The organism is Micromonospora sp. NPDC048986 (assembly GCF_040649335.1).
Taxonomy (GTDB): domain Bacteria; phylum Actinomycetota; class Actinomycetes; order Mycobacteriales; family Micromonosporaceae; genus Micromonospora; species Micromonospora alfalfae.
Genome location: NZ_JBEZFJ010000016.1, coordinates 115,646 through 172,332, shown reverse-complemented (window position 1 = coordinate 172,332; position 56,687 = coordinate 115,646). Strand labels below are relative to the sequence as shown.

Sequence of the window (56,687 nt, the reverse complement as noted above, 5' to 3'; positions counted from 1 at the left end):
GCCAGCAGCTCGTCGGTGGTGTCCACCACGACGATCGTGTCGACCGGACCGAACGGCTCGGCGTGCATCAGTCGGGACCGTCCGGGCGGGGCGAGCAGCACCGACGGCGCAACGTACGCCGAGGTGTCCTGCCCGGAGAGGAACGGCGCGCCGGTGAGCTTGCCCCGGTGCAGCGGGATCGCGCCGCCGCGGACCGCCTCGTCGACGGTGCGGCGTAGCTCGTCGGCCTTGGCGGCGCTGATCAGCGGCCCGAAGTCCAGCTCGGGCAGCGGGTCACCGGCGGCCCAGTCGTCGCCGACGGCGAGCGGGTGGCCGAAGCGGACCGAGCGGACGACCGGCAGGTACATGTCGAGGAACTCGTCGACCAGGTCGCGCTGCACCACGAAGCGGGGGTACGCGGTGCAGCGTTGCTTGCCGTACTCGAATCCCTTTCTGAGGTGAGTGGCGAGCAGGTCCCACTGGGAGAAGTTCCAGATGCCCCAGGCGTTGAGACCCTCCTGTTCGATGAAGTGCCGCTTGTCGCTGTCGAGCAGCGCGGCGGCCACCTTGCCGCCGTTGGACCGGCCGCCGACGAAAGCCACGGCGCCGATCTCGGGTGCCCGGACCAGCACTTCGGACAGTTCCCCGCCGCTGCCGGAGACGAGCGTGGCGGGCAGCCCGGCCCGGCGCATCAGCGCGTGCGCGACGGTCAGGCACACCGCGCCGCCCTGGGACGGGGTCTTGGCGATGACCGCGTTGCCGGCCAGCAGCTGCACCAGTTCGGCGTGCACCAGCACGCTCATCGGGTAGTTCCACGACGCGATGTTGCTGACCGGGCCGGGCAGCGGTTCGCGGCCGTCGGCGAGCATCCGGTCGATCTCGCCGGCGTACCAGCGGACGCCGTCGAGCGCCCGGTCCACGTCGGCGCAGGCCAGCCGCCACGGCTTGCCGATCTCCCAGACCAGCAGCAGGGCGAGCAGGTCGCGGTGGGCGGTGAGCGAGTCCAGGGCCTCGGCGACCCGGGCCTTGCGGTCGGCCAGCGGGGTCCGGGCCCAGGCCCGGTGCGCGGCGGCGGCGTGGGTCACCGCGTCACGTGCGGTGCTCGCGTCGACCCGGGGCAGGTTGATGAGGACTGTGTTGTCCACCGGGGTGCGGACCGGGGCGGGCTGGCCGACCGCGCGCCATCCGCCCTCGACCAGGTTGTGCAGTGTGGTGACGCCGTCGACCTCGGCGCCGAACGCCTCCGGGGCGGCGGCCACCGCGCGGGCCAGGATGTCGGTCCAGGCGGTGCCGTCGGCGAGTCGTAGTGCCATCGCTTCTCCTCAGGGTTGACCAGGGAGCGGCGGCGTCGACGGCACCGCTGGTGAGCGGTACTGTCTCGCGCTTGGTGACGGGTCAGCAACAGTACGTTTGTCTGGCTGGCCGGCGAAGCGCTCGAACGGCGCGAAAAGCGTCGCGACGGCTTCCGTCGTGAGCTGCGCAAACTCGATTCACGGATCGAAGCATTTCGATGGTGTGAGATGGTCCGCAATGGTTACTCACGAGTACGGCAGTGGTGCCGCGCGCATCGGCCCCGGTTGCCAGGCTTCCCAACCAGCGACCCGCCCATTACATTGTCGGTTATCCATGGGAGCGCTTCCATGACCCCATTGTCACACCGCCACCCCGCTGTCGCCGGTGGCCGTGCCGCCCGTACGCCGTCCCGCGTCGGTGCGACCGCCGGCGGCGCCTCCGACAGGAGTCCGCCATGCGCCACCTGACCCGGCCGTTCAGCGGCCAGCCCGGCCGGTCGCCGGCCGCCGACCAGCCCTGGCCGCGGCGGCTGCTGACCCTCGGCGTCGCGCTGCTCACCGGCGCGTCCCTCGCGGTGACCGCCCCACCGTCCGAGCCCGCCTCCGCCGCGCCGGCCGCGACCTACAACTACGCCGAGGCGTTGCAGAAGTCGCTGCTCTTCTACGAGGCGCAGCAGTCCGGCCGACTGCCCGACTGGAACCGGGTCTCCTGGCGCGGCGACAGCGCGCTCACCGACGGCGCCAGCGCGGGCGTGGATCTCACCGGCGGTTGGTACGACGCCGGCGACCACGTCAAGTTCGGTTTCCCGATGGCGTTCAGCGCCACCATGCTCGCCTGGGGCGCTGTCGAGTACCGCAGCGGCTACACCGCCTCCGGGCAACTGCCGCACCTGCTCAACAACCTGCGCTTCGTCAACGACTACTTCATCAAGGCGCACCCGTCGGCGAACGTGCTCTACGGACAGGTGGGCAAGGGCGACGACGACCACAAGTGGTGGGGTCCGGCCGAGGTCATGCCGATGGCGCGGCCCGCGTACAAGATCGATGCGAGCTGTGGCGGCGCGGACCTGGCGGGGGAGACGGCGGCCGCGATGGCCGCCTCCTCGATGGTGTTCCGGCCCACCGACGCGGCCTACGCGGACAAGCTGCTCGGGCACGCCCGGCAGCTCTACACCTTCGCCGACACGGTGCGGAAGGCCTACCACGAGTGCATCACCGACGCCACCAGCTTCTACCGCTCGTGGAGCGGCTGGCAGGACGAGCTGGTCTGGGCCGCGATCTGGCTGCACCGGGCCACCGGCGAGGCCAGCTACCTGACCAAGGCCGAGAGTGAGTACGACAAGCTCGGCACCGAGAACCAGTCCACCACCCGTTCCTACAAGTGGACCATCGCCTGGGACAACAAGCAGTTCGGCGCGTACGTGCTGCTGGCCAACCTGACCGGCAAGCAGAAGTACGTCGACGACGCCAACAGGTGGCTGGACTACTGGACCGTCGGGGTGAACGGGCAGCGGGTGCCGTACTCGCCGGGCGGGATGGCGGTGCTCGACTCCTGGGGCGCGCTGCGCTACGCCGCGAACACCTCCTTCGCCGCGCTGGTCTACAGCGACAAGACCACCGACACCACCCGCAAGGCGCGCTACCACGACTTCGCCGTCCGGCAGATCAACTACGCGCTCGGCGACAACCCCCGTAACTCCAGCTACGTCATCGGGTTCGGCGCCAACTCGCCGAAGAACCCGCACCACCGCACCGCGCACGGCTCCTGGTGGGACAGCCAGACCGTGCCGGTGGAGACCCGGCACACCCTCTACGGCGCGCTGGTCGGCGGCCCGTCCTCGGCCAACGACGCGTACAGCGACAGCCGCTCGGACTACGTGATGAACGAGGTGGCCACTGACTACAACGCCGGCTTCACGTCCGCGCTGGTCCGGCTGACCTCCGAGTACGGCGGCACGCCGCTGGCGAACTTCCCGGTCGCCGAGACGCCGGACATCGACGAGCTGACGGTGGAGACCACTGTGACGCAGGCCGAACCTCGGGCCACCGGGCTCAAGGTGATGGTCTACAACAAGTCCGCGTTCCCAGCCCGCGCGCTGACCGACGGCCGGTTCCGGTACTACTTCCGGCCCGACGGCACCGGCCCGGTGCAGGTCACCGCCGGCTACACCCAGGGCTGCCCGTCCCCGACCACAGCCAAGCAGTTCAGCGGTGACATCTGGTACGTCGAGGTGGACTGCGCCGGGTACACCATCGCCCCGGCGGGTCAGTCACAGCACCGGATGGAGGTCCAGTTCAAGGTCGGCGTGCCGGAGGGCGGCACCTGGGACCCGACGAACGACCCGTCGTACCAGGCCACCGCCGGGCCCAACCGGAAGGTGCCGCTCTACTCCGGCGCCACCCGGGTGTGGGGCGAGGAGCCGGGCCCGGTCGTGCCGGACACCACCAAGCCGACCGTCCCCGGCACCCCGGTGGCGTCCAACCTCGGCCCCCGCACCGTCACCCTGACCTGGGCGCCGTCCACCGACAGCGGCGGCAGCGGCCTCGCCGGGTACGACGTCCGCGAGTTCATGGTCGGTAACGACGTGGTGGCGACCCGACGGGTCACCGAGAACTCGATCACCATCACCACGCTGCTGCCGGAGCGGACGTTCGAGTACACCATCGTGGCGCGCGACGGCGCTGGCAACGAGTCGGCCGCCTCACCGAAGCTCAGCGTGACAACGCCACCGGCCGGCACCGTCGACACCACAGCACCGAGCACCCCCGGCACGCCGGTCGCCTCGGCCGTCACCGCCACCGGGCTCACCCTGGCCTGGACCCCGTCGACCGACAACGTGGGCGTCACCGGCTACCGGGTCTACCGCGAGGCCGGCGCCACCGACGCGCTGGTCGGCTCGCCGACCGGCACCACCCAGGCGGTGTCCGGGCTGACCGCCTCGACCGCGTACCAGTTCTACGTGGTGGCAGTGGACGCGGCGGGCAACACCTCCGCGGCGTCCACACCGGTCGCGGTGACCACCGCAGCCCCGCCGGTCGGCGGCACCTGCACCGTGGGGTACGCCACCACCGACTGGGGCGGCGGCTTCACCGCCAACGTGTCGATCACCAACACCGGCACCACAGCGATCAACGGTTGGACCCTGCGGTTCAGCTTCCCCGCTGGGCAGAGCGTCAGTCAGGGCTGGTCGGCGACGATCAGCCAGAGCGGCGCGGCGGTCACCGCCACGAACCTGTCCTACAACGGCACGATCGCGGCGGGCGCGTCGGTGAGCTTCGGCTTCAACGGCACGTACGGCGGCGCCAACCCGAAACCGACGGCCTTCACCGTCAACAACACCCAGTGCACCATCGCCTGACCGGCACCGCGACGAGATCTTGGACAGTTACCGTTCCGCGCGGACGGTAACTGTCCAAGATCTGCACCCCGGGTACGCCGAGCGTCGTACCCGGGATGACGTCGCCGGGCGGACGCGGCCCGGATCGTGTCGGGCCACTGTGATGCCATGACTGTTACCGCACGCACATACACCGTCGTGGGCCTCGTCGTCGGCGCGGCCGGCATCGCCGTGTTGTGGGCCGCCGGCGTCGAGTTCCCCGTCGCCGTACCGCCCGGGATGATCATCCTGCTGACGGGCGCCCTCTTTGTCGCGTTCGCCCCGTGGCGCTGGTCGCCCGCCGTAGGTGCGCTGCTGGGCCTGTTCGTGGCTGTCGGGTTCGCGATCAGCCCCACCGGCGTGGACAACCTGCTCGGGCGGCACGGCGCCGATGTGGCTACCGGACAGGCGATCCAACTGGTCGGGGTGCTGACCGCAGTGGTCGCCGGCGGGCTCGCCACCAACGCCACCCGGCGGATGCCGCAACGTCGCTGACCCCGGGCGATCGGCGTCGCCGGCTCGGCGTCAGCCGGTGAGGTCGTCGGCGAGCAGGTCCAGCAACAGACCGTCGCGCCAGCGGCCGTCCGCGCCGCGCTCGTAGCGGCGCGGCACTCCCACCGGGCGAAACCAACAGTGGCGTACGCCCGGATGGCGGCGGCGTACCTCAGGGGGATAGGTCGGCGGGATTTCGGGCAAGCCACGAGCGTGCGGGAGTTGCTGACCGTCGGACACGGCGCTGCCGATCGAAGCCGGCTCGGAGAGTTGCTGACCGGGGCCGGGATCGCCCAGGTGGTGGACGTGCGGCGATACCCGGCCAGCCGCACCAACCCGGACGTCCGCCGCGAGGAGCTCGAACGGTGGCTGCCCGAGTGCGGCGTCGACTACCGCTGGGAGCCGCGACTGGGCGGACGACGGCACGTCCCCGCCGGGGAACCGGAGCCGGACACCTGGTGGACGGTCGCGGCGTTCCGGGCGTACGCCGCCCACACGCGGACGGCCGAGTTCGACGACGCGCTCGCCGAGGTGCTCGCCGGGGCGGATCGTCGGACCACCGCGGTCATGTGCAGCGAGAGCGTGTGGTGGCGCTGCCACCGGCGGTTGATCGCCGACGTCGCGACGCTGGGCAGCGGAGTCCCAGTGGCGCACCTGATGCCGGCCGGCCGCCTCAGCCCGCACCGGCCGGCCGAGGGCGCCCGCCGACTGCCCGACGGCCACCTGCTGTGGGACGGCTGAGTCACTCCACCAGGTCGTCGGCGAGCAGATCCATCAACAGGCCGTCGTGCCAGCGGCCGTCCGCGCCGCGCTCGTAACGGCGCAGCACCCCCACCGGGCGAAAACCAACCTTCGCGTACGCCCGGATGGCGGCGCTGTTCGCCGCGGCCGGGTCGATGGTGAAGCGGTGGTGGCCGTACTCGTCGATCAGGTGTCGGGCCAGGGTGCGGATGGCGTCACCGCCGAGGCCGGCGCCGCGCTCCGCCGGGTCGAGGAAGACGTCCAGGCTGGCGTGCCGGTAGTCCGGGTCCGCCTCGGCGTACCACTGGATCGCGCCGATCACCCGGCCGTCGTGCTCGATCGCGTACACGTGCAGGTCGTCGTCGGCGAGGTCGGCGCGCACGGAGTCGCGCAGGTCGTCGCCGCCCCGCCACCACCGGCGTACCTCAGGGTCGGCCCGGATCGCGGCGAGGGCCGGCACGTCCGCGACCGTCGCCGGTCGTAGTGTCACCACCCGCCCCCGCAGCACCGGCTCAGCCCCGAATCTCGCCGTGCTCGACGCAGACCGCCGACCACCCCACCGGCAGCACCTGCACCTTCATCCGGCGACGGCAGCGGGGGCAGAACCGGGGTGGCTCCAACTGGCGGGCCGACGCGCAGGCGGGGTGGGCGGTGGCCGCCGCCGACTCACCGCACCTGTCGCACCACTGTTGCGTAGTCGTCATTGTCGTCACAGCGTGGCGGAGAGCGCCTTGACCGGCATCTTCAACTCGTTCAGCAGCTCCAGGTCGGCCGTTGCCGGTCGACCCAACGTGGTCAGGTAGTTGCCGACGATCACCGCGTTGATGCCGCCGAGCAGACCGTCACGGGTGCCGAGGTCGCCGAGGGTGATCTCACGACCACCGGCGTACCGCAGGATGGTGCGCGGCATGGCCAGCCGGAACGCGGCGATGGCCCGCAGCGCGTCCTTGCCCTCCACGACCGGACGGTCACCGAGCGGGGTGCCGGGGCGCGGGTTGAGGAAGTTGAGCGGCACCTCGTGCGGGTTCAGCTCGGCGAGCTGCGCGGCGAACTCGGCCCGCTGCTCGACGGTCTCACCGAGGCCGAGGATGCCACCGCAGCACACCTCCATGCCGGAGTCGCGCACCATCCGCAGCGTCTCCCAGCGCTCCTCCCACGAGTGCGTGGTGACCACGTTGGGGAAGTACGACTTGCAGGTCTCCAGATTGTGGTTGTAGCGGTGCACACCCATGTCGACCAGGTCGTCGACCTGCTCCTTGGTGAGCATGCCCAGCGACGCGGCGACCTGGATGTCGACGGCCGCCTTGATGGCGGCGACGCCCTCGCGCATCTGCTTCATCAGCCGGGCGTCCGGACCGCGGACCGCAGCGACGATGCAGAACTCGGTCGCCCCGGTCGCGGCGGTCTGCTTCGCCGCCTCGACCAGCGACGGGATGTCCAGCCAGACCGAACGCACCGGCGAGGTGAACAGGCCCGACTGCGAGCAGAAGTGGCAGTCTTCCGGGCAGCCGCCGGTCTTGAGCGAGACGATTCCCTCGACCTCGACCTCCGGGCCGCACCAGCGCATCCGCACGTCGTGAGCGAGCTGGAGGGCGGCGGGCAGGTCTTCGTCGGGCAGGTTCAGCACGGCGAGGACGCCGGCCTGATCGAGGCCGACACCGTCACCCAGGACCTGGGTCCGGGCCTGGTCGAGGATCTCTGGCATGGCTCGTACCCTACTAGGCCTGTGCCAAAGCCCCGGGTCGGCCAGGGGCTTCGAAACAGGCCCTGGACCACCCGATCAGCCGGAATGCCCTGGCAGCTCGTGGACAGCTCGCACCGAGTGGAATCGTCGGGCCGGTGGCGGCGGGTGGTAATTTCGGCCGGCGGGTGTCGGGCTGACCGGCACGCACAGCGGGGGAGGGTGACGGTGGCGGACTGGCTGGCGGCGCTCGACCGCCGCGCGGAGCTGCGGGCGAAGGCCGGGCTCACCAGGCGACTGCATTCGCGTCCGGCCGACGACCGGATGACCGATCTGGCCGGCAACGACTACCTCGGCCTGGCCACCCACCCGGACGTCGTCGCCGCGGCCACGGCGGCCCTGTCGGCGTACGGGCTGGGGGCTACCGGGTCGCGACTGGTCCGGGGCTCCACCGACGCGCACCGGGCGCTGGAGGAGGACCTGGCCCGCTGGCTGGGCACCGACGGCGCCCTGGTCTTCTCCTCCGGCTACCTGGCCAACCTCGGCGCGTTGCGGGCGCTCGTCCAACCTCGGACGCTGCTCGTCTCCGACGCGCACAACCACGCGTCGCTGATCGACGGCTGCCGCATCTCCGGTGCGGAGACGGTGGTCACCCCGCACGCCGACGTCGATGCGGTAGCCGCCGCGCTCGCTGCCGCTCCCGGCCGCCCGGCGGTGGTGGTGACGGAGTCGGTCTTCTCGGTCGACGGTGATCTCGCCCCGCTGGCTCGGCTGCACGCCGTGGCCCGCCGTCACGGCGCGCTGCTGCTGGTCGACGACGCGCACGCGCTGGGGCTGACCGGCCCGGCCGGCGCGGGCGCGGTGGCGGCCACCGGGCTGGCCGGCGAGCCGGACGTGGTGGTCACCGCCACCCTGTCCAAGGCGCTCGGTGGCGCGGGTGGCGTTGTCGCCGGCCCGGCCGAGTTCGTCAGGCACCTGGTCGAGACCGGGCGCACGTTCATCTTCGACACGGCACTGCCGCCGGCGGTCGCCGCCGGTGTGCACGCCGCGCTGCGGCTCGCCCAGGTCGGCGACGACCTGCGCGCCGAACTCTCCGACCGGGTGGGACTGGCGGTCGGTCGACTGCGGTCGGCCGGGCTGACCGTCTCCGCCCCGGACGCGGCGGTGATCTCGGTGACGGCCCCGGGGCCGGAGGCGGCGACCGCGTGGGCGGCGGACTGCCGGGACCGGGGCGTCGCGGTGGGCTGTTTCCGGCCACCATCCACCCCGGACAGCCGCTCCCGCCTGCGCCTGACGGTGAGCGCGGGGGTGCCCCGGACGGCGTTCGAGCGGGCGCTGGACGTCATCGTGGACACCGCGCCGTGAGCGCGCGGAGCGAGTCGGGTCGGCGAGCCCCGCAGTCGCGAATCGAGACTGCCCCGTGACCGGGTGGGCGGGGTCGGTGCTGGTTACCGGGACGGACACCGAGGTCGGCAAGACGGTGGTGACAGCGGCGATCGCGGCCGCCGCGCAGGCCGCCGGGCTGCGGGTGGCGGTGGTCAAACCGGGTCAGACCGGTACGGCCGGCGGTGAGCCCGGCGACGTGGACGCGGTGAACCGGCTGGCTGCGCCGCTGACCGGCCGGACCCTTGCCAGCTACCCGGATCCGCTCGCCCCGTTGGCCGCCGCGCGGGTGGCCGACCTGCCGCCGCTGGAGTTGTACGCGGCGGTGGACGCCGTCCGCGCGGAGGCCGACAAGCACGACCTCGTGCTGATCGAGGGCGCGGGCGGGTTGCTGGTTCCGATGGGGCTGCGGCCGTCGGGGGAGCCGTGGACGATGGCCGACCTGGCGGTGTCGCTCGGCGCGCCCGCTGTGGTGGTCGCCCGCGCCGGGCTGGGCACCCTCAACCACACCGCGTTGACCCTGGAGGCGCTGGACCGGAGGGCGGTGCCGGCCGGTGTGGTGATCGGCGCCTGGCCGGCCCGGCCGGAGTTGGTGCACTGGACGAACCTCACCGATCTGGTGCCGAACCTGCTCGGCGCGCTGCCCGACGGCGCGGGCGCGATGGACCCGGGTGTGTTCCGGCGGTCCGCGCCGGGTTGGCTCACCCCGGCCCTGCACGGCGTGCTGGACGACTGGCGGGTCTGGGCCGAGGAGAGCGGCTGAACACCTGACTTTCGTCGGTGTCCGCGCAGGTCGGGCGTGGGTAGCCTGACCGCCGTGCGGATCCTCGACTACCCGCCGCCGGGTTGGCTGACCCGGCGGCGTCGCCTGCTGCTGGACGTGCTGCTCTGGGCGGTGGTGGCCGCCCCGGTCGGCTACGCCGAGGCCAGCCCGCCCTATACGCGGTACACGTTGCCGCTGCTGGTCGGCAAGCTGCTGCTGCTCGGTGTGGCGGTGGTGGCGAGTCGGCGTCAGCCGTTGGTCGCCCCGGTGCTGGCGGTGCTCGGGTCGTTGGTTGATGGCAACTTCGTGTTCGCCATTCCGGTCTTCAGCTATCTCGCCGGGCGGCGCAGCGTCACAGTGGGTCCGGCGATCATGGTCTTCGTGCTGATCACGGCCGGTGGCACGGCGCTCAACCTGGGGCTGCTCGGCGCTGGCGCGGCCACCTGGTTCCTGCTCGCCTCAGTGTTGCTCTTCGCCGCCGTGTTCCCCTGGTTGGTCGGCCGCTACCGCCGCCAGCAGCAGGAGTTGACCGACGCCGGTCGCCGGCACGTCGACGCGTTGACCCGCGAGCAGCGGGGTGAAGCCGAGCGGATCCGGCTGCGTGAGCGGGCCCGGATCGCCGGGGAGATGCACGACTCGCTCGGTCACGACCTGAGCCTGATCGCGTTGCGCGCCGCCGCCCTGGAGGTCGCCGCCGACCTGGACGACCGGCACCGGGCCGCGGCGGGGGAGTTGCGGGCCAGCGTCTCCGCCGCCACCGAGCGACTGCACGAGATCATCGGGGTGCTCCGCGAGGAGGCTGGCGCGTCGCTGCGTCCGAGCGGGGAGACAGTGGCCGACCTGGTCGACGGTGCCCGGGAGGCCGGAATGGCGGTACGGCTGGACGCCGCACCGGCAGTCGCGAACCTACCGGCGATGACCGGTCACGCGGCGCACCGGATCGTCCGGGAGGCGCTGACCAACGCGGCCCGGTACGCGCCCGGCGCCCCGGTCGACGTGCGCCTCACCCGCGACGGTGACCGGGTCGAGGTGACAGTCGTCAACGACGCTCCGCCGGCCGGACCGCTGCCCGCCCCACCGTCGCAGGGCAGTGGGCTGCTCGCTCTCGCCGAGCGGGTCCGCCTCGCCGGCGGGACGCTCGACGCCGGCCACCGGGCCGACGGCGGGTTCGCGCTACGGGCGGTGTTGCCGGCCACCGCGGCGTCACCGGAGACGATCGGGTCGGTGGCCGAGGGCGGGCCTGCGTCCTGGTCCGACGAGCGACAGGGGCCGGCGGAGCGGCCGGTGGACGCCGAGCGGCGGCTGCACGACGCCCGCCGGCGGGTTCGGCGCAGCCTGCTGGTGGCGCTCGTCGCCCCGGTCGGGTTCGCCCTGGTGCTCTCGTTCGTCTACTACCCGGTGGCGACCGCCGGGACGGTGCTGGACCGGGCCACCTTCGACCAGTTGCGTGTCGGCGCGGCCCGGTCGGAGCTGGTCGGGCTGCCCCGGCGGCAGTTGGAACGTCCAACGGCGGTCGACCTGGCCGGCTGCGAGTACTACACCGACGGTAACTTTCCCCTCGCCGCGCCGACCTGGCGGCTCTGTTTCACCGATGGCCGGCTGGTCAGCAAGGAGCGGATCGCCTAGTGGACACCGACGCGACGGGGACACCGCCGATCCGGGTGGTGCTGGCCGACGACGAGGCGATGATCCGGGCCGGCGTCCGGGCCATCCTCGCCAGCGACCCCGGCATCGAGGTGGTCGCCGAGGCCGGCGACGGGCACGCGGCGGTGGAACTGGTCCGGGCTCACCGACCCCGGGTGGCGCTGCTGGACATTCGGATGCCGCGGCTGGACGGGTTGGCCGCCGCCGCCGAGATCCGCCGGGTCGTGCCGGAGACCGCGACCATCATGCTGACCACGTTCGGCGAGGACGACCACGTGGCCCGGGCGCTCGGGCACGGTGCCAGCGGGTTCCTGCTCAAGGCCGGCGACCCGCGTGAGCTGATCGCCGGTGTGCACGCCGTCGCCGACGGTGGGGCGTACCTGTCGCCGAGGGTGGCCCGCCGGGTGATCGAGCTGGGGGCCGACCGGTTGGCCCGTCGACCCGCCGCCCGGGAGCGCGCGGCCGGGCTGACCGAGCGGGAACGGGAGGTGCTGGCCCTGGTCGGGGCGGGTCTCTCCAACGCCGAGATCGCTCGCCGGCTGCACCTCGTGGAGGGCACCGTGAAGAGCTACCTGACCAGCATCTTCACCCGGCTGGACGTACGCAACCGGGTGCAGGCGGCGATCCTCGCGTACGAGGCGGGTCTGGTCGACGGCTGAGCGGGGGCCGGACAGCCCCCGCCCAGCCGACATCCCCTACGCGTCGCGGCGGCGCAGTGCGGCCCGGCCCAGCAGCAGCGCGGCGGCGGCCCACCCGGCGAGCAGCAGCAGCCCGACCACCGGCGGGTACGGCTCGGTGTCGCCGGCCAGGAAGTGCCCGCCGGCCACGCCGGGGAACCCGTCCGCGATCCGGTTCAGCACGTCGATGTTCGGCTCCTGGAGCGACAGCGGCACGATCATCAGGGTGGCGAGGAGGACGGTGAGTGTGAGCACCGCACTGCGGAGCGCGGCGCCGAGGCCCAGCGCGAGCACGCCGATCAGCGCCAGGTAGGTCGCCACCGCCACGATGTCGCCGATCGTGTCGGCGGCCGGTGCGCGGCCCCATTCGCCGAGCACCGGCCGGGCCACCAGGGCGCCGACGCCGCCGAGCAGCAGACCGAGCGCGAAGGTGACCGCACCGGCGACCGCGGCCTTGGCCAGCAGCACACGACCGCGGGACGGGGTGCACTGCAGCGTCGTGCGGATGGTGCCGCTGGTGAACTCGGCGGTGATCGCGAGCAGGCCCAGCGCCAGCACCACGTACTGGGTCATCTCGACCGAGTCGATCAGCACGCTGCCGACGGTGACGATCCCCCTGTCGTCGGTCGGGTCGTCGTTGGTGTTGTCGTTGGCGGCGTAGATGGCCAGTTGACCGGCGCTGGCGGCCATCACCAGCAGCCCGGCCAGCGCCGTCCACCAGGTGCTCCGCACCGAGGAGAGCTTGGTCCACTCGGCGGCCACGGCGCCGTGACGGGTGCTGGTGCTCATCGCGCCCCACCTCCGGTCGGACCACCGGCGTACTCGACGCTGTCGGCGGTCAGCTCCATGAACGCCTGCTCCAGCGACGCGGCGTGCGCGCTCAGCTCGTGCAGTCGTACCCCCAGTTCGTGGGCCAGGTCGCCGACCTGGTCGGCGGTGGCGCCGGTGACGGTCAGCTCGTTCCGGTCGGCGGCCTCGACGCTCGCCCCGGCGGCCGTGAGGCGCGCGGCGAGCGCGGCCAGCCCGTCCGGGTGCGGGCTGCGGACCCGGACCGCGACAGTGCTGCGGGCGATCACCTCGCCGATCGGTTCGTCGGCGAGCAGCCGCCCCCGGCCGATCACCACGAGCTGGTCGGCGGTGAGCTGCATCTCGCTCATCAGGTGACTGGAGACGAAGATCGTCCGCCCCTCGTCGGCGAGCGAGCGCATCAACTGCCGCACCCAGCGCACCCCGTCCGGGTCGAGTCCGTTCACCGGCTCGTCGAACATCAGCACCGACGGGTCGCCGAGCAGCGCGCCGGCGATGCCGAGCCGTTGGCCCATGCCGAGCGAGAGCGTCCGCCCCGGCTTGCCGGCGGCCCGCCCGTCCAGCCCGACGGTGTCCAGCACCTCGTCGACCCGGCGGGTCGGGATGCCGTTGCTGTGCGCCATGGCCCGCAGGTGCGCCCGCCCGGACCGGGCCGGGTGGATGGCCCGGGCGTCGAGCAGCGCGCCCACCTCGTGCAGCGGCCGGCGCAACTCCCGGTACGCGCGCCCGCCCACCAGGGCCTGCCCGGCGGTGGGACGGTCCAGCCCGAGGATCATCCGCATGGTGGTGGACTTGCCGGCGCCGTTGGGGCCGAGAAAGCCGGTGACCCGGCCGGGCGCGATGTCGACTGTCAACGCGTCGACAGCGACTGTCGACCCGAACCGTTTCGTCAACCCACGTAATGTGATCATGCGCTGACGCTAGGCGGGCGGCCTGCCGCCGCACCGCGCCCGAACGGCACCACAGGCCCCTGACTTTCGTCAGGTGGGTGGCGGTCTGATCACCGTACGTACTGCTCCAGCAGTGCCGGGGTGAGCCCGGCCCGGTGGATCGCCTTCAACGCCGCGAGCAGGTCGTCCATCAGCGCCGGTCGGAAGTGCATCAGCAGCACGTCACCGGGTTGGACCACCTTCTCCGGTGTCTGGTAGCGCACCTTCCCCTCGTGGACGGTCTCGGTCCAGTGGAAGACCGCCTTCGCGCCGCAGTCGTGCGCGGCCTTCAGCGTGGTGCTGTCATGCTCGCCGAACGGTGGCCGGAACAGTGTGGGCCGCTTGCCGAACAGCCCTTCCAGCTTGTCGGCGGCGCCGCAGATCTCCTGCTTCTGGTAGTCGTACGACCGGCCGGCCAGCGAGTTGTGCCTGATGGTGTGGTTCTCCACGACCCCACCCACCGCCTCGATCTGCCGGAAGTAGTCGGTGTGCTCCGTCGCCGCCGGAGAGTTGAGGAACATCGTCACCGGGATGCGCGCCTCCCAGATGAAGTCGATCACCCCCGGCGGGCGGGCCAGCCCGCCGTCGTCGATGGTGATGAAGGCGACCTTCTGGTCGGTCGGCAGGCGGTGCCAGAACGCGGCCGAACCGGTGGTGGGCAGCGCCACCGGTTGCGGCTGTGGCGCCTCGGGGAACGTCGGCACCTGGGACACGTACCAGGCCAGGCTCTTGAACGCGGGTTGCGCTGTCGGCGACGGCGAGGCCGAGGGGGTCGGCACCGGCGCGGACGGAGTCGGCTCAAGCGCTGTGGCCTGCCGAGCGTGCGCCGAGTGGCTGGGACCGACTGTGCAGGCAGTCAACGCCAGCACTGCCAGAAGCGTTACGACGGCAGGGATCCGACGGGTGGGGATGGCTGACACGCCCGGAAACATACCGAGCGGATGTCAGGATCCGGTCAGCCCGGTGGCCTCGGGGAGACGGCGGACCACGAACGCGTCCGGCATCCGGAAGGTGAGATTGTCCGGGCACCAGGGCGGACGGAGCACCGTCACCCCGTCCAGCAGCGGCGCGGCCTCGGCCACCACCACTGCCGCCTCCATCCGGGCCAGCACGTCGCCGACGCAGCGGTGCGCGCCCGCCCCGAACGCCAGGTGTCGGCGTGATCCACGCTGGCCCGGACGGAACTCGTCGGGCGACTCCACCACCGCCGGGTCCCGACCGGCGCGGCCCAGCCACAGCACGAGGCTGCTGCCCGCCGGCACCCGCGTGCCGCCCAGCGTGCTCTGTGTCGTCGCCACCCGCCGCCAGGTGACGATCGGTGGTTCCAGCCGCAACCCCTCCTCCACCACGTCGGCCACCGCGACCTCGCCGCCGCGCAGGCCGGCCCGGACGGCGGGCTCGTTGGCCAACCGGTGCAGGAGCAGGGTGAGGAACTGTGAGGTGGTCTCCTGCCCGGCGACCAACAGGAAGAAGAGCGCGCCGACCACCACGTCCGGCGGGTGCCCGGCCGCGCGTAGCTCCCCGGCCAGACCGCCCCCGACGGCCGCGAAGTCACGCAGTACGCGATGGAACCGGCCTACCTCGGTGGCGAGCGCCACCTGCCGGTCGGGGTCCAGTGGTGCCCAGAACAGCTCCAGCGCGGCGCGGGCGAACTCCTTGACCGCGCCGACCGGCGCGTCCGGCAGCTCGACCAGCCGGGCCAGCACCAGCAGCGGCAGGTCGGCGGCGAGGTCCGCGTACAGGTCGACCGGCGCGCCGGCGTCGAGCGCGGCGTCGATCCGGGCGACCCGGTCCCGGACCAGCGTGGTGAGCCACTGCCGCTGCGCGGCGACCCGGGCGGGGTGCAGCGCCTGCGCGACTATCGCCCGGATCTGCGGGTGGCTGACGCCCGAGTTGTTCGCCAGGGTCGGCGGCAGCCGGAACCGGTGCCCGGCGAGCACCCGCAGCGCGGTCACCGGCATCGGCGTCACCGCGTCCAGCGCGTTGTCCGGCCGGTAGCTGACCGGGTCGGCGAGGACCTGACGGACCAGCGCGTGCCGGGTCACGACCAGGTGGGTGCCGCCGACGTGGTCCGGCACCCGGGCCACGTCCGGCCATGCGGGGTCGGCCACCTGCGCCCAGCTGCGGAACAGCACCCGGACACGCTAGCCGGAGGCCCCCGGCAGCCCGGCCCGCAGTCGCCAGACGGTGGTGCGCTTCACCCGCACACTCTCCAGTGCCTCCGGCACCGGCACGTCGTATTCGGCCACCTCGTCGAAGCGGTCCCGGGGCAGGAACGCCCGGCCGGGGTCACCGACCAGCGCCGGCGCGCCGGCCCGGGCGGCGCGCAGCAGGAACCGCAGGACCCGGCGGGCCATCGCCTCGCTGTAGAAGACGTCTCCGGCGAGCACCACCTCGGCATCCCCGGCGTCGCCGTCGAGGATGTCGCCGAACTCGGCGTCGACGCGTACCCCGTTGGCCTCGGCGTTGAGCGCGACGGCCGCCACCGCCAGCTCGTCAACCTCGACGGCCCGCACGGACGCCGCGCCGGCGCGGGCGGCGGCGATGGCCACCAGGCCGGAGCCGGAGGCGAGGTCGAGCACCCGCCGGCCGGCGACCAGCTCCGGGTGGTCGGTCACGTAGCGGGCGAGGGCCTGCCCGCCGGCCCAGGCGAACGCCCAGAACGGCGGCGGCCGGTCGGTGGAGAACTCGCCCTCGGTCAGCTCCCACAGGCCGATCGGCTCGTCAGCCTGGTGCAGCCGCACCTCGGGAACGAAGGCGACCGGGGCCAGCGAGGCGTGCAGCCGGACGAACGTGCTGGAGAGCTCGGACACGGGGTGATTCTCCCAGCGTCCCGACTCCCGGCGTGTCGCGGGGGAGTGGTGACCGGTTCACCACTGTCGGTGAAAACCCACCCTGTCCTTGCCGTCCGGTGCGAACACACCCGTCTGGTCGCTGCGGTCTCCCGCTTCTAGCGTTGCGTGGTGGAGGCGACCGAGCGGAGGACGGCGGTGGTGACGGTGTGGCGGTATGCGCTGAGGGCAGGGGTGGTGCTGGCCTGTCTGAGCGGGGTGGAGCTGGCGGCGGCCGCCCCGGCACAGGCGGCCTTCACCACCGAGATGAGCGGCCTGCCGGGACGGTTCACCGCCGGTGAGCAGGTGCGGACGATCTCCGCCGTGGTCTCCCAGACGGACCGGCGCGCCAGGTGCGCGAAGGTGCGCTGGTCGATGGTGCTCAGCGTGCAGGGGGGCCTCCGGCTCGACCAGGTGAAGATGGACCGGGTGGAGGAGACCGGCGACTTTCCGCTGGAGATCCGCACCGAGGGTGACGTGGCCCGGTTGACCGACCGGCAGCTCGACCCGGGCACGCTCTGCCCGGGCCGCACCGTCACGGCCCGCTACCGGGTGGCCTTCGACGAGGACGTCACCCAGGGGCGGGTCACCCTCGCGGCCGAGGCGTACGACGCCAACCTGCGCCTGCTGGCCCGGCAGACCGCCACCCGCAGCGTGGTGGGGGTGCGCGGCACGTCGACCAGTACGCCGAAGCCGACGGCGACCCCACCGGAGCCCACCGAACCCGCGAGCGAGCCGGCCGAGGGCGAGAGCGCGGCGACCGAGGAGCCGGTCGCGGAGTACCCGGCCGAGGCCGCGCCACCGGCGGCCAACCGCCCGGTCTCGCAGTCCGGGGCGTTCGGCGTGGTGCAGGTCGCCTTCCTGCTCGGCGGGCTGCTGCTCTTCCTCGGGGTGGGGCTGCTGCTGCGGCTGCGGCACCTGACCCGGGCCACGGCCGGGGACGCCGACGCGGGCGACGACCCCCCGGTGGACCGACGTTGGGAACGCCCGGCCGTCGTGGATCCCTGGCGTCGAGCGCACCGCTGATCGAGGGCAGTGGGGCCGGCGGATGTCCGCCGGCCCCACTGTGTCACTTCGAGAACGCCTGGAACTCGGCGATCCTGACCTGGCTCCGGGCCGGGCTGGCGGTCGCGCAGTCCGTGGTGGTGGCCGGGTCGTCGTCCTGCTCGCCCGCGTAGTGCGGGCCGCCGGTGCACTGGCTCGCCAGCACCTCGAGGCGCAGGTGGGTGGCGATTGTGGTGGGCACCGCGAACGTCCGGAGGTTGATGTCGCGGCTGTAGGCCCGATACGCCCCGCCGGGGAACGCGTCCCCGGCGCTGGTGTAGATGCGCTGCCAACGCGTCGGATCCGCGCAGTCGGTGGTCGTCGCGTTGCAGGCGGACACCGCGAACGAGCGCAGGGCACTGAGCGCGTTCTGGGCGCCGGTGTCGGCGTCGCCGGTGATAGCCGGGCGCAGCATCGCGCTGACGTTCACCCGCTTGACCGTCTGCGGGGCGTCGCCCGGCAGCGCCACGGTGATCCGCCGGCCGGCGACCCCGTCCACCGACGCCCAGTTCGTCGCCTCGGTGTCGTCGACGACCCGGTCCAGGTTGACCCCGTCGCCGGTGACTGTGGCGCCGGACGCGGCGGAGGCGAGGTTGCGGCTCATCCGCAGGTCGACGTACCCGTCCTGACCGGCCTTGGCCACCACGTTGAGCCGCTGGTGCCCGAACCCGGGGGCCACCGCGAGCAGGTCGTACGTGCCGGCCACCATCTCCACGGTGTCCGGGATCGGCGTCGTCGGGTCGGTGTCGGCCACCGGCACGGCCCGCGCCTCGTACGCCCCCACGTACACCCGGATCGGCGCTTCGGCGCTGTCCCCGCGCGGTCGCAGGGTGAGCGTCGCGTTGCCTCCGCGCGGCGAGGCGAAACTCGGCGTCGGGTCGGTGTCGCCGGCACCGTTGGTGGCCGCGTCCCGGCCCATCCCGGAGCGCGCGAACTCGGCCCAGATCAGGTCCTGGTTCGCGCCGCCGAAGCGGAGCAGGTCGGCGGTGAGCATGTTGTCGCGCATGTCGAGCATGCTGACCTGGCTGGCGGCCTGGAGCAGGAACGAGTCGAAGACGAGCTGCGACCAGCGTCGGTTGCCCGGGCACTGATCCGCCGCGACCTTCCCCAGTGCGCAGTCGAGCTGTCGTTGCGGGGTACCGAGGCCGTACCGCTTCACCAGGGCGGAGCGGACCCGGAAGTTGGTCGCGCCCCAGATCTCGCCGTCGGCGTGCACCGCCGGGCCGGCCGTGTTGTAGCCGATGTCGGAGTAGTTGAGCGGGCTGCGGCTCAGGTCGTAGTTGCGGATGCCGCTGACCAGGTTGCCGGTGACGTAGCCGCCGGTGATGAAGGGCGTCTCGCCGGGCGCGCGCAGCCCGTGTTGGAAGAGGTACTCGGCGGCGAGCAGGTCCCCCCAGGACTCACCCATCGACCCGCCCTGGTGGCCGCTGATGCCGCTGTCCGGGCCGGCGATCATCCGGTTGGTGATCGCGTGGGTGTACTCGTGACCGATCACCGTCATGTCGTAGTCGCCGTCCACGCACGGCGGGTACGGCCCGCCGGCCTGCGGCTGCCAGAGGTACATGTTTGTGGTCGGCGGCAGCCCGTCGCGCGGGGTGCCCTGGTTGGCGTTGTTGCGGTTGCCGGACAACGCGCCCTGCTGGGCACGCCCCTGCTCGGCGTCGCCGCCCAGGCCGGACGGGGTGAGGTTGACCGCCTGGAGGTTCCACGCCGACTCGGTGAAGCCCAACTGGTACGACCAGTCGTGCATCCGGTTGTGCATGGCGAAGAGGTTGGCGATCGACGCGTCCGCGTCGTTGCGCTGTGCGGAGGTGAACACCCCCGGGTTGCACCGGGCCTGGTGCCACTGGTCGGTGAAGGGGTACTCGTAGCGGCGTTCCGGGCTGGTGGGGGCCGGCACGACCGGGGTGTTGGCACCCCAGGACAACACGGTGTTGGCCGAGTTGCCGCGCGAGGTGAAGGTCGGTGTGCCGGTGGCCGCGTCGACGTCCCACGGTTGGCCGGTGGCCGGGTCGCGGAAGGCGGCCTGGCAGCCGGGGGCGGGGTCGCCGCACCAGCGCACCCGGGGGTCCTGCCCGGGGCCGAGGTCGCGGGGCGGGGTGGCCGGGAAGACCGCCCAGCTCGGGTTGTCGGAGTCGAAGTCGACGAGGTCCTCGCGGACCAGCACCTGCCCGGTGCCGCCGTCCACGTAGCTGGTGAACGCGGCAGGGTGCTCGGTGTCCGCGCCGATCATGGTCACCTCGTAGGCGGCCCGTGGCCCGTCCAGCGGGGTGGGCACCGCCACCGACCGGATGGTGTGGCTGGCCACCGCGTCGGCGGTCAGTTTGGCGTCGGCGAGCGCGGCGGCGTACGCCTGCTCGGCGGTGCGGGTGGCCGGTGCTGGCGTGCCGGTGTTGCGGGCCAGCGAGGAGCTGACCGAGAGCACCGCGCCGTCGGCGACCGCGAGGGTGACGAGGCCGTCCGGCCCGGCGGGGAGGTCGCCGAAGCGTTGCCGGAGGGTGACCACTGTGCCGCTGCCGATCGGTCGGACCAGCACCTGTTCCATGCTGGCCACCGTGGCGGCGTCCATGCCGAACAGGTCGTGGTTGGCGCTCAGGTAGGCGCGGGCGGCAGCCTCCGGGTCGGCGGGCAGCCCGCTGGCCAGCGGGCTGCGGCCGGGGCCGAGCGCCTGTGGGGTGCCGAGCCGGTTCCACCGGACGTCGGGGTCGACGGCGCGGGCAAGGCCGCGTTGGCGGGCGTCGGGTGCCGCCGTACCGGCGCGGTTGTCGGCATCGGCGGGCGTGTGTCCCTCGGCGAACGGCCCGGACCGGCGCTCGGCGGACGTCGCGCCGCCGGTGGGGGCCGCGGTGCTCGCGCCGGTGGGGAGCAGCGCGGCGACCGTCGCCGTCGTCGCCAGGATGGCGATGAGCCGGCGTCGACGCCGGCTCATCGGGGGTGACCACTCCGGTTGTGGCACGGGACCTCCTCGTGGGAGCGGGATGGCCGGCGTGTCGCCGGCCACAGATGCGCGGTGACGCATGCGCATCTGTGGATATCAGTCTCCCGAGGTCACGGCAAGGTCCCGAGCCGCTGTCGCACCAACAGATCGAGATCTGGTCAGGCGCCCGGCGCCCAGTCGGGGTCGCGGCCGAACGCGGCCAGCAGGTGGTCCTGCTCGTCGGCGTCGTCGGGCACCTGGACGCCGGTGTGGACCAGATTGTTGCGCCGGTAGGCGTCGATCTGGCCGGCGAACCAGTGGGCGGCGGCGTGCACCGCGTCCGGGTCGAGCCGTGGCTGTGCGCCGATCGCCACCGCCACGTCCCAGCCGTGCACGAGGTGCTCGGCGAGGAGTTGCTGGAGGTACTCGGTGGCCGGGGTGTCGCCGCCGGAGAGGTGCACTGTGCGATCGATGGTGCCGGGGTGGGTGGCGGCGACCTCGGCCTGCGCGGCGGCCTCCCGGGCCGTCGCGATCGGGTCGGCGCCGAGTTGGTCACCGTCGAGCCGGTCGCCGACCTCGTCGATGGTCCGGCCGGCGAGCAGCGGAACGCTCCACCGGTCCTCGGTCACCACGTGGTTGACGAGCGTGCGGACGTCCCAGTCCGAGCAGGGTGTCGGGTCGGACCACTGGCCGGGCTCGATCTGATCCACCCGGTCGATGAACTCGGCCAGGCTTCGGCGGTACGCCTCCAGGAGGTCCATGCTGCCGATTGTTCCGGTCGACGGGGCGGACTGTGTCCGTTTTGCCCGGCCCGGTGCGGGGGATCGGTGCTGGCTGCCCCGCTCAGTCCAGGTCGGCCGGGTCCAGGCCGAGCTCTCGGGAGGTGACCAGCCGGACCCACTCGCCGAACTGGCGGCGGGAGATCACCCGGTCGTGCACGGCGAGTTGGACGGCGAGGCCGTCCATCACCGCGCTGATCCGCCAGGCGGCCCCGTCGGCGTCGGCGCACTGGAAGGTGCCGTCGGCCACCCCGGCGGTGATCACCGCGGCCAGGTCCTGTCGCCAGCGCAGGTCGAGCCGCCGGGAGACCTTCTCCAGTTCGGGGGTACGCAGCGACTCGGACCAGCCGTCGATCCACATGGACCAGGAGGTCGCCCGCCCGGCCGGGGTGTAGAGCTTGAGGATCCGGCGGAGTTTGGTCAGCGGTGCGGCCGAGGAGCGGGTCACGGCGTCCAGGCGGGCCAGATCCTGCTCGACCGCGTACGCGAAGGCCTGCGCGAGCAGCCGCTCCTTGGTGGCGAAGTGGTAGAACACCAACGCCTGACTCACGCCCGCGGCATTCGCCACGTCCGCCGTCCGGGTGTTGGCCAGACCGCGCTCCACGATCACGTCGCAGGCGGTGCGCAGCAGGGCATCCAGGCGGATCTCGGCCGCACGTCTCGTCACGACCGTTACCGTAGCCCATCCGACTGAACACGAACAGTTACCACCGCGCGCCGATCCACGCGGTGACAGTCGGAAGCCGGACACTTCTTCCGGGTGCCGTCGATCGTTCCACGGAGGGCGTTCGTCGAGGTCCGCTGCGCGCTGTCGGGGCATGGGGGCGTCGATGGCCGGGCCTGCGACGTGATGATGACGATCATTGCGTAGTGATGTCGGAGGGTGACGGGCGGTGCGCGAACCGGACACCAGGTCAGCTACCTAGGAAGCCTGCCGATCGTGGCTCCGGTCCAGCCCCGGCCACCCCTGACGCGCCGAGCCGACCCCGAGTTGGCAGTCAAACACCTACTCGGCTAAAGTTCTCATCCGTCACCCGGGAACGTCCGGGGGCGTGCGGACGTAGCGCAGCTGGTAGCGCATCACCTTGCCAAGGTGAGGGTCGCGGGTTCGAATCCCGTCGTCCGCTCGGAGCTGCCGCCACGCATGACGGGGGCAACCTCGGTGGGGTGGCCGAGAGGCGAGGCAACGGCCTGCAAAGCCGTGTACGCGGGTTCAAATCCCGTCCCCACCTCGGCAACAAGCACGGGCGATTGGCGCAGTGGGAGCGCGCTTCCTTGACACGGAAGAGGTCACTGGTTCAAACCCAGTATCGCCCACCACGAGAACGGCTCGTCACCGCAAGACCCGGTGACGAGCCGTTTCGCTTGTGCCGCCACTGTCGTCAGTCGACGCTGAGCCGGTAGCCGATGCCCCGCACCGTGTGCACGCGCAGGGTGTCGTCGACGGCGTCCAGCTTGCGACGTAACCGCTTCACGGCCGAGTGCAGGATCGACGTGTCGCCGAGGAACGCGCAGCCCCAGACCGATTCGAAGAGCCGTTGGTACGTCCAGACTCCCACCGGTGCGGTGGCGAGTTGGGTGAGCAGGTTGCGCTCCAGCCGGGTCAGGGCCAGCGGTTCGCCGCGCCACGTCACCCGATGGTCGAGCGGGTCGATGGTGAGCGCACCGAGGTTGATCTGGCCGGCCACGCCGACGGCTGCGCCCGGAGCGGGGGCGGACGCGGCGGTGGGCAGCCGCGTCGGAGCGCTGATGACCGGCCCGCCGATCATCGCCTGCAACTCCGCGAGGTCGGTGCAGATCACCAGGGTGCCGAGTCCGTCCAGGCGCCGCACCATCCGCTCGCGCACCGACACGTCGGCGGTCACGCAGAACACGAGGGACACATCGTCGATCACTGTCGTACCTCCCCAGGCGCCAGTAAAAGACAACGCTGTCCGAACCCCGTAGTCAATGGTTTCCGGCGGGCGGCCACCCGTGATCCACCGCGGCTCGCCGGGCCGTGCGCTCGCTCTCAGAAGGTCAACAGGCGGAACTCGCCCACCGGCCGGAAGCCGAGGCCGCGGTAGACCGACTCACCGACGGCCGACGAGGTGAGGGCGGCGGTGCGGGCACCCCGCTCGGCGGCCAGATCGAGCGCCGCCCTGGTCATCGCCGCGCCGATGCCCCTGCGGCGCTGCTCGGGCTGGGTGCCGACGAAGTAGAGGGTGACCAGACCGTGGCTGATCCAGGCGACGGCCGTCGCGACCACCCGGTCGTCATCGAGGCGGCCGGCCAGCCGGAGCACAGTGCCGTCGCCGCTGAACGCCTTCTCCCGTTCGATCGTCGCCGCCACACCGTGCGCCGGGATTCCGGACACCCGGGCATAGGCCGGGACGAACGTGGCGAGGTCGGTCGTCTCGGCGATCCGCACACCGGCCGGATTCGGCACCTCGGCCACCGCCCCGATCCCCACGGTCATGATCGGCATGCGGGCGACCTGCGCCGCTCCGAGGGCGACCAGACCGTCAGCGGTGCCGGCGTCGCTGTCCGGGCCAACCCACCAGATGCGGGGTACGCCGCGCAGGCGCTCGCGGGCCTCGCCGAGCGCGTCCTGCGGTGTGCGCCCGACCACCCGCAGCACGCCGTTGAGGGGTGCGTGCGGCACGTCACTGCGGTAGGTCGGCAGGTCCGGCCCGCCGGCGACACCGATGTTCCAACCGAGCAGATACGCCCGGTGCGCGGCCAGCACCACGTCGAGAGGCTCCATGATCTGGATCGTAACGCGGGGGTCGGCACGCTCTCGGCCAGCGGAAACGGCTCGGATAGGTGGCTGTGACCGGCGGTACTTTGTCGATCGTTCCAGATAGCGGATAGCGTTCAGCCATGGCCCGCACCCGCGAGTTCGACCTCGACGCCGCTGTCGACGCTGCCATGGACGTGTTCCGGAGCAAGGGCTACGAGGGCACCTCCATGCGCGACCTCTCCGAGGCGACCGGCCTGGGCAGCGGCTCGATCTACGCGGCGTTCGGCAGCAAGGACGGCCTCTACCTGGCGGTGCTCGACCTGTACCGGCAGCGTTACGCCACACCGATGGTCGATCTGCTGCGCTCGGGCAACGACGCGCGGGCGGTCATCCGTGAGGTGTTCGTCGGTGCCGTGGACGACATCACCGGCGACGGCCGGCACCTCTCCTGCCTCATCGTCGGGGCGTCGATGGAACGGGCGCACCAGGATGTGCGGGTCGCCGAGCGGCTTCGCTCGACCACCCAGTCCCTGGAGTTGGCGCTCTACGACCTGCTCGCCGAGGCGCAGCTGCGGGGTCAGATCACCACCGACCGCAGCGCCACCGACCTGGCCGGCTTCCTGGTCACCAGCCTTCAGGGCCTGCGGGTGATGGGTGCCATCAACCCGGATCGGGCGGCGCTGACGCGTTACGCGGAGGTCGCGCTCACCTGCCTGGACTGACGTGCCCCGTGCGTTCCCGCGGCGATCGCTAGCAGTTCGGCGACTCGACACGCCGAACGCATCCCTCCGGGGTTGCCACCGGTCGCGTTGCTGACGGGCCGGCCGCCTTCGGTGAAGGTGGCCGGCCCGCGATCACTGTGGTCTGGCGGCTCCGCCAGCGGTGGAGCTGGCCGGATCACAGCGGCGGCGCGATGTCCCGCCGCTCCTCGACCTGGCGATACTCCACCGGCTGCTCGGTGGTGGTGACGACCTGGCGGCGGCGACCCCAGATCAGCGTGGTCATGATCAGGCCGAGCACGCCGGCGCCCATCAGGATCCAGCCGACCACGTCGAGGTTGATGCCGCCGACGCTCGCGTCCAGTGCGAAGGTGAGGATCGCGCCGAGCGCGATCAGGAAGATGCTGGTGCCGATACCCACGACAGCCTCCTTAAGGGGGTGTGGTGCGCTGTCGAGCCCTTCAGTACCCCGGCCGGGACCAGCGCAACCGCGACCGGCCAGGGTGCCGTGCCAAGCGATCTTGGCATCGGGTAGAGTTCACCTGTCGCCGGCGCTTGCCGGGGACGTGCGGACGTAGCGCAGCTGGTAGCGCATCACCTTGCCAAGGTGAGGGTCGCGGGTTCGAATCCCGTCGTCCGCTCGCGATGCGCCCCACGGGGCCGCCACGGGCGATTGGCGCAGTGGGAGCGCGCTTCCTTGACACGGAAGAGGTCACTGGTTCAAACCCAGTATCGCCCACCATCCATACAAGCGGATCGGACGACCCGTTACCGGATATCCGGTAACGGGTCTCGTCGTTTCTGCTCCCCGCGCACAGACCAACTGTCACTCGCCGGCGCGGAGCACCTCGCTCAGCCGGTCGCGTCGCCGCAGCGCCGACTCCACAGGTACGACAGCGGCGGCCGTAGCCAGCAGCGCCACGCTCACCAGGCCCAGCAGCCACCACGGCAGGACCGCCGTCGGATCGGCGGCCTGACCGGTGAGCAGCCACAGGTCGAGCGGGCCGAGCGTCAGGCGTGCGAGCAGGGCCCCGAGTAGCGGGCCGCACACCGCGGTGACCACCACCGGCGGCAGCAGCTCTCCGGCGGCGACCCAGCGGGCGTCGCGTGGCCGCAGGCCGAGGGTCCGCAGTCGGGTCAGGGTCTGCCACCGCTGCGGGGCGCCGGCGGCGGCGGCGAGCATGAGGCCGAGCAACCCCAGCGCCAGCAGCACCGGGGCGGCCGTCCACGCCAGCCGTACCAGCCCTGCCGTCAGCGGAGCCACCCGCTGCGCCCGCAGGACGTCCGCACGCAGCACGACCTCGGAGGTCACTCCGGTGTTCGACACGGCCCGGCCCGCTCCGGGGCCGGTCACCCAGACGGTGTTCGGGACGGCGGGCAGCCCGGCGTCGGCGAGGGCCGCGGCGTCCACGATGACGACGTCGGTGGCGCCGCCGACGGAGGGAGCGGCACCGACGGCGGTGAGCCGGATCGCCGGGGCCCCGTCCCGGGGTAGCTGCAGCCGCGTGCCGGTCCGCAGATCGCCGTCACTCGAACGGACCAGCGCCGGGACCTCCCCGGGGCCAGGACCGGGTGCCGTGAGCCGGGCCAACGCCGGCGCGTCGGGCAGCGGAGTGGTGGCCAGCAGGCGCTGGAACGCCGCGGTGTCCACGATGACCAGGCGTGGGGTGAGCAGCGTCGATTCGCTGAAGACGCGTGCCGAGTCGGTCACCTGCGCGACGACGACCTGCCCCACCCCCGGTGCGGCGGCGATGCGCTCGGCGAGTGCGGGCGTGGCGGCCTCGGCGTCGGCGCCGACGTCGAGGCGGGCGTCGGCGCCGACGGTGCTCCACGCGCCGTCGGTGAGGCCCCGGGTGACGGTGGCGCCGAGGATGAGCGCGAACGACGCGAGCGTCGTGGTGCTGACCAGAACCAGCAGCGGCAGCGCACGCCCGGCCGTTGTGGCCGCCTGGGCGGCACTGAACACGGCCAGCGGGCGGCGCGAGCGCAGGGCCCCTCGGAGCGCGAACCGCGCCCCGAGGGGCAGTAGCCGGAGCAGGACGAGCGCGCCGACGAGCGCGCCCAGAGCGAGGGCGCTGATCGGCAGGATGAGGTCGCCGGTCAGCTCACCGTTGTCACCGTCGGAGGCGACGGGCAGGAGCCCACGCTGGTGCAGTGTGACGAAGGCGGCCACCGCGGCGATCAGGACAGCCGCCTCCACCGCGGTGCGGCGCAACTCACCGGTGGCCCGGATCCAGCGCCGAGCGGCCCGGTTGGCGGGTTGGCGTCGGTCACGGCTGGCACGGGCGGCGGCGAGGGTGCCGAACGCCGGGCCGGCGAGGGCCCCGGCCAGGACCACGGGAACCGCCCAGGTCCAGGAGACGCCCGGGGCGGCCGCGCGCGCGAGCGCGAGCCCGACGGCGGCGGCCGACACCGACACCACAGTGGACTCGATGATCAGTTCCACGCCGAGGTCGGGTAGCGCCGCCCCACGCTGCCGAGCGACACTCAGCACCGGGGTACGGCGGCGGACCAGCAGGTTGGCGGCGAGCAGCAGGACCAGCACCGTGGCGGTCAGGACCCCGGCGAGCAGGACGGCGGCCTGTGTGGAGGCGGCGCTGTTGCGGGTACGGGCGTCGCGCAGGGCGGTATCGAGCTGCGATTCCCACTTCAGGGACTGGTCGCGGTCGCTCGACGAGCCCGAGGTCGCCTTGAGCTTGACCACCTGGCCGGCGAGCGCCGCTGCGGCGTCCCAGGTGAGCGCGTCGGGAACGGGGGCGAAATGGACGGTGCGTCGCAGCTGGTCCTCGTCGACGGCGAGCCGGGCGTCCGGTAACGACTCGCGCGACAGCAAGCCGGCGAACCGGGTGGTCCCCGGGCCGTCGGCGCCGGGCACCGGGCGCAGCAGCGCCGCGGCGAGCCGCCAGGCCGGGTCGGCGCTGTCAGTGGGTCGGTAGATCCCGCTGATCCGGACGTCCTTGTCGCGACCCTGGCCGTCCCTCACCGGGATCCGATCGCCGGGGCCGAGGTCGAGTGCGGCGGCGTCCGCCTCGGAGAGGCCGACCTGCACCGGCCAGGGCGGTCCGCCGTAGGGGACCTCGACGTACTCGTCGGAGACGGTGGGGCCGGGCGGGCTGCCGGCGATCCAGGTCACGTCCGGGCCGTCGAGGTCCCCGGCCAGGTAGGTGAACTGGAAGGTACGCGGCGCGTTGCCGTCGGTGATGGCGAGGATCGGGCCGTTGACGGCGGTGACCGGCGGGAGCAGCGCGGCGTCCAGGTCGGGCCCGAGGGCCGATGTCGCCCGGTCGCGGAAGTTGCCGAGGTCCTCGGCGAGGTGGGGCATCCGGACCCGCCCGCCGGTCGGCCCGTCGTCGCGTTCCCAGTTCGCGTGGACGAGGACGTTCGAGTCCTGGCCGGCGCGGCGGACCGTGTCCCGCACGGCGTCGTCGGCGGCGGCGCGGAGCAGTGCCGGCGCTGCTCCGGCGAGCAGCGCGACGGCCGCGATGACGGCGGCGGTGAGCAGCAGCGGTCCGACGTCGGCACGGCCACGGCCACGGACACTGGGCCAGTGCGGCGTCGGCCACCGGCGGTTCAGCCACCGCTTCACGGCGCCACCCGCAGGTGCGTGGCGTCGGCCCGGCGGACCTGGACGGTGACCACGACGGCGACCGCCAGCATGCATCCGGCCAGCAGTACGGCGAGCAGTGCGGCCTCGGCTGGCCACGGCCAGTGTGGCTGGGTGGCCGGGACGGGCGCGGCACCGGTTTCGGAGCGCACGAGCAGGGGAGCGACGACGCGGGTGGCGAGCGCGCCGACGGCCGCGCCTGCCGCGAGCACCGGCAGCAGGACCCCGGCGTGCTGGCCGAGCAGCACGGCCCGGATGCCGCGTCGGGACATCCCCAGGCCGCGCAGCCGCGTCACCTCGACGGCGCGGACCTGGAGATCACAGGTGACGTGCAGGACGACGCCGGCCAGCAGCAGCAGGGCCGCGGCCGGGACGATGAGGCGCAGCGCGGCCGGCAGCCCGGCGAGCAACGGGCCGCCGATGAGGCGGGTGGTCTCCGCCTCGCGGGTCACCACGGCGCCCAGGTGCAGGGCGGTGGCCCGCTCGGCGGCAGCGGGGCCGGCCGGGTGGCCGACCCACCAGGCGTCGACCGGGAATGTCAGGTCGCCGGTGACGGCACGTGCGCGGGACAGCGTGTCCAGGTCGGCCAGGACGGCGACGGCGCCGGGGGCGGACGGTACGGTCGGCACGACCTCGGTGACGACGACCGGGACGGGCGTGATGCCGACGGTGACGCTGAGCTGGCTGCCGCTCTCGACACCGACCTCGCTGGCGAAGCGGGCGGAGACGGCGACGGGCACCGGGCCGGGGTCCGGGAAGGCGGTGGCGACGAGGGTCCGGGCGGCGTCCTCGACGCCGCCGAGGTCGACGGTCGCGGCCATCCGCAACGTGGTTCCCGTCGGGGTGGCGGACACCATGACGGTCGGGTCTCTCAACCTGCTCGGAATCGGCGGCGCGGAGGTGGCTGTCCAACCCGATCCGTCGGTGGGGTCCTGCGCCGATCCGGCGGGCGGCACTGTGAGTGTGACGGCTACGGCGACGGGTCCGCCGCCCGCGTCGGCGGCGACCGGCAGGGCGACAGCGACGAGGCGCAGCCCGTCAGCCGTCGCGCAGGCGGGCAGCTGAAACTCCCTGCCGTCGAGCGGTACGGCGGGACCGGTGCAGGCCGTGCGTAGGCCGGTGGCGTCCTGCAGCATCAGCCGGGGCGTCACGACGGGCGGGGTGTCACCGGCGGCGGTCCCGCTCAGTACGAGCGGGGCGCCAGCCGGAACGGCGAGGCCGGTGACCCGGGTGCGTGGTGCCAGCGTGGCACCCACGTCGGCCCATCCTCGGTCGTTGTCCAGCCGCCCGCGCAGCAGCGCGTCGGCGCGGGTGGTGTCGACGGCGACCAGGCGCGGCGCGTCACCGGCGCTGCCGAGCCACTGACCGACGGCGGTGCCACGGTCGAGGGCCGGGCTCACCGCACCCGCGGTGGCCGCGCTGAGGATCGCCCCGTCGCCGGCCACCGGCGCCGTGCTGAGGGTGAGTGCCAGGTCGGTGCCGACGGCGAGCGCTGCCTGGTCGCGCTGCGACTGGTGCCACGTGTCGTCGAAGGCGAGGCCGAAGGTCCCGGCCGCGCAGGCCAGCCCGACGAGCAGCCCGGCGGCGACCGCCTGTGGCCGGCGGGCGGCCTCGGCGACCGCCAGCGGAAACGCCAGCCCGCGGGCGCGGTACGCCAGCCGGTCGGCGCCGCGCAGGGCGGGTAGTACCACCCGGAGCGCCAAGGCGGCACCCGCGGTGAGCAGCAGCGCCGGCGCGAGCATCCGGACCGCGTCGGCGCGTGGGCTGGCGTCGGTGGGCTGCGCGTACAGCTGCCACCATGCGGCGGCGGCGAAGACCGCGAGCATCAGGTCGGCACCGGATCGGGCCAGCAGTTCGCGGCGGGTGCGCTGGTCGCCGGCTGCCGCGACGGGCCGGATCGCCAGGACGATGAGGACAGCGGCGAGCACCAGCGCACCGCCGACCACAGCGACGACCTGGGCGCCGACGACGGCCGGTCGGACGGTCAGGCCGGCGCCGTCCAGCGGCGGCAGGTGGGTCAGGCCGGCGTGCAGGGCCGACGAGGCCGGTATCGCGAGCGCGGCGGCGACGGCGGCGACGAACCCGGCTTCGAACGTCGCGGTGGCGGCGAGTTGGCGACGGCTGGCGCCCAGGGCCGACCGCAGGGCGCTCTCGTCGGCGCGTATGCCAGTGGTCAGCCGGCCGGCGAGGACGAGTGCCGTCGCGGCCAGGACACCGCCGAGGACGGCGATGGCGAGCACGGCGGCGGCGGTGACGTGCCGTTGGTCGTCGGCGGACCGCAGGGTCGCCGGCAGTTCGGAGGCGACACGGGCGAGTTGAACGCGGTCGCCGAGGGTGCCGGCCAGCCGGCGGTCGGCACCGTCGACGGCCGCAACCACTGTCTCCAGGTCGTGGCGGTTGCTGTGGGACAGGTCCGGATGGGCGGTGACCTCCATCCGGTCGACTGTGGCACCGGTGGTGACCAGGTCGGCGAGGTCGACGAGGAAAGGGCCGTAGGCGTTGACCGGCTGCATGAAGCGGCCGTCCCGGTAGCCGGCGGCGGAGCCGGCCGTGGCCAGCGGGTCGCGGTCCCAGCCGCGCGCCGGCAGCGGGCGTACGACACCGACGACGAGCACGTCGATGGGTGGGACGGGCGCGTGAGCCAGTTCGGCGCCGAGGCGCACCCGGCGACCGGGGGTGAGGCCGAGCAGTTGTGCTGTGGACTCCAGCAGCACCGCGTCGCCGGGGTGCTGTGGCCAACGTCCGGTGACCAGCTCGCTGCGGGCCGGCAGGTCGTCCAGCCCCGACAGGTACGCCTGGGCCGGGACTGTGGTGCCAGGGGCGAGCCCGGGCGGCAGCGCCCGCAGCACCGTCGACGCCCGCGCGGTTGTTGTCACCGGGAACGGTGCGAGAGTGGAGGCCACCACCGTGCGGGTGTCGGCGGCGACGGACGGCGTGTCCCGACCCTCGACGGTGCCGGTGTAGACGGTCACGTCGACGGCGGACGGGGCGGCGCGGGCCACGGCGACCTCCAGCGCGCGCTCGGCGGTGCGGGTGACCAACAGGGTGCAGGTACCCAGCACCGTCGCGCCGATCGTGACGACCCCGAGGAGGGCCACCAGCAACGGCCACTGCGCGCGGGCCCGGCGGCTGACCAGCCTCATCGTCGCGTCACCGGGCGTTCGGCACTGGCGCGTACGGCTGCCCGGCCGCCTGTTCGTCGAGGTGTCCGTCGTGGATGCGGATCACCCGGTCGGCCAGGGCCATCATCACCGCGTCGTGCGTCGACACCAGCACGGTGACGCCCTCGGATTCCACTATCCCGCGCAGCAGGGCCATCACCGACAGGCCGGTCTCGGCGTCCAGTTGCCCGGTGGGCTCGTCGGCGAGCAGAAGCTGGGGCGAGGCGGCCAGCGCGCGGGCGATCGCCACCCGCTGCTGCTGGCCGCCGGACAGCTCGGCCGGGCGCTGCCGGGCGTGGTCGGCCAGACCGATCAGCTCCAGCAGCAACTCGACCCGCCGCTCGCGCTCGGTCGGGGCGACGCGGGCCATCCGCAGCGGGGCGGCGACGTTCTCCGCGGCCGACAGCACCGGAATCAACCCGAAGCTCTGGAAGACGTACGACACCTTCTCGCGGCGCAGCCGGGACAGGCCGTCCTCGTCGAGGGCGGTGACGTCGGTGCCGTCGACGTGCACGCTGCCGGCGTCCGGACGGTCCAGGCCGCCGATGACGTTGAGCAGGGTGGTCTTGCCCGAGCCGGACCGGCCGACGAGCGCCACCATCGATCCGGCGGCCACGTCGAACGACACGCCGTTCAGTGCGTGTACGACTGTCGGCCCGGTGCGGAAGCGCCGGTGTACGCCGCGCACGCTCAGCATCGGCTGGCTGCTCATTCGCCGCTTCCCGAGTCGGGGTGGATCGTGATGTGGTCGGGTTCCAGGGCCAGCCGGACCCGTCGGGTCAGCGCCAGCGCCTGGCGGAACTCGCGGGGCACCTGGACCCGCCCGGCCCGGTCCATCACCGCGTACTCCTCGGCGATCATGTGGGTGTCGCCCTCCGCGTCGGTGGTGCTGCGGCGCAGCACCTCGCTGCTGGTGCGCCCATCCCGGATCGCGACGGTCCGTTCGACCTGGCCGCTGACCTCCGGATCGTGGGTCACCACCACCACCGTCACGCCGTAGCGCCGGTTGACGTCCCGCAGCACGCCGAAGACCTCAGCGGACGTGGCGGCGTCCAGCTCGCCGGTCGGCTCGTCGGCGAGCAGGACCTGCGGCTGGTTGGCCAGCGCGACAGCGATCGCGACCCGCATCTGCTGCCCGCCGGAGAGTTGCCCGGGGCGGCGGTCGGCGCAGTCGGCGACACCGAGGCTGTCCAGTAGTTCGGCGGCGCGCTCCCGGCGTTCCTGCTTCCCGGTACGGGCAGCCGTCATCGGCAGGTCCACCATCTCCCGCGCGGTCAGGTAAGGGATCAGGTTGCTCGCCGTCTGCTGCCGTACGAACCCGACGGTGTGCCGCCGGTAGGCCACCCGGTCCGCGCGGGACATCGTCAGCAGGTTCCACCTGTCGACCCGGACCCGCCCGGCGGTGGGCGCGTCGATGCCGGCCAGGATGGAGAGCAGTGTCGACTTGCCCGACCCGGAGGCACCGACGACGGCGACCAGCTCACCGCGCTCCACGGCCAGGTCCAGGCCCTGAAGTGCCTGCACCTCGATCGAACCGGTCTGGTAGATCCGCACCAGGTTCTCGCAGACGATGAGCGCGTCCCGGCCGAACTCGGGCGCCCGCGCGGATGGCTGCGGCAGGGACAGCGGTGTGCTGGACATGCCCTTCTCCGTTCGGGTCGCGTTACCAAATGCGTCAAGCGCCTCGATTGCGCGCGCTGACGCAGATTGAAGCAGTTTCGCAATCGGCGGCTCTGTTGACCATGCCCCGGGCGACTTTTCTGCGTTCTGGGCGAGCGTCCGCAGCAGGTCGTGAACCTACCGGGCGCCCACACCGACTGAACAGGCGAAGGAGGGCCGATGAGCGATGAGTTGCTGGTGGTCCGCTGCCAGTTGGGTGAGCGGGAGGCGTTCGCCGAGCTGGTGCAGGGCTGGCATCCGGCGGTCGAGCGGTACGTCGGGCGGATGCTCGGCGGGTCCGACGACGATGTGGTGCAGGAGGTCTGGCTGGCGGTCGTGAAAGGGTTGCCGAGGCTGCGGCAGCCGGACCGGTTCGCCCCGTGGCTGTTCGCCATTGCCCGCCGGGCCGTGATGAACCGGCTGCGGGACGCGTACGCCCGCCCGGAGCCCGAACCGTTCGACGACCTGCCCGGTGACGACGAGGCGGAGGGTGTCGTCAACCGGGAAACGCTCGCCGGCGCGCTGGCGGCGCTTGCGGCCCCGGAACGGGAGGTGCTCCTGCTGTTCTACCTGGAGGATCTGCCGCTGGACGCCTGCGCGCAGATCTGCGCCGTGCCCGTCGGCACCATCAAGTCGCGGCTCAACCGGGCCCGCAGGTTGTTACGCCACGAGCTGGTACGGAAGGGGTACGAAGCATGACTCCGGAAGAGGTGTTGGCGCGACTGGACGCGCCGTTGTCGCTGCGCAAGCGGGTCGGCTACCTGGCCGTGGCCTTCGCCGGTCTCACCGGGAGCGCCCTGATCGGCCTGCTCTGGGTCACCGAGCCCGGGTTGCCGACGCGTACGAACGTGGCCTTCGCCGTCCTGGTGGCGATCGGTCTGTGTTGGGCGGCGTTCGGTGGCTGGGCGGTGACCCGACGGACTCCGCTGTTCGCCCGGGATCGGGTGGTCGCCGGCTGGCTCGGCGTCGGCGCGTGGCTGGTGTTCAGCGTCGGCGCGCTGATCATCAGCCTGGTGCGGCAGGAGTTCGAGCCGCTGCTGCTGGGGGTGGTGCTCGTGCTCGGCGTGGTGGCGGCCGTGCACCTGCGGGCGGCCCGCCAGGCGAGGGCGGCGCTGCTGCGCCGCAGGAACGTGCTGGCCGGGACGGCGACGGGCGGCGAATGACAGTTCTGCCACGGGCAGATCCGCTGCCGGTGAACACCGGTGCCCTTTGCCGGTCGGTGCCGGCACAGTGGAGCGCATGAGACTGCTGGTGCTGGGCGGTACGGGCTTCGTGGGCGGCGCCACTGTCACCGAGGCGGTGCGCCGCGGCTGGTCGGTGACGGTGTTCAACCGGGGGCTGCACGGCAGCGTGCCGCCCGGCGTACACCGGTTGCGGGGTGACCGCACCGCGCCGGGCGGCCTGGGCGCGCTGGCCGGCGGTGAGTGGGACGTCGCGGTGGACACCTGGGACGGCGCGCCGCGGGCCGCCAGGGACGCCGCCCGCGCCCTGGTCGACGCGGTGGGTCATTACGTGTACGTGTCCAGCGGCTCGGTCTACACCGACCATGCCGTGGCGGGGTTGCCGGAGGACTCCCCGGTGGTGGACGCCGACGCGGGTTCCGTCGACGGCGACTACCCGCAGCTCAAGGCAGGTGCCGAGCGCGCCGTGCGGGAGGTTTTCGGTCAGCGTGCGTTGGTCGCCCGGGCCGGTCTGATCCTGGGTCCGGGCGAGGACATCGGCCGGCTGCCCTGGTGGCTACGGCGCATCGAGCGGGGCGGGGACGTGCTCGCCCCCGCGCCGGCCGACCTGCCCGTGCAGTACGTCGACGTCCGTGACCTGGCGGGATGGATGCTGGACGCGGGCGCCCGGAAGGTGGGCGGCACGTTCAACGCGGTCGGTCCTCCGGCACGGACCACGATGGGCGAGCTGCTCGACGCGTGCGTGGCCACCGTCGGCTCGGACGCGAGGCTGCGCTGGACCGATCCGGCGTCGATTCTCGCCGCCGGGGTGCAGCCGTGGAGCGACCTGCCGATCTGGCTGCCGCGCGGGCACCCGTACCGGGGGTTGCTGGAGCAGGACGTGACCCGGGCCCTCGCGGCCGGGTTGACCTGCCGGCCGGTGGCCGAGACAGTCGGCGACACCTGGCGCTGGCTGCGCGAGGTCGGTGCGGTTCCGCCGCGCGCCGGGCGACCGCGACGCGGCTCGATCGGGCTGGACCCGGCAGTGGAGGCCGCCGTGCTCGCCGCCTGACAGTGGTCCCGGCGGGTCAGGCGGGCACCACCGGCAGGTCCAGCACCTCGTCGACGCCACGTCGGGGGGTTGGTCGACCCGGCTGACCGTACCCGATCCGCAGCACCATCTGCGGTGTGCCGAACCGGCCCAGGGACAGCCGCAGTTGCTCTCGCGCCGTGGGCACCTCGATCGGCTGGGAGAGCATCGACACGCTGAGTCCGGCGTCGCTGGCGGTGAGCAGCAGGCGTTGCAGGGCCTGCCCGGCGACAACCTGGTCCACTGCGGTGTTGCCCACCGAGCCCAGCACCCCCACCAGGGGTTCCGGTTCGAAATCCCGCCCGGGGGCGCGGTCGCGCCCACCGTAGCCGCGCGCCGGGAGGACGTCCTGCGGCTCGCCCCGCGGACCTCCGGCCGAGGCGGGCACGCCGTCCGGGGTGGGCCCCCGGCGCAGCCACCGTTCCCGTTCGGCCCGGTACGCGGGGTCGCGCTCCAGCACCCGGTGCGCGCTGCGCGCGATCTCCCCGAACGCGCAGACCGCGCTCACCCCGATCAACAGCTCCAACCAGCACTGCTCGGCACGGGCCGCCTCGCCGAGGCGCCACCGGGCGTCGGCCGGCACCGGATCCGGCCAGAACGGCAGCCGGTTGCTGAACCGGTGCGGGATGGCCGCGTACAGGCTCTGCTCGGCGGGGGTGGGCCGGCGTGGAAGGTCCGGCACCAGCCGGGCCAGCAGGTCCGGCTCGGCCGGGTCGGGGCGCAGCCGCACCCGGGCCGGGACGCCGGCCACGGCCAGGGCGATCCGCAGGTTGAACAACGCGGCGCCGCAGGCGATCCGGAGACCCCACCCGCTCGGGTCGGTCGCCGGCAGCCGGCGGGTGGGGTCGGCCAGCACCTCGATGCCGCCGTCGCGCAGCCGGAGCCGCCACGGCTGGGTGTTGTGCAACGACGGTGCCCGGACCGCGTCCACGGCGGCGGCCCGCAACTGGGCTGCGGTGTAGCCGATGTCCATGTCGGTGCTCCTCTCCCGCTGGGCCGGCGGCGGGTGGTGCCGCGCTGGCCGGCGTACCTTCACGGTCCATCGTTGGGTCGTCGCCGAGCAGGGCCGGACGTCCCGACCCATCGGGTCCGAGCGCCCGCTCGCCGCGCGCCGATCGGGACCTTCGGCCCGTGCGGTGGGCCACGGGCAGCCTGTAGAAACGAGAGATGATCCGTGTGTTCCTCCTCGACGACCATGAGGTCGTCCGCCGTGGCCTGGCCGACCTGTTGCAGAGCGGCGGCGACATCGAGGTGGTCGGCGAGTCCGGTTCGGCGCAGGAGGCTGCCCGCCGCATCCCGGCGTTGCGGCCCGACGTGGCGATCCTCGACGCACGGCTGCCCGACGGCAACGGCATCGACGTGTGCCGTGACGTCCGCGCCGTCGACTCGTCCATCAAGGGACTGATCCTCACCTCCTACGAGGACGACGAGGCGCTGTTCGCAGCGATCATGGCGGGTGCCGCCGGGTACGTGCTCAAGCAGATCCGTGGCACCGACCTGGTCGACGCGGTGCGCCGCGTCGCGGCCGGGCAGTCGCTGCTCGACCCGGCGATCACCGCCCGGGTGCTGGAGCGCGTTCGCAACGGCGTCGAGCAGCCGCGTGAGCTGAGGTCACTCACCGAGCAGGAGCGGCGGATCCTGGAGTACGTGGCCGAGGGGCTGACCAACCGGGAGATCGCCGGGCGGATGTTCCTGGCCGAGAAGACTGTGAAGAACTACGTCTCCAGCGTGCTGGCCAAGCTGGGCCTGGAGCGCCGCACGCAGGCCGCCGTGCTGGCCACGCGTCTGCTCGGCAAGACGCCCTGACCGGGGTCGCGGGAGTCAGTCGCGCAGCGGCACGGCCCAGCGCACCTCGGTGCCCTGCGGCTCGGCCGGGGCGATCGTGAAGGTGCCGTCGAGGCGGCTGGCGCGTTCGCGCAGGTTGACAAGGCCACCCCGGGCGGCGGCCGGGTCGCAGCCCACCCCGTTGTCGGTGACCGTCACGGTGACCTGGCCGGCGTCGACGCGTACGACGACGTCGACGCGGGTGCACTGCGCGTGGCGAACCACGTTCGACAGGGCCTCGCGCAGCACGGCGGTGAGGTCCGGGCGGACGGCGTCCGGCACGGCGCTGTCCACCGGCCCGCTCAGCTCCAGGTGCGGCGTGAAGCCCAGCGCTTCGGCGGCCACTTCGATCGCCGCCCGGATCTCGGTGCGCAGCTCCGAGGTCATCGGCGTGCGCAGCTCGAAGATGGTCCGGCGGATGTCCCGGATGGTGGCGTCCAGGTCGTCGACGGCCGCGTTGATCCGCTTGGCGAGTTCCGGGCGGGCCATCGGCGCGGCGCTCTGGAGTTGCAGCCCGGTGGCGAAGAGCCGTTGGATCACCACGTCGTGCAGGTCGCGGGCGATGCGCTCGCGGTCCTCGAGAACCACCAGCAGTTCCCGTTCCTCCTGGCCGCGCGCCCGTTCCATGGCCAGCGCGGCCTGCCCGGCGAAGCTGCCCAGCAGCGTCAGATCCTCCTCGCTGGCGCCACCGCCGCGCTCTGGCCGGTGCGCCACGATCAGCACACCGTGCAGGGTCTCCGCGGTGGCGAGTGGTGAGATCATCGCCGGGCCGGTGTGCAGCAGCGCCGGCCACGGCGCGGCGTGCGCCAGGTCGTCCACCTGGTCGTGCCGGCCCTCGGCGACCGCCGCGCCGAAGCTGGTGTCAACGGCGGGAAGGACCGCGCCGACGAGCGCGATGGCCTGCCCGTCGGCGCCGTCGACCACCTCCACGGAGAACTGGTCGGTGTCGCTGTCGTAGAGCAGCACCAGGGCCAGCTCGGCCTCGGCGACCTCGCGGGCGCGGCGGGCGACCAACGCCAACGCGTCGGTACGGCGTACCTCGCCCAGCAGCACCGTGGTGATCTCGGCGGTGGCGGCGAGCCAGCGTTCCCGCCGGTGCGCCAGGGCGTACAGGCGGGCGTTCTCGATGGCCACACCGGCGGCGGCGGCGAGCGCGACGACGATCTCCTCGTCGTCCTCTGTGAACTCCGCGCCGCCCTGCTTCTCCGCCAGGTAGAGGTTGCCGAAGATCTGGTCGCGGATGAGGACCGGCACGCCCAGGAAGCTGTGCATGGGCGGGTGGTTGGCCGGGAACCCGAAGGAGCGGGGGTGCTGGGTGATGTCGGGCATCCGCAGCGGCCGGGGATCGTCGATGAGCAGGCCGAGCACCCCGCGCCCGTGCGGCAGGTCGCCGATCTGCTCGTGCTGCTCGGGCGTGACGCCGTGGACGATGAAGTCGTGCAGCAGCCGGTCCGGGCCGACCACGCCGAGCGCGCCGTACCGGGCGCCGACCAACTCGCAGGCCGCCTGCACGATGCGTTGCAGTGTGGTGCGCAGATCCAGGTTGGTGCCGATGCCGACCACCGCGTCGAGCAGGGCCCGCAGGCGCTCCCGGCTGGTCACCACCTCGCCGACCCGGACCAGCATCTCCTGCAACAGCTCGTCGAGACGGACCCGGGACAGCGGGCTCAGCCCGAGCGACGGTGCCGGGGACGGCTCCTGACGGGGCAACGGCGCGCTGCTGGTCACCGGGGGATGGTAACGCCGGTGCCGCTGGTCGCCAGACCCGTCAACTGACGGCGGAGGTGTCGACCACCTGCGCGGTGGTCAACCGCGGCGTGTGCGGCGGGCCGGAGTGTGCCGGGTCCGCGATGCCCAACCGCAGCGCGAGGTACGGGAAGCCGATCCCGGAGAGCAGGTGCCGCAGGGTCTGCCGGGTGCCCGGCACCTCCACCACCGCGCTGAGCGGCACCACTGACACGCCGAGTCGGGTGGCGGTCAGCCAGCCGGCGGAGAGTGCCTCGCCGGCACGCAACCAGTTGTCCCGTTCGTCCTCGTCGCCGTGCAGCATCACGTACACCGCCATCCGGTCGTGGCCCGGACCCACCGGCAGGCTGCCGGGCCGCCCGAAGTCCCGACCCGGCACTGTCGTCTGCGCGGGCTGCTCGGGCAGCACCTCCGCCGGCAGGCCGGTGCCCGAGCCAGCCCGGCTGGTCCAGTACGCCAGCTCGCTACGTACCTCCGGATCCTCGGCCTCGACCCGGTCGGCGTGCCCGGCGGTGGCGGCCAGCTCCAGCACCTGGTCACGGTCGAGGATCTGCAACCGGCAGCCTTCCGCGCTGACCGCCCGGGTGATCACCTCGATCGCCGTGGGCGGAACCGGCTCGTCGCTGACCGGCCGCCGGTCGGTGTGCCGCACCTGCATGCACTGCACCATGCGCATGGCGTCCGGGTCGGCCCCGGTGTGGCTGAGGTCGGTCAGCCGGGCCAGCAGCTCGTTGTCGTCCGGGTCGGGCAGCCGCTCCACCACGGCGCGCCACCCCTCGGCGGCCAGCGCCAGTCGGGCGTGGTGCAGGGCGATGCCGCAACTGATCGCGAGCAGCCGCCCCTCGGGGTCGCTGGCGGCGAGCTGCCGGTCGGCGACCGAGCGCAGCTCCAACGCGTCGGGCAGCACCCGCCAACGCCACGGCTGGGTGTTGTGCACCGAGGGAGCGTGGCCGGCGGTGGCAGCGGCCTCCGCCAGCGCGGTGGTCAGCTGACTTTCCTGACTCATGGTCACGACCTTTCCGTCTCTGCTCGGCGAACCGTCCAGCGGTTCGTCGACTCATCCTGTGGCCTTCGGCGGTGTCCCCGCAGGGCCACAGGTCCCGATTCGGCCGGGTCGTCGGGCCCGCTGTGGTCAGCGCTCGCGGACCACGGCGACCGGGCAGGCGGCGTGTTGGATGAGCTGTTGACTGACCGAGCCGAGCAGCATGCCGGCCAGCCCGCCCCGGCCCCGACTGCCGACCACGACCAGCTGCGCGTTTCGGCTCGCCTCGGTCAGCATCGCCGCCGGGCTGGTCGGCACCAGGTCGACGGTCACCGCCAGCTCGGGGAATGTCCGCCGCCACGGCTCCAGCGCCTGCTCCACGGCGGCCCGTTCGTCCGGTGTCCCGGCCGCCCCGCCGGGACCCGGGGTCCAGGCGTGCAGGACACGTAGCGGCGTCCGCCGTTGGGCCGCCCGTTCGGCCGCGAAGCCGAGCGCCACCAGCGAGGGTTCCGAACCGTCCACACCGACCGCCACCGGGCCGGCCGGCGCGGCGACCGAGGGCCCGTCGCGGACCACCACGACCGGGCAGTGGGCGTGCGCCGCGACCGAGACCGCCGTCGACCCGGCGAGCAGGCCGCCGAAGCCGCCGTGACCCCGGCTGCCCAGCACCAGCATCCCGGCCTCCGCCGAGCGTTCCTGCAACACCAGCGCGGGCGGCCCGTCGTACACCTCGCCGGTGATCCGCAGCCCGGGGTTTGCCGCGGTGGCGTCCGCCGCGGCCCTGCGGACCAGGTCTTCGACCTGCCGGCGGGCGGTGTCGTCCGGCCACACCCCGGGGGCCACGCCCGGGCCGACCCAACTGGCCACTGTCAGCCACTCGAAGACGTACGCCAGCCGCACCGGCTGGCCGCTGTGCCGCGCCTCCTCCACGGCCCAGTTCAGGGCCACCGAGGCGTCGGTGGAGCCGTCGTAGCCGACCAGGATCTCCGCGTCGCGCACGTCGTCCTCCTTCAGGGGGTGGTCGGGTCGGTTTCGCGGACCCAGCGCCATTCGGCGACCTGGGGGTCGTCCTCGCCGTACTGGCGGGTGTAGTCGCGGGCCGCCTGTCGGGCGTCGACCATCCGTTGGCGCAGGTGCGCGGCGCTGGCGGCCAGCCCGGGTACTCGGTCGATGACGTCGATGACCAGGTGGAAGCGGTCCAGGTCGTTGAGCATCACCATGTCGAACGGGGTGGTGGTGGTGCCCTCCTCCTTGTAACCGCGCACGTGCAGGTTCTCGTGGTTGGTGCGGCGGTAGGTGAGTCGGTGGATCAGCCATGGATAACCGTGGTACGCGAAGATGATCGGCCGGTCCTCGGTGAAGATGGTGTCGAACTCGTTGTCGGTCAGACCGTGTGGGTGCTCGGTGTCCGGCTGGAGTCGCATCAGGTCGACCACGTTGACCAGGCGCACCTTCAACGTCGGCAGGTTCTGACGCAGCAGCTCGACGGCGGCCAACGTCTCCAGGGTGGGCACGTCTCCGCAGCAGGCGAGCACCACGTCCGGTTCGGTGCCGCCGTCGTTGCTGGCCCACTCCCAGATGCCCAGGCCACGCCGGGTGTGCTGGATCGCCTCGGTCATCGTCAGCCAGTTCGGGGCGGCCTGCTTACCGGCCACCACCACGTTGATGTAGTGCCGGCTGCGCAGGCAGTGGTCCATGGTGGCGAGCAGCGTGTTGGCGTCCGGCGGCAGATAGACCCGCACCACCTCGGCCTTCTTGTTGACCACGTGGTCGATGAAGCCCGGGTCCTGGTGGGAGAAGCCGTTGTGGTCCTGCCGCCAGACATGGCTGGAGAGCAGGTAGTTCAGTGAGGCGATCGGCTGTCGCCAGGGGATGGCCCGGGTCACCTTCAGCCACTTGGCGTGCTGGTTGAGCATCGAGTCGACGATGTGGATGAACGCCTCGTAGCTGGTGAACACGCCGTGCCGGCCGGTCAGCAGGTAGCCCTCCAGCCAGCCCTGGCACAGGTGCTCGGAGAGCACCTCCATGACCCGTCCGTCGGGGGAGAGGTGGTCGTCGCCGGGCACCGTGGCGGCCACCCAGGCCCGGTCGGTCACCTCGAACGCCGCACCCAGCCGGTTGGACGCGACCTCGTCCGGACCGAACAGCCGGAACGTCTCCGGGTTGGCGGTGATGACGTCGCGGATCCACGGGCCCAGCACCCCCGTCGCGCCGGCGATCGGCGTACCCGGTTCGGGCACCTCCACGCCGTAGTCGCGGAAGTCGGGCAGGGTCAGGTCGCGCAGCACCACACCGCCGTTGGTGACCGGGTTGGCGCTCATCCGCCGGTCACCGCGCGGCGGCAGCGTCAGCAGCTCCTGCACCGGCGCGCCGGTCGCGTCGAACAGCTCCTCCGGCCGGTAGCTGCGCAGCCAGTGCTCCAGCTCGGCCCGGTGCGCCGGGTTGTCGCGGACGCCCGACAGCGGCACCTGGTGGGCGCGGTAGGTGCCCTCCACCTGGGTGCCGTCGACCTCACGCGGGCCGGTCCAGCCCTTCGGCGTCCGCAGAATGATCATCGGCCAGCGGGGACGTTCGACGACGCTTCCGGAACGGGCCCGCCGCTGGATCTCGGCGATCTCGCTCAGCACACGGTCCAGCGTCGCGGCGAGGGTCCGGTGCACCCGGGCTGGTTCGTCACCGGCCACCACGTACGGCTGGTAGCCGGATCCACGCATGAGGTCGAGCAGGTCGGCCTCGGGGATCCGGGACAGCACGGTCGGGTTGGCGATCTTGTAGCCGTTGAGGTGCAGGATGGGCAGCACCGCGCCGTCGCGCGCCGGGTTGAGGAACACGTCGGAGAGCCAACTGCCGGCCAACGGCCCGGTCTCCGCCTCGCCGTCGCCGATCACGCAGGCCACCAGCAGGTCCGGGTGGTCGAACGCGGCGCCGTAGGCGTGGCTCAACGCGTACCCGAGCTCGCCGCCCTCGTGGATCGAACCCGGCACGTCCGCAGCGACATGGCTGGGGATGCCGCCCGGAAAGGAGAACTGGCGGAAGAGCCGGGACATCCCGGCCTCGTCGCGGGCCACGTCGTGGTAGCGCTCCGACCAGGTGCCCTCCAGCCAGGTGTTGGCCACGATGGCCGGACCGCCGTGACCGGGGCCGGTGACCAGCATGGCGTTGAGGTCGCGCGCCACGATCACCCGGTTGAGGTGGGCGTAGATCAGGTTGAGGCCGGGGCTGGTGCCCCAGTGCCCGAGCAGCCGGGGTTTGATGTCGTCGGGGGTCAGCGGCTCGCGCAGCAGCGGATTGTCCAGCAGGTAGATCTGCCCGACGGTGAGGTAGTTCGCGGCGCGCCAGTAGGCGTCCAGCCGGCGCAGCTCGTCGTCGGTGAGGGTGGGGTGCACGTCGAGAGCTGTCTCCATCATGCTGCCTCTCGCGGGTAGGAGTGGGGCGTCCGGCGTCCAGCCTGGCCGCTGCGGACGCCCCGGGTCAGGGCCGTTGGTCCCGCGCCGGTCGGTCCTCGGACCGGTCAGCGGCGCCTCGGCCAGGCCGCGGACGACGACCACCGGGGCCGGGGAGTGGTAGAGCAGGGACTGGGCGACAGCGCCCAGCATGGCCCGGCCCGGTTCGTCGCCGCGGGCGGCGACCAGCGCCACCTGCGCGTTGCGGGAGCTGTCGATCAGCACCTCGGCGGGGTCGCCGCGTACCACGCGACACTCGGTCGGCACGGTGTTGTCGCGGCCGGTGTGCCGGGCCAGTGCCTCGGTGAGCTGCTCGGCTACCGCGTCGGTGTCCTCGTCGTACTCGACCACCCGCAGCGCCAGCAGTCGAGCGCGCCGGCGGGCCGCACACTGCACGGCCCACTGGAGGGCGAGGTGTGAGCTGGGGGAGCCGTCGACGCCCACCAGCACCGGACCCTGTGGCGGCGGCTCACGTCGAACCACCAGCAGGGGGCAGCCGGCGCGGGCGGCCAACTGCACGGCGGTCGTCTCGGCCGGAACGCACTGGCCGCTGCCCGCCATGCCGCTGTCGCCGACGGCCAGCAGGAAGGTGCCCTCCGAGCGGCGGATGAGGGTGGGCAGCACGGCGCTCTCGACGATTTCCCCGCGTACGGTCAGCCCCGGCTCGGTCTGGTGGGCGAGCTGGGCGGCGCGGGTGATCAGTTTTTCGGCCTGGTCGCGGGGTGCGGCGACGGTGTCCGCGGCGAAGGCCGCGCGCCAGTCGAAGGTGTGCAGCAGGTGCAGCGGCCGGCCGTGTCCGGCGGCCTCCTGCGCGGCCTCTTCGACCACCGGGAGGTCGAGTTCCGAGCCGAGGCCGACCAGCACCGCTGCGTCGGCGGGTGCGGCCATCCGATATCACCTCCCGGGCGTCGCGCCCGGCACGACCAAGCTGTCCCTGACCGAGGGTAGTCGGATGGGCACGGCGGCGGGCGGGATCGGATGGCTCGGCGGTCAGGTCGGTGCGGACCTGAGTGTGTCCACGACCGGACGCCGGGCGGCAATGATCGCCGGGATGGCGGTGAGGGCGGCGACGGCGAGCAGGACTCCGAGCGCGGTGGCGAGCAGTGAGGAATCGGACGGGTATTGGACCTCGCCGGTGCTGACGAACGTGACAAGCCCGACGCCGGCCGGGATCCCCACGGCGACCCCGGGCATGGCGGGAAGCAGCTGCGCCACCGCCAGGCCCAGGCCGGCCTGGGCGGGCGTCGCACCGAGCGTCCGGGCGACAGCCAGTGGTTGCCGGGCGTCGAGGACAGCGGTCCAGGCGCTCACGACGGCGTTGATGAGCGCAAGAACGCACAGCACGACGGTGAGCACGAGGGTGGCCTGCTCGCCCCGTTCCACCCGGGGATTGGCGAGTTCGGTGTAGCCGAGGTCGAAGTGCACCGCCTGGGTGTTGACCATGAGGATGCCGACGAGAGTGGTCGTGGTGATCAGGGTGTTCACGGTGACCAGCCGGGCGCGGCGCGGTCGGCGCGCGTTGATACGCACCCCGATCAGTAGGGCGGTGGGCAGCCGCCGCGACAGCCAGATGCGCCACCGCCGGCGCCGCGGTGGCGTCGCGGCGTCGGCCAGCGCGTGAGCGGTGCTGGTGGCGGCGGCGCGCAACACCGGCACCAGAGTCGCCGCCACAGCGATCCCGAGGGCAAGAACCGTGACGGCGGACACCATGCGCAGCGCGGGTGGCTGGGCGTTGACGGAGCCGATGAGTCCGGCGCTGGGGCGGATCAGCGCGGGTGCGGCGAGCCAGCCCGTGACCAGGCCGGTGGCGGCGGCGGCAAGTCCGATCGCGAGGTACTCGGCGAGGTGAACGGCGGCGATCATGGCCGGTCCGGCGCCGACGGCCTTGAGCAGCCCCACCCGGCGACGCTGGCCGATGATCCGACCCGCGACGATGCCGGCGACGCCGGCCAGCGCAAGGCCGTTGAGTAGCCAGCTGCCGACGACCAGGGCGATCTGCGCGTCGCTGTACAGCCGACCGTTGAGGTAGCTGATCGCCTGCCAGGTGGTGAGTTGGTCGCCGATGGGGTACGTGCTGCTGGCCGCGGGGTCGGCGAGTTTGAGGTTGAGGGTGTACGACAGCGGCTGGCTGCCCGCGAGCGTGGCGATGTCGGTGTGGTCGACCCAGACCAGGCCGCCGCGCTCGACCAGGACGCTGCCGGGGTAGTGCCACCCGGCGTAGGGGTACGTCGCTCTCGCGGCGGTGACCGCGGTGCCGATCACGCGCAGTCGGTGGCGGCCGATGTTGACAGTGTCGCCGATGCGGATGCCGAGGGCGTCGGCGAAGGCGCGCTCGACGACCACGCAGCCGGGCCGTACCCAGGAGCCGTCGGTCACGGCGGGCCGGTCGATCGATGCGGGTGTGGTGTCCCGGCCCGCTACGACGGTGTGCGCGGATTTCCCGCGGGCCGTCATCGTCAGGTAGGCGATCGGGAAGGGGCCGCTGTGACCGGTGACGCCGGCCCCGGTGGTCAGCGATGCCAGCTCGTCCAGTGCGGCCTGGCCGGTGGCTCGGGGTGTCACGATCACATCCGGGCCCGCGGTGACGGTCCGGGTCTGCTGGTACGGCCGGTCGGCGATTTCGTTGAGGGTGAGGCCGATGGTCAGTGTGGCGGTGGCGGCGGTGATTGCGGTCAGCAGCAGGATGGTTTCGGTTCGGCGGCGGCGCAGGTCTCGCATCAGCAGCCGGCAGACGAGCAGGAGTCGGCCGGCCATGTCAGCGCCGCCCGTCGTAGACGGTGCCGATGGCGGTGCCGGCAAGTTGGTTGTCGTCGACGAACGCGCCGTCACGCATGGCGATCACCCGGTCGGCTACCGCGGCGATGCGGGGGTCATGGGTAACCACCACGAGGGTCTGTCCTGCGGTGCGCAGCTCTTCGAACAGTCGCAGCACGTCGAGGGTGGCGGCGCTGTCCAGGTTGCCGGTGGGTTCGTCAGCCAACACGACCAGCGGCTCGTTGCTCAACGCCCGGGCGATGGCGACCCGCTGGCGCTGCCCACCGGACAGCGCCGCGGGCAGGTGTGTGGCGCGGTCGGCAAGCCCCACCCGGTCCAGCAGGTACATCGCCCGCTTGCGGGCCCGCCTCGGTGACTGGCCGGCCAGCAGCGCGGCCAGCTCCACATTCTCCACCGCGGTGAGTTCGTCCATGAGATGGAACGACTGAAAGACGAACCCGAGGCTGTCACGCCGCAGCCGGGCCAGGGCCCGTTCGCTCATCGTGTCGATCCGACGGTCGGCCAGCCAGACCTGGCCGTCGGTGGGGCGTTGCAGCCCGCCGAGCAGGTACAGCAGGGTGGACTTGCCGCAGCCGCTGGGCCCCATCACCGCCAGCGACTGCCCGGCCGGCACGTTCAGGTCGACCTCGTCGACCGCGCGGACCAGCGCGTGCTCGTCGCCGTAAAGCATGCTGAGGCCATGCGCCTGCAATACCGTCGACCCGGTCACGCGCCCGCCTTCCGTCCGGTCGGATCAAGCTCAGCCCACAGGCGTTCACACGCCTCCAGCCATTCCAGGTCGGCCCGCAGCCGCAGCACGACCCCCTCCAACAGCAGCCCGGCGACCGGATCCACCGACCGCTCCAACGCGGCCCGTTGGGCGTCGCGCAGCCGGCGCAGCACCTCACGCCGCTGCGCGTCGACCAGGGCTACCGGATCGGCCAGCCGGGCTGTCGCGGCGGCCACCAATTTCAGGTGAAACTCCGCGAGGTCCGGCTTTGGCCAGTTCACTTCGGCCAGCCAGGTGGCGACTCGCTGCTGCCCCTCCGAGGTGAGCGCGTACACCCGGCGTTCGGGCCGGTCCGGCAGGCCCTCAGCCCGCTGTGAGGTCACCAGCCCGGCCTTGCTCAGGCGGGTCAGCGTCACGTAGATCTGCCCGGCGTTCATCGCCTCGCCCAGCGGGCCTAGCGCGGCCCGCAGCCGGCTGCGCAGCTCGTATCCGTGCGCCGGCTCCTTGGCCAGCATGGCCAGCACCACGTCCTGCACCAGATATGTCCTTCGTCTAGATCGTTAATGGATAACGGCTAGCTATAGCGCTGTCAAGTTTGGGGTGGGGTGCGGCGGCTGGGACAGGCAAGCGTTCGTCAACCAGGGTTGACACGGGAGGGTTGTCAACGTATGTTGACGGCATGAGTCAGGCGACAGAACTCGCGGCGGCAGCCGGCAGCACCGACCCCCGGGTCGGGCTGCGCGCCGTCCGCGCGCTACGCCGGCTCCTTGAGCGGCTCGAGGTGGTCCAGGTCGACAACGCCCGACGACAGGGCTGGTCCTGGCAGGAGATCGCCGACACGCTCGAGGTCAGCCGGCAGGCAGTGCACAAGAAGCACGCCGGACGACCGGCGGTCACCTCATCCTGGGAGGCGTGATGTTCGAACGATTCACCGACGGGGCGCGCGACGTGGTGCGACGGGCGCTGGAGGAGGCGCGGGTCGAGGGCCAGCGCCCGGTCGGCACCGAGCACCTGCTGCTCGCCCTGCTCGCCGACGACGCCGGGCTGGCCAGCCGGGTGCTCGCCGACGCCGGGGTGCGCGCCGACGACCTGCGCGAACGCGTCCGGCGGCACACCGCCAACGGCGGCGCGGGCCTCGGTGACGCGGACGCGGCGGCGCTGCGGGAGATCGGCATCGACCTGGCCGCGATCGTTGCCCGCATCGAACAGTCCTTCGGCCCGGACGCGCTACGCGAGGCGGTGCCGGCGCCGCGCCGCCGCTGGGGGCGCAAGCGGTACCTCGGTGGCCCGTTCTCGCCCCGCTCGAAGAAGGCGCTGGAGCTGTCCCTGCGGGAGGCCATCCGGCTGCGCCACCGCCACATCGGCACCGAGCACATCCTGCTCGGGGTGCTCCGGGAGGGCAACGGGCTGGGGGCGTTGGTGCTCACCGAGTCCGGGGTCGACCTCGACGATCTGCGCCGACGGGTGGAGCTCGTACTGCGGGCGGCGGCCTGACGGGTGGGGCCGGGTTGAAACCTGTCTGTGGCACTTCCGACGCGCGCCGCTCGCCGGGTCGCTGAAGCCGTCCGGGTGCTGCACACTGGCGCCGTGGATGCTGGACAGGACAGGCGGCCCTCGGGCGGCGACGGCGGGTTGCGCTCCGCGGTGGTGGTCAACCCGGTCAAGGTCGACGATCTCGACGAGTTGCGCCGCACCGTCGACGACGCCCTGACCGCGGCCGGCTGGCCCGCGCCGCAGTGGTACGAGACGACGGTCGACGACCCCGGTCGCGGCCAGACCGAGCAGGCCGTCAAGGACGGCGTCGACCTGGTCTTCGCCTGCGGGGGCGACGGCACCGTGATGTCCTGCGTCAGCGGGTTGGTCGGCACCGACGTGGCCCTCGCCGTGCTGCCGCAGGGCACCGGCAACCTGCTCGCCGCCAACCTGGGCCTCTCCACCGACCTGGCCGCCGGGTTGCAGGTCGCCGTCGAACGCGGCCGACGGCTGCTCGACGTCGGCGCTGTCGAGGACCGATACTTCACAGTGATGGCCGGCATGGGCTTCGACGCCCAGATGCTCGAAGCCACGAACGAGACAACGAAGGCCCGCATCGGCTGGCCGGCGTACGTGGTGGGTGCCGCCCGGCACCTACGCGACCGGCCGATGCGGGTGCAGATCCGCATCGACGACCGGCCGCCGGTGCGCCGCCGGGCCCGTTCGGTCCTGATCGCCAACGTCGGTCGGCTGCAGGGCGGCGTGACCCTGCTGACCGAGGCCGAGCCCGACGACGGCTGGCTCGACGTCGCCGTGCTCACCCCGCGCAACCTGCGGCACTGGCTCGCGCTCGGCTGGGCGGTGATCCGCCGCAGCGGCCAGGTGCCGCAGCTGGAGGTGTTCCGGGGTCGACGGGTGGTGGTCACCAGCAACCGGGCGCAACCTCGGGAGTTGGACGGCGACCTGATCTCCCCGGGCCGCCAACTGCGGGCGGAGGTCCGACCACAGGCGCTCTGGCTCTGCGTCCCCCAGCCCGAGGACGCCCCCGACCTGGCCGTCGACGCGCAAGGTGCCGGGGAGCGGGGCGAGCAGCTGATCGAGGAAGCCCGCCGTGAGTAGTACCCGGATCGTGCCGGAGACCCGGCTGATGGCCGACGAGGAGCTGTCCGCCGACGACGCCTGGCACACACTGCGCGGGCAGGGCGGCTGGCACCTGCTGCGGGACGCGTTCATCAGGTTCCGCTACGGCGACGGGTTCAGCCACTCCCGGGCCTTCGCGCTGCAACTCTGCCTCGCCGTCGTGCCGTTCCTGATCGCCCTCACCGGCCTGATCAGTGAGCTGGGCGTCGAGGAGGGCGGCCAGGTGGTCGCCGACACCGTGCTGGCGCTCACCCCCGGGCAGAGCGCGCAGATGGTCGGCGAGTTGCTCGGCGAGGGCGAACGCGTCGAGGACGCCGGGGAGTTGGCGCTCACCCTCGGTCTGCTCACCGGCCTGTTCGCGCTCACCACCACGATGGCCCAGATCGAACGGGGCGCCAACCGCATCTACGGCGTCGAGCGGGACCGCCCGGCACTGCGCAAGTACCTGCGGGCCGCCGTGCTGGCCGTCACCGCCGGCCTGCCCGCCCTCGCCGGCTTCCTGATCCTGGTCGGCGGCGGTGCGATGGGCGACTCGGTCCGCGAACACTACGAGTGGGGCGAACTCGCCAACGGCGTCTGGGACGTGATCCGCTTCCCGCTGAGCCTCGCACTGACCATCGTCGCCGTCGCCGTGCTGTTCCGACACGCTCCGCGCCGCAACCAGCCCGGCCTGTCCTGGCTGTTCTTCGGCGCCGGCATCGCCACGGCGCTGTGGTGGCTGGCCAGCCTGCTGCTCGCCGCGTACGTGCGGTTCAGTGACGGTTTCGGGCAGACCTACGGTGCCCTGACCGGCATGATGGCGCTGCTGCTCTGGGCCAACCTGACCGGGATGGCGCTCTTCGGTGGGCTGGCCTTCGCCGCCCAACTGGAGGCGCTGCGCATCGGCGCGCGGGAGCCCGCCCAACCGGATCTGTGGGAGCCCGACCCGGACCGCGCCGAGCTGTACGACACCGGGGACATGTCGGCGCTCTGACGGCACCGGCGTGTACGACGGACGCAGATCGGGTAAAGCGCCTCGCCAGACAGATAAGGGAGGTGCGGGGTGACCGCGGTCAAAGAGGTGGCGCGTCGTCCGCTCGGGCATTTCGCCGAGCGGAGCATTGCCGGTCTGGTGGCCGTCACCGGCGCCGGGGTGGCCTTCGGGTTGCTGCTGTTGCTCGTCCGGGTGCAGTGGAGCCCGTTGCAGGACGCCGACCACGGTCTCGCCGAGTGGTTCAACGGCCTCGTCGCCCCGCACCACGCGCTGGTCACAGTGCTCCAGGCGGTGACGGACCTGGGCGGCCGACCGATCCTCATCTGGCTGGTCACCATCGCCGTGGTCGGGCTGCTGATCCGGCGCCAGCCCCGGCTCGCCGTCTACCTGATCATCACGGGGGTCGGTGGTCTGATCCTCGACCCGTCACTGAAGACGCTCGTCGGCCGGCTCCGCCCGGTCGTGGACGTGCCGATCGCCAGTGCGCCCGGCAACAGCTTCCCGAGCGGGCACGCACTCGGCTCGTTCGTCGCGTACGGAGCGCTGCTGCTGGTGTTCCTGCCGGCCATGGCGCCCCGCTGGCGCAAGCCGGCCATCGTCGGCGTCGGTGTGCTGGTGCTGCTGGTCGGGCTGACCCGGATCGCGCTGGGCGTGCACTTCGTCTCCGACGTACTGGCCGCCTGGCTGCTCGGGGCCGCCTGGTTGGGCGTCACCGCGTACGCCTTCCGGCTGTGGCGGCGGGAGCGGGGGCGGCCGGTGCCGCCGCTGACCGAGGGCCTGGAGCCGGAGGCGGGGCACGACATCGCCCCCGCCCCGGCCGAGGAACACGTGCTGGCCCATCCCCGTTCGGCGGTGGCCGAGCTGCTGGTCGGCTGGGTGATCGTGTTCGGGGCGCTGTACGGCTTCGGCACGTACGTCAGCTACCACGCCAAGGGCACCTTCTTCGACACCCTCGACACGGAGGTGCCGCAGTGGTTCGCCGAGCGGCACACCGAGGTGCTGACCGACGTCAGCTGGTGGTGGAGCAAGTTCGGTGACACCCACGCCATCCTGCTGATCTCACTGGTGTTCTGCCCGCTGGTGCTGGCGGTGTGGCGGCGCTGGCGTCCGGTGCTCTTCGTGGCGCTGGCGATGGTGGGGGAGCTGACGCTCTTCCTCGCGTCGGCCCGCGCGGTCGACCGGCCGCGTCCGCCGGTGGAGAACCTGGACGGGCAGATGCCCACTTCGTCGTTCCCGTCCGGGCACATCGCGGCCACGATCTGCGTCTGGCTGGCGATCACCCTCGTCGTCTTTCCGCGTACCGACCGGTGGTGGCGTTGGATCTTCGTGGGTTTGGCAGTGCTCATGCCGGTCGGGGTGGCCACCTCCCGGATGTACCGGGGAATGCACCACCCGACCGACTTCATGGGCGCGATCCTGCTCTCCGCGCTCTGGATCGGCCTGCTCTACCTGGTGATCCGCCCCAACGAGGACCTGAAGGAAGGCAACCAACCGGCCATCGAGTCGGAGGACGTGGACACCCTCGACGACGAGCTGGCGCGGGCCGGCCGAGCCGACTAGGCGCTGCCGTCGTGCTGCGGGCGATGACCTGGAACATTCGCACCGGCGGCCGGGATCGCGGTGGCCCCGACCGGTTGGATCAGGTGGCCCAGGTCATCGACGAGCAGGCACCGGACGTGCTGGCCCTGCAGGAGTTGCGCGGCTTCGACCGGGACGGGCTGATGACCACCGTGGCGGACCGGGTGGGGATGACAGCCCACCTGGCCCGGTCCTGCTTCGGGCAGCCGGTGGCGGTGCTGGTCCGCTCGCCGTACCGGGTCGTCGACGCCGGGTCAGTGCGTCGTCCGTTCCACCACGCCGCCGCCCGCGTCGTGGTGGCCACGTCCGCCGGCCCGCTCACTGTGCTCGGCACCCACCTCTACCCGTACTCCGGGGGCCGGCGGCGGATGGAGGTCGACTGGTTGGTCGCCGCGATGCGTCGCCACCACGGCCCGCTGACGCTGGTCGCCGGTGACCTCAACTCACTCGACCCGACCGTCGACCACACCGCCCGGCTGGCCGGCATGCCCACCCTCTACCGGCGGCGGCACCTGCGCCGCTCCGGTGACACGGTGGACACCCGCGCGATCGCCAGGCTGCTCGCGGCCGGCCTTGTCGACCTCTGGCCGTCGGGCAACGTCGACGCGCCGGAGGCCGCCGGCCACACAGTGCCCACTGGGTTCGGCGGGGCCGAGTTCGCCGGGATGCGGTTGGATTACCTGCTCGGCAGCCCTGCGGTGGCGCAGCGTACGCACGACTGTCGGGTGATCCGCGACGGCGTGGCAGCCACCGCCTCCGACCACTATCCGCTGCTCGCCACGCTGGAGTTGTCCCCCGCGTGAGGCGTGCGCGGCTCAGAGCACCAGATTCAGCAGGACGGTCAGCACCACCGAGGCCACGATCGAGAAGAGGATCATCAGGAGGCAGCCGAGGCCCCCGCCGAGCGGGCGGATCTCCGTGTTGCCGAAGCGCATGATGGTCACCTGTCCGTTAGTGCGGGACGAGCGGCGAGCTGATGGCGGCCCGGCCGGGGTGCGGCCATGCCGAACCGCAGTTCCGCCAACCCGAATCGGCTTATCCGAGCGGGTCGGGTCGGCCTGCGCCGCCGACCGGTCGCCGCTGGGCTCACAGTTGGCGCAGTCGGGGCAGCAGTTGCTCCTGCGCCCAGTCCAGGAACATCGGTTGGGTTTCCCCACCGACCTGAATGATCGCCACGTGGGTGAAGCCGGCGTCGACGAACTTGCGGAACGCCTCGACGTGCGCGTCCACGTCCGGACCGCAGGGAATGCCCTCGGCGACGTCCTCCTCGCGGACGAACTGGGTGGCGGCGGCGAAGGACTCCGGGCCGGGCAGGTCGGCGTTGACCTTCCACCCCATCCCGAACCAGCGGAACTGGTCGTGCACGATCTTGCGGCACTCGGCCTCGTCGGGCCCGTAGCAGATGGCCACCTGGCCGTAGCGGGGCTGGCCGGCGCCGCCAGCGTCGTCGTACATCTCGATGATGTGCCGATCGGGTTCGGTGGAGATCAGGCCGTTGCCGTACTCGGCGGCCAGCGTCGCGGACTGTCGACCGGACGCGGCGACGGCCATCGGCACCGGCCGTTCCGGGCGGTCCCAGACGTAGGCGTCGGGCACGTCGAAGTGATTGCCGGAGAAGGTCAGCGTCTCCCCGTTGAGCAACGGCCGGATGATCTGCAACGCCTCCTCGAACATCTCGTGCCGCTGCTGGACGTGCGGCCAGCCGCCGACCACGTGCTCGTTCAGGTTCTCCCCGGCGCCCAGGCCGAGGGTGAACCGGCCGTCCGAGAGCGCCCCGATGGTGCTGGCCTTCTGCGCGACCACGGCCGGGTGGTAGCGGCGGATCGGGCAGGTCACGAAGGACATCAGCTCCGCGCGGGAGGTGGCGTGAGCGACAGCGCCGAGCACCGACCAGGCGTACGGGGAGTGGCCCTGGGAGTCCAGCCAGGGGTAGTAGTGGTCGGACATCACCAGTTGGTCGAATCCAGCGGCCTCGGCCCGTACCGCATGGTCCACCAGCTGCTTGGGCCCGGCCTGCTCGCTCATCAAGGTGTAGCCGACGCTGACCATCCTGGTATCCCCTCTCGCTGACGGATCGTTCCCGGGATACCCCGGTGCACGGCGGTCAACCCTCCCGTCCGGTTCGGCTGCCGCGGTGCTTGACGGATCCCGGCCGCCTGCCTACCGTCGCTCTTAACCGGTTAAGAGCCGGGTGTGGCGCACATCCTGTGGTGGGGATGACCGCCCCGTGACGGCCCGCGTCCGCGTGGGCCGTTGCGGCTGTCCGGGCTGCGGGCCCGTCAACTGAACCGGTTGCGAGGACCAATCCATCGTCCTACGCTGATGCCTGCGCCGGGAGCCGAGCGCGGCTGCCGGGCTGCAGCCGCCTTCCCCTGTCACGTCCCACCCCTGTCGGGCACCGGGGGTCCTCCCTGAGGAAGGCCATGAAGATTCGACTCTCCGCCGCTGGCGCGACAGTGCTCGCGTTGCTCGTCACAGTGCTGGCGTTTGGCCAGCCGGCACACGCCGCGGCCGGTTTCTCCGTCGCTGGCGGCAAGTTGTACGACGCCAACGGCGCCGAATTCATCATGCGCGGCGTCAACCACGCGCACACCTGGTACCCGCAGCAGACCAGCTCGTTCGCCGACGTCAAGGCCCTCGGCGCGAACACGGTGCGGGTGGTGCTCTCCAGCGGCGACCGGTGGACCCGCAACACCAACGCCGACGTCGCCAACGTCATCTCGCTCTGCAAGGCCAACCGGCTGATCTGCGTGCTGGAGGTGCACGACACCACCGGGTACGGCGAGCAGACTGGCGCGATCACCCTCGACCGCGCCGTCGACTACTGGCTCAGCCTCGCCGACGTCCTCGCCGGCCAGGAGAGGTACGTCATTGTCAACATCGGCAATGAGCCGTACGGCAACCAGAACTACGCCTCGTGGGCCACCGACAACGCCAGTGCGATCAAGCGCCTGCGGGCCGGCGGGTTGACCCACACGATCATGGTGGACGCGCCGAACTGGGGCCAGGACTGGTCGTTCACCATGCGCGACAATGCCGCCTCGGTCTTCGCCGCCGACCCGGCCCGCAACATCGTGTTCTCCATCCACATGTACGGGGTGTTCGACACCGCCGCGGAGATCAGCGACTACCTGGGCCGGTTCCGCACCGCCGGGCTGCCCATCGTGGTCGGTGAGTTCGGCTTCAACCACTCCGACGGCAACCCGGACGAGGACGCCATCCTCGCGTACAGCCAGGCCAACGGGATCGGCTGGCTGGGCTGGTCGTGGAGTGGCAACGGGGGCGGCGTCGAGTACCTCGACCTGGCCACCAACTTCAATCCGACGAGCCTGACCGACTGGGGTCAGCGCCTCTTCAACGGCGTCAACGGCATCCGGCAGACCGCCCGCGAGGCAAGCGTCTTCGGTGGCACCCCACCGCCGACGACGCCGCCGCCCACCACGCCCCCGCCCACCACGCCCCCACCCACGACGCCGCCGCCCACGACGCCCCCGCCCGCCGGTGCTTGCACGGCGACGTACACGGTGACCAACCAGTGGCAGGGCGGCTTCCAGGGTGAGGTACGGGTGACCGCTGGCGCTCGGGCGATCACCGGTTGGAGCGCCAGGTGGACCTTCGCCAACGGCCAGAGCGTCAGCCAGTCCTGGAATGTGGCCCTCACCAGCAGCGGAAACACGGTGACCGCCCGTAACACCGACTACAACGGACGGCTGGCCGCCGGGGCCACTGCCAGCTTCGGCTTCCTCGGCAGTTGGACCGGCACCAACAGCCTGCCGGTGGTGAGCTGCACGGCGAGCTGACCGTCGGACCGGTGGCCGGGTCCCCGTCGGACCCGGCCACCGGAGACCGCGGTGGTCAGTGCCCCCCGGCCAGGTTCACGATGACCACCCCGGCGATGATCAGCGCGATGCCGGTGAGCTTGGCGAGCCCCACCGACTCACCCAGGAACACCGCCCCGATCGCCACGATGGCCGCGGTGCCCAGACCCGACCAGAGGGCGTACGCCACGCCAATGGGGATCTCCTTGACGGCCTGGGCCAGCAGGAGGAACGCCAGCGCGTAGCCGCCGAGGCACGCCACCGTCGGCCAGAGCCGACTGAATCCGGCGGTGCTCTTGATCAGGCTGGTCGCCACCACCTCGGCGAGGATGGCGATCCCCAGCAGCACGTACGCCATGCGTCCCCTTGGTCCTTCGTGGTCGATGAGTGCGTCGCCGCCCCAGGCTAGTGCCGGCGGTGTCCTCACCCCTCCGACCCGTCGGCGTGCCGTCGGTGCGGGCCCAGCATCTGTCACCGAACGCCTTTGGAGCTGATGTCACAAACGAATCGGGCGTCGCAGAGGACCGGGCGTTGCACCGTCACATCCAAGTCGGCCGCGCGGGCCCGGCACCCGTCCCCTTGGTTGATGAATCGCTTACGGCATCAGCTCCAAAGGAAGCCCACCCACCGCCCGCCTCCACCCACCGCCCGCTGCGGCCCGCGGCTCGCTCGTCGCTGCCGCTCGTCGCTGCCGCTCGTCGCTGCCGCTCGTCGCTGCCGCTCGTCGCTGCCGCTCGTCGCTGCCGCTCGTCGCTGCCGCTCGTCGCTGCCGCTG

The 56,687-nt window shown here is 72.6% G+C and carries 50 protein-coding genes, 5 tRNA genes and 2 pseudogenes (1 of these 57 cut by a window edge); 25 read left to right on the top strand and 32 right to left on the bottom strand.

The genetic code is table 11. From position 1 onward, the window contains the following. Positions 1-1,292, bottom strand: the 5' portion of a protein-coding gene (locus AB0B94_RS28300) for an aldehyde dehydrogenase family protein (RefSeq protein ID WP_357287099.1). 274 nt of this gene lie to the left of the window's left edge; 1,292 of the gene's 1,566 nt are visible here — the first part of the coding sequence; the start codon lies at positions 1,290-1,292; its stop codon lies off the left edge, out of view. A gap of 434 nt (positions 1,293-1,726) precedes the next feature. On the opposite strand from AB0B94_RS28300, the gene AB0B94_RS28295 reads away from it, so the two are divergent. Both AB0B94_RS28295 and AB0B94_RS28290 read left to right on the top strand, forming a co-directional pair. Next, positions 1,727-4,630 carry a glycoside hydrolase family 9 protein gene (locus tag AB0B94_RS28295; RefSeq protein WP_357287095.1) on the top strand — a complete coding sequence of 968 codons (2,904 nt, stop codon included), beginning with the start codon at positions 1,727-1,729 and terminating at the stop codon, positions 4,628-4,630. Between the two features lie 147 nt (positions 4,631-4,777). Continuing rightward, positions 4,778-5,143, top strand: a complete 366-nt coding sequence (locus AB0B94_RS28290; RefSeq protein ID WP_357287091.1) for a hypothetical protein — start codon at positions 4,778-4,780, stop codon at positions 5,141-5,143. Positions 5,144-5,173: 30 nt separating this feature from the next. Here AB0B94_RS28290 and AB0B94_RS28285 read toward each other — a convergent pair whose 3' ends face one another. Further along, positions 5,174-5,344, bottom strand: a complete 171-nt coding sequence (locus AB0B94_RS28285) for a hypothetical protein (RefSeq protein ID WP_357287087.1) — start codon at positions 5,342-5,344, stop codon at positions 5,174-5,176. A 9-nt stretch (positions 5,345-5,353) separates the two neighbouring features. Between AB0B94_RS28285 and AB0B94_RS28280 the strand changes: the two genes are divergently transcribed. Then, positions 5,354-5,881, top strand: coding sequence for a DUF488 domain-containing protein (locus AB0B94_RS28280; RefSeq protein WP_357287084.1), 528 nt, complete (start codon positions 5,354-5,356; stop codon positions 5,879-5,881). Between the two features lies 1 nt (position 5,882). Here the strand turns inward: AB0B94_RS28280 and AB0B94_RS28275 are convergent, their stop codons facing one another. The 3 genes from AB0B94_RS28275 to bioB are packed head-to-tail and all read right to left on the bottom strand — an operon-like array spanning position 5,883 to position 7,586. Beyond that, positions 5,883-6,389: a GNAT family protein gene (locus AB0B94_RS28275; protein ID WP_357287081.1), complete on the bottom strand. Its 507-nt coding sequence runs from the start codon at positions 6,387-6,389 to the stop codon at positions 5,883-5,885. Positions 6,390-6,393: 4 nt separating this feature from the next. Next, positions 6,394-6,585, bottom strand: a complete 192-nt coding sequence (locus AB0B94_RS28270; RefSeq protein WP_357287078.1) for a hypothetical protein — start codon at positions 6,583-6,585, stop codon at positions 6,394-6,396. A 5-nt stretch (positions 6,586-6,590) separates the two neighbouring features. After that, on the bottom strand, positions 6,591-7,586 hold the full coding sequence (bioB, locus tag AB0B94_RS28265) for a biotin synthase BioB (RefSeq protein WP_357287075.1): 996 nt from the start codon (positions 7,584-7,586) through the stop codon (positions 6,591-6,593). 204 nt (positions 7,587-7,790) lie between these two features. On the opposite strand from bioB, the gene AB0B94_RS28260 reads away from it, so the two are divergent. The 4 genes from AB0B94_RS28260 to AB0B94_RS28245 all read left to right on the top strand — a co-directional run bounded on the left by AB0B94_RS28260 (position 7,791) and on the right by AB0B94_RS28245 (position 12,011). After that, positions 7,791-8,927: an 8-amino-7-oxononanoate synthase gene (locus AB0B94_RS28260; protein ID WP_357287072.1), complete on the top strand. Its 1,137-nt coding sequence runs from the start codon at positions 7,791-7,793 to the stop codon at positions 8,925-8,927. 76 nt (positions 8,928-9,003) lie between these two features. Next, the gene (gene bioD, locus AB0B94_RS28255; protein ID WP_238678930.1) at positions 9,004-9,708 is read left to right on the top strand and encodes a dethiobiotin synthase; all 705 of its coding nucleotides are present in this window, start codon (positions 9,004-9,006) and stop codon (positions 9,706-9,708) included. A 54-nt stretch (positions 9,709-9,762) separates the two neighbouring features. Beyond that, on the top strand, positions 9,763-11,334 hold the full coding sequence (locus tag AB0B94_RS28250; protein WP_357287067.1) for a histidine kinase: 1,572 nt from the start codon (positions 9,763-9,765) through the stop codon (positions 11,332-11,334). Further along, positions 11,334-12,011 carry a response regulator transcription factor gene (locus AB0B94_RS28245; protein ID WP_357287063.1) on the top strand — a complete coding sequence of 226 codons (678 nt, stop codon included), beginning with the start codon at positions 11,334-11,336 and terminating at the stop codon, positions 12,009-12,011. Before AB0B94_RS28250 ends, AB0B94_RS28245 begins: the two co-directional genes overlap by 1 nt. Positions 12,012-12,047: 36 nt before the next feature. On the opposite strand, the gene AB0B94_RS28240 is transcribed toward AB0B94_RS28245, so the two are convergent. The 5 genes from AB0B94_RS28240 to AB0B94_RS28220 all read right to left on the bottom strand — a co-directional run bounded on the left by AB0B94_RS28240 (position 12,048) and on the right by AB0B94_RS28220 (position 16,578). Then, positions 12,048-12,818 carry an ABC transporter permease subunit gene (locus tag AB0B94_RS28240; protein ID WP_357287059.1) on the bottom strand — a complete coding sequence of 257 codons (771 nt, stop codon included), beginning with the start codon at positions 12,816-12,818 and terminating at the stop codon, positions 12,048-12,050. After that, a complete protein-coding gene (locus AB0B94_RS28235; protein ID WP_357287056.1) occupies positions 12,815-13,747 on the bottom strand; it encodes an ATP-binding cassette domain-containing protein in 933 nt (310 codons plus the stop codon). Before AB0B94_RS28235 ends, AB0B94_RS28240 begins: the two co-directional genes overlap by 4 nt. Positions 13,748-13,836: 89 nt before the next feature. After that, positions 13,837-14,685 (bottom strand): polysaccharide deacetylase family protein, encoded by an 849-nt coding sequence (locus AB0B94_RS28230; protein ID WP_357287053.1) that lies wholly within the window; start codon positions 14,683-14,685, stop codon positions 13,837-13,839. A gap of 24 nt (positions 14,686-14,709) precedes the next feature. Further along, positions 14,710-15,900, bottom strand: coding sequence for a cytochrome P450 (locus AB0B94_RS28225; protein ID WP_357287048.1), 1,191 nt, complete (start codon positions 15,898-15,900; stop codon positions 14,710-14,712). A 9-nt stretch (positions 15,901-15,909) separates the two neighbouring features. Beyond that, entirely contained in the window at positions 15,910-16,578 is a 669-nt protein-coding gene (locus tag AB0B94_RS28220) for a 50S ribosomal protein L11 methyltransferase (RefSeq protein ID WP_357287043.1), read from the bottom strand. A gap of 150 nt (positions 16,579-16,728) precedes the next feature. On the opposite strand from AB0B94_RS28220, the gene AB0B94_RS28215 reads away from it, so the two are divergent. Continuing rightward, positions 16,729-17,622, top strand: a complete 894-nt coding sequence (locus AB0B94_RS28215) for a hypothetical protein (protein WP_357287040.1) — start codon at positions 16,729-16,731, stop codon at positions 17,620-17,622. Positions 17,623-17,665: 43 nt separating this feature from the next. Here AB0B94_RS28215 and AB0B94_RS28210 read toward each other — a convergent pair whose 3' ends face one another. The 3 genes from AB0B94_RS28210 to AB0B94_RS28200 form a co-directional block, all read right to left on the bottom strand. Beyond that, on the bottom strand, positions 17,666-20,596 hold the full coding sequence (locus tag AB0B94_RS28210; protein WP_357287037.1) for a M36 family metallopeptidase: 2,931 nt from the start codon (positions 20,594-20,596) through the stop codon (positions 17,666-17,668). A gap of 140 nt (positions 20,597-20,736) precedes the next feature. Then, positions 20,737-21,318, bottom strand: coding sequence for a TIGR03086 family metal-binding protein (locus AB0B94_RS28205; RefSeq protein WP_357287033.1), 582 nt, complete (start codon positions 21,316-21,318; stop codon positions 20,737-20,739). A gap of 82 nt (positions 21,319-21,400) precedes the next feature. Continuing rightward, on the bottom strand, positions 21,401-22,003 hold the full coding sequence (locus AB0B94_RS28200) for a TetR/AcrR family transcriptional regulator (protein ID WP_357182490.1): 603 nt from the start codon (positions 22,001-22,003) through the stop codon (positions 21,401-21,403). A gap of 387 nt (positions 22,004-22,390) precedes the next feature. Here AB0B94_RS28200 and AB0B94_RS28195 point away from each other — a divergent pair. From AB0B94_RS28195 to AB0B94_RS28185, 3 genes are all read left to right on the top strand, one after another. Continuing rightward, positions 22,391-22,463, top strand: a tRNA-Gly gene (locus AB0B94_RS28195). A 34-nt stretch (positions 22,464-22,497) separates the two neighbouring features. Continuing rightward, positions 22,498-22,568: transfer RNA gene (locus AB0B94_RS28190), tRNA-Cys, on the top strand. 13 nt (positions 22,569-22,581) lie between these two features. Further along, positions 22,582-22,656 (top strand) — tRNA-Val (locus tag AB0B94_RS28185). A 13-nt stretch (positions 22,657-22,669) separates the two neighbouring features. Here the strand turns inward: AB0B94_RS28185 and AB0B94_RS28180 are convergent. Then, positions 22,670-23,189, bottom strand: a pseudogene (locus AB0B94_RS28180) (winged helix-turn-helix domain-containing protein). A gap of 158 nt (positions 23,190-23,347) precedes the next feature. Then, positions 23,348-24,082 carry a GNAT family N-acetyltransferase gene (locus AB0B94_RS28175; protein ID WP_357287028.1) on the bottom strand — a complete coding sequence of 245 codons (735 nt, stop codon included), beginning with the start codon at positions 24,080-24,082 and terminating at the stop codon, positions 23,348-23,350. Positions 24,083-24,198: 116 nt separating this feature from the next. Between AB0B94_RS28175 and AB0B94_RS28170 the strand changes: the two genes are divergently transcribed. Continuing rightward, the gene (locus AB0B94_RS28170; RefSeq protein ID WP_357287023.1) at positions 24,199-24,780 is read left to right on the top strand and encodes a helix-turn-helix domain-containing protein; all 582 of its coding nucleotides are present in this window, start codon (positions 24,199-24,201) and stop codon (positions 24,778-24,780) included. 175 nt (positions 24,781-24,955) lie between these two features. Here AB0B94_RS28170 and AB0B94_RS28165 read toward each other — a convergent pair whose 3' ends face one another. After that, complete coding sequence (locus AB0B94_RS28165; protein ID WP_091400768.1) at positions 24,956-25,198, bottom strand: DUF6458 family protein; 243 nt, start codon at positions 25,196-25,198, stop codon at positions 24,956-24,958. 147 nt (positions 25,199-25,345) lie between these two features. On the opposite strand from AB0B94_RS28165, the gene AB0B94_RS28160 reads away from it, so the two are divergent. Together AB0B94_RS28160 and AB0B94_RS28155 are read left to right on the top strand one after the other, a co-directional pair. Continuing rightward, positions 25,346-25,418 (top strand) — tRNA-Gly (locus tag AB0B94_RS28160). A gap of 26 nt (positions 25,419-25,444) precedes the next feature. Beyond that, a tRNA-Val gene (locus AB0B94_RS28155) sits at positions 25,445-25,519 on the top strand. Positions 25,520-25,603: 84 nt separating this feature from the next. On the opposite strand, the gene AB0B94_RS28150 is transcribed toward AB0B94_RS28155, so the two are convergent. From AB0B94_RS28150 to AB0B94_RS28135, 4 genes are read right to left on the bottom strand one after another with little or no spacing between them, the layout of a single operon-like run. Beyond that, positions 25,604-28,363: an FtsX-like permease family protein gene (locus AB0B94_RS28150; RefSeq protein ID WP_357287020.1), complete on the bottom strand. Its 2,760-nt coding sequence runs from the start codon at positions 28,361-28,363 to the stop codon at positions 25,604-25,606. Continuing rightward, positions 28,360-31,524 carry a permease gene (locus AB0B94_RS28145; protein ID WP_357287017.1) on the bottom strand — a complete coding sequence of 1,055 codons (3,165 nt, stop codon included), beginning with the start codon at positions 31,522-31,524 and terminating at the stop codon, positions 28,360-28,362. The genes AB0B94_RS28150 and AB0B94_RS28145 overlap by 4 nt, the downstream gene beginning before the upstream one ends. 7 nt (positions 31,525-31,531) lie before the next feature. Continuing rightward, positions 31,532-32,254: an ABC transporter ATP-binding protein gene (locus AB0B94_RS28140; RefSeq protein ID WP_357287014.1), complete on the bottom strand. Its 723-nt coding sequence runs from the start codon at positions 32,252-32,254 to the stop codon at positions 31,532-31,534. Continuing rightward, on the bottom strand, positions 32,251-33,183 hold the full coding sequence (locus AB0B94_RS28135; protein ID WP_357287010.1) for an ABC transporter ATP-binding protein: 933 nt from the start codon (positions 33,181-33,183) through the stop codon (positions 32,251-32,253). The genes AB0B94_RS28140 and AB0B94_RS28135 overlap by 4 nt, the downstream gene beginning before the upstream one ends. A 198-nt stretch (positions 33,184-33,381) precedes the next feature. Here AB0B94_RS28135 and AB0B94_RS28130 point away from each other — a divergent pair, with 198 nt between their 5' ends. From AB0B94_RS28130 to AB0B94_RS28120, 3 genes are all read left to right on the top strand, one after another. Continuing rightward, positions 33,382-33,900: a sigma-70 family RNA polymerase sigma factor gene (locus AB0B94_RS28130; RefSeq protein WP_357287006.1), complete on the top strand. Its 519-nt coding sequence runs from the start codon at positions 33,382-33,384 to the stop codon at positions 33,898-33,900. Further along, positions 33,897-34,364, top strand: coding sequence for a hypothetical protein (locus AB0B94_RS28125; RefSeq protein ID WP_357287003.1), 468 nt, complete (start codon positions 33,897-33,899; stop codon positions 34,362-34,364). The genes AB0B94_RS28130 and AB0B94_RS28125 overlap by 4 nt, the downstream gene beginning before the upstream one ends. Before the next feature lie 76 nt (positions 34,365-34,440). Beyond that, positions 34,441-35,433, top strand: coding sequence for a reductase (locus tag AB0B94_RS28120; RefSeq protein WP_357287000.1), 993 nt, complete (start codon positions 34,441-34,443; stop codon positions 35,431-35,433). Between the two features lie 16 nt (positions 35,434-35,449). On the opposite strand, the gene AB0B94_RS28115 is transcribed toward AB0B94_RS28120, so the two are convergent. Further along, entirely contained in the window at positions 35,450-36,424 is a 975-nt protein-coding gene (locus AB0B94_RS28115; protein WP_357286997.1) for a nitroreductase, read from the bottom strand. A gap of 194 nt (positions 36,425-36,618) precedes the next feature. Here AB0B94_RS28115 and AB0B94_RS28110 point away from each other — a divergent pair, with 194 nt between their 5' ends. Next, a complete protein-coding gene (locus AB0B94_RS28110) occupies positions 36,619-37,257 on the top strand; it encodes a response regulator transcription factor (protein WP_357286992.1) in 639 nt (212 codons plus the stop codon). Between the two features lie 15 nt (positions 37,258-37,272). On the opposite strand, the gene AB0B94_RS28105 is transcribed toward AB0B94_RS28110, so the two are convergent. From AB0B94_RS28105 to AB0B94_RS28070, 8 genes and pseudogenes are all read right to left on the bottom strand, one after another. Next, a complete protein-coding gene (locus AB0B94_RS28105) occupies positions 37,273-38,901 on the bottom strand; it encodes a GAF domain-containing protein (protein ID WP_357287153.1) in 1,629 nt (542 codons plus the stop codon). Between the two features lie 142 nt (positions 38,902-39,043). Then, positions 39,044-40,027: a nitroreductase gene (locus AB0B94_RS28100; RefSeq protein ID WP_357286989.1), complete on the bottom strand. Its 984-nt coding sequence runs from the start codon at positions 40,025-40,027 to the stop codon at positions 39,044-39,046. 126 nt (positions 40,028-40,153) lie between these two features. Continuing rightward, on the bottom strand, positions 40,154-41,002 hold the full coding sequence (locus tag AB0B94_RS28095; RefSeq protein ID WP_357286986.1) for a universal stress protein: 849 nt from the start codon (positions 41,000-41,002) through the stop codon (positions 40,154-40,156). A gap of 11 nt (positions 41,003-41,013) precedes the next feature. Continuing rightward, positions 41,014-43,407, bottom strand: coding sequence for a phosphoketolase family protein (locus AB0B94_RS28090; RefSeq protein WP_357287150.1), 2,394 nt, complete (start codon positions 43,405-43,407; stop codon positions 41,014-41,016). Positions 43,408-43,596: 189 nt separating this feature from the next. Further along, a pseudogene (locus AB0B94_RS28085) lies at positions 43,597-44,334 on the bottom strand (universal stress protein); the annotation flags it as partial. 102 nt (positions 44,335-44,436) lie between these two features. After that, positions 44,437-46,200 carry an FtsX-like permease family protein gene (locus AB0B94_RS28080; protein WP_357286983.1) on the bottom strand — a complete coding sequence of 588 codons (1,764 nt, stop codon included), beginning with the start codon at positions 46,198-46,200 and terminating at the stop codon, positions 44,437-44,439. Between the two features lies 1 nt (position 46,201). Further along, entirely contained in the window at positions 46,202-46,891 is a 690-nt protein-coding gene (locus AB0B94_RS28075) for an ABC transporter ATP-binding protein (protein ID WP_357286976.1), read from the bottom strand. Positions 46,892-46,926: 35 nt separating this feature from the next. After that, a complete protein-coding gene (locus AB0B94_RS28070; RefSeq protein ID WP_357286973.1) occupies positions 46,927-47,466 on the bottom strand; it encodes a PadR family transcriptional regulator in 540 nt (179 codons plus the stop codon). Between the two features lie 143 nt (positions 47,467-47,609). On the opposite strand from AB0B94_RS28070, the gene AB0B94_RS28065 reads away from it, so the two are divergent. The 6 genes from AB0B94_RS28065 to AB0B94_RS28040 all read left to right on the top strand — a co-directional run bounded on the left by AB0B94_RS28065 (position 47,610) and on the right by AB0B94_RS28040 (position 52,897). Further along, a complete protein-coding gene (locus tag AB0B94_RS28065; protein WP_357286968.1) occupies positions 47,610-47,846 on the top strand; it encodes an HTH domain-containing protein in 237 nt (78 codons plus the stop codon). After that, positions 47,846-48,424, top strand: a complete 579-nt coding sequence (locus AB0B94_RS28060; protein WP_357287146.1) for a Clp protease N-terminal domain-containing protein — start codon at positions 47,846-47,848, stop codon at positions 48,422-48,424. Before AB0B94_RS28065 ends, AB0B94_RS28060 begins: the two co-directional genes overlap by 1 nt. Before the next feature lie 93 nt (positions 48,425-48,517). Continuing rightward, positions 48,518-49,522, top strand: coding sequence for a diacylglycerol kinase family protein (locus AB0B94_RS28055; protein WP_357286964.1), 1,005 nt, complete (start codon positions 48,518-48,520; stop codon positions 49,520-49,522). Continuing rightward, positions 49,515-50,516: a YihY/virulence factor BrkB family protein gene (locus AB0B94_RS28050; protein WP_357286960.1), complete on the top strand. Its 1,002-nt coding sequence runs from the start codon at positions 49,515-49,517 to the stop codon at positions 50,514-50,516. Before AB0B94_RS28055 ends, AB0B94_RS28050 begins: the two co-directional genes overlap by 8 nt. 69 nt (positions 50,517-50,585) lie before the next feature. Continuing rightward, positions 50,586-52,076: a phosphatase PAP2 family protein gene (locus AB0B94_RS28045; RefSeq protein ID WP_357286957.1), complete on the top strand. Its 1,491-nt coding sequence runs from the start codon at positions 50,586-50,588 to the stop codon at positions 52,074-52,076. A gap of 11 nt (positions 52,077-52,087) precedes the next feature. After that, positions 52,088-52,897 (top strand): endonuclease/exonuclease/phosphatase family protein, encoded by an 810-nt coding sequence (locus AB0B94_RS28040; protein ID WP_357286954.1) that lies wholly within the window; start codon positions 52,088-52,090, stop codon positions 52,895-52,897. Between the two features lie 12 nt (positions 52,898-52,909). On the opposite strand, the gene AB0B94_RS28035 is transcribed toward AB0B94_RS28040, so the two are convergent. After that, positions 52,910-53,038, bottom strand: a complete 129-nt coding sequence (locus tag AB0B94_RS28035) for a hypothetical protein (RefSeq protein ID WP_256443305.1) — start codon at positions 53,036-53,038, stop codon at positions 52,910-52,912. Between the two features lie 142 nt (positions 53,039-53,180). Beyond that, entirely contained in the window at positions 53,181-54,143 is a 963-nt protein-coding gene (locus AB0B94_RS28030) for a TIGR03557 family F420-dependent LLM class oxidoreductase (protein ID WP_357286951.1), read from the bottom strand. Between the two features lie 374 nt (positions 54,144-54,517). On the opposite strand from AB0B94_RS28030, the gene AB0B94_RS28025 reads away from it, so the two are divergent. Then, a complete protein-coding gene (locus AB0B94_RS28025; protein ID WP_357286944.1) occupies positions 54,518-55,894 on the top strand; it encodes a cellulase family glycosylhydrolase in 1,377 nt (458 codons plus the stop codon). Between the two features lie 55 nt (positions 55,895-55,949). On the opposite strand, the gene AB0B94_RS28020 is transcribed toward AB0B94_RS28025, so the two are convergent. Next, entirely contained in the window at positions 55,950-56,270 is a 321-nt protein-coding gene (locus tag AB0B94_RS28020) for a multidrug efflux SMR transporter (RefSeq protein ID WP_357286941.1), read from the bottom strand. Positions 56,271-56,687 lie beyond the last annotated feature (417 nt).

Excerpts from the sequence above, each read along its gene's own strand:
- AB0B94_RS28295 (WP_357287095.1), top strand. The coding sequence starts at position 1,727 with ATGCGCCACCTGACCCGGCCGTTCAGCGGCCAGCCCGGCCGGTCGCCG.
- AB0B94_RS28290 (WP_357287091.1), top strand. The coding sequence starts at position 4,778 with ATGACTGTTACCGCACGCACATACACCGTCGTGGGCCTCGTCGTCGGC.
- AB0B94_RS28270 (WP_357287078.1), bottom strand. The coding sequence starts at position 6,585 with ATGACGACTACGCAACAGTGGTGCGACAGGTGCGGTGAGTCGGCGGCG.
- bioB (WP_357287075.1), bottom strand. The coding sequence starts at position 7,586 with ATGCCAGAGATCCTCGACCAGGCCCGGACCCAGGTCCTGGGTGACGGT.
- AB0B94_RS28240 (WP_357287059.1), bottom strand. The coding sequence starts at position 12,818 with ATGAGCACCAGCACCCGTCACGGCGCCGTGGCCGCCGAGTGGACCAAG.
- AB0B94_RS28235 (WP_357287056.1), bottom strand. The coding sequence starts at position 13,747 with ATGATCACATTACGTGGGTTGACGAAACGGTTCGGGTCGACAGTCGCT.
- AB0B94_RS28205 (WP_357287033.1), bottom strand. The coding sequence starts at position 21,318 with ATGGACCTCCTGGAGGCGTACCGCCGAAGCCTGGCCGAGTTCATCGAC.
- AB0B94_RS28175 (WP_357287028.1), bottom strand. The coding sequence starts at position 24,082 with ATGGAGCCTCTCGACGTGGTGCTGGCCGCGCACCGGGCGTATCTGCTC.
- AB0B94_RS28170 (WP_357287023.1), top strand. The coding sequence starts at position 24,199 with ATGGCCCGCACCCGCGAGTTCGACCTCGACGCCGCTGTCGACGCTGCC.
- AB0B94_RS28145 (WP_357287017.1), bottom strand. The coding sequence starts at position 31,524 with ATGAGGCTGGTCAGCCGCCGGGCCCGCGCGCAGTGGCCGTTGCTGGTG.
- AB0B94_RS28140 (WP_357287014.1), bottom strand. The coding sequence starts at position 32,254 with ATGAGCAGCCAGCCGATGCTGAGCGTGCGCGGCGTACACCGGCGCTTC.
- AB0B94_RS28135 (WP_357287010.1), bottom strand. The coding sequence starts at position 33,183 with ATGTCCAGCACACCGCTGTCCCTGCCGCAGCCATCCGCGCGGGCGCCC.
- AB0B94_RS28130 (WP_357287006.1), top strand. The coding sequence starts at position 33,382 with ATGAGCGATGAGTTGCTGGTGGTCCGCTGCCAGTTGGGTGAGCGGGAG.
- AB0B94_RS28125 (WP_357287003.1), top strand. The coding sequence starts at position 33,897 with ATGACTCCGGAAGAGGTGTTGGCGCGACTGGACGCGCCGTTGTCGCTG.
- AB0B94_RS28120 (WP_357287000.1), top strand. The coding sequence starts at position 34,441 with ATGAGACTGCTGGTGCTGGGCGGTACGGGCTTCGTGGGCGGCGCCACT.
- AB0B94_RS28115 (WP_357286997.1), bottom strand. The coding sequence starts at position 36,424 with ATGGACATCGGCTACACCGCAGCCCAGTTGCGGGCCGCCGCCGTGGAC.
- AB0B94_RS28110 (WP_357286992.1), top strand. The coding sequence starts at position 36,619 with ATGATCCGTGTGTTCCTCCTCGACGACCATGAGGTCGTCCGCCGTGGC.
- AB0B94_RS28105 (WP_357287153.1), bottom strand. The coding sequence starts at position 38,901 with ATGCTGGTCCGGGTCGGCGAGGTGGTGACCAGCCGGGAGCGCCTGCGG.
- AB0B94_RS28100 (WP_357286989.1), bottom strand. The coding sequence starts at position 40,027 with ATGAGTCAGGAAAGTCAGCTGACCACCGCGCTGGCGGAGGCCGCTGCC.
- AB0B94_RS28090 (WP_357287150.1), bottom strand. The coding sequence starts at position 43,407 with ATGGAGACAGCTCTCGACGTGCACCCCACCCTCACCGACGACGAGCTG.
- AB0B94_RS28080 (WP_357286983.1), bottom strand. The coding sequence starts at position 46,200 with ATGGCCGGCCGACTCCTGCTCGTCTGCCGGCTGCTGATGCGAGACCTG.
- AB0B94_RS28075 (WP_357286976.1), bottom strand. The coding sequence starts at position 46,891 with ATGCTTTACGGCGACGAGCACGCGCTGGTCCGCGCGGTCGACGAGGTC.
- AB0B94_RS28065 (WP_357286968.1), top strand. The coding sequence starts at position 47,610 with ATGAGTCAGGCGACAGAACTCGCGGCGGCAGCCGGCAGCACCGACCCC.
- AB0B94_RS28060 (WP_357287146.1), top strand. The coding sequence starts at position 47,846 with ATGTTCGAACGATTCACCGACGGGGCGCGCGACGTGGTGCGACGGGCG.
- AB0B94_RS28030 (WP_357286951.1), bottom strand. The coding sequence starts at position 54,143 with ATGGTCAGCGTCGGCTACACCTTGATGAGCGAGCAGGCCGGGCCCAAG.
- AB0B94_RS28025 (WP_357286944.1), top strand. The coding sequence starts at position 54,518 with ATGAAGATTCGACTCTCCGCCGCTGGCGCGACAGTGCTCGCGTTGCTC.
- AB0B94_RS28020 (WP_357286941.1), bottom strand. The coding sequence starts at position 56,270 with ATGGCGTACGTGCTGCTGGGGATCGCCATCCTCGCCGAGGTGGTGGCG.